We start from the raw sequence: 42,655 nt of genomic DNA on the forward strand, positions 1-42,655 counted from the left end.
TCCGCCGCGGCGACCGTCGCCGCGCTCGCCGCCGCGGGCACGAGCAGGCGGCGCCGCCTGCGCCTCACCCGGGCGCGTTCCCGCACCCGGGTCCACGCGTCCGGTGCCGCCGGGAACGCCTCCGCCCGGGCGCGCAGCACGTCCCGCAGGACGTCCTCGATCTCCGTCATTCCGATGCACCTCCCAGGGCGCGCTGCAGCGCGGCGAGGCCGCGCCGGATGTGGGTCTTGGCCGAGCCGGGCGAGACGCCCATGGCGTCGGCCACCTCGTGGTCGGCCAGGTCGAGCCAGTACCGCAGGACGAGCGCCTCGCGCTGGCGGCGCGACAGCCGGTCCAGCGCGCCCGCCAGCTCGCGGTGCTCCTCCCGGTCGAGCACGACGAGCTCGGCGGCGGCGACCGGCTCGGGCGGCGGCGGCTGGCGGAGCCGGGCCAGGCGCAGGTGCCTGCGCCGGTTGCGGGCGAGATTGCAGACGGTGGCGCGCAGGTAGGCCGGTGCGGTCTCCGGGCGGCGCAGCGCCCGTGCGCGGCCGTGCAGCCGCGCGAACGCCTCCTGCGCCACGTCCTCCGGGTCGTCCGCGCCCAGCAGCCCGGCCAGCCCCACGAGCCACGGGTAGTGCGCGGCGAACAGCTCCTCCAGCATCTGCGGAGAGAGCGGCCCCGGCTCGTGGGCGGCCACATTTTCGACGAGGATCACGCCGTTAAGACACCCGAGCGGCGAAGCCGATGACACCGGACGGCCTCCGTTCCGTTTCGCCGCCGGACGTTCACCCGCTCTTCACCACACGCCGTCGGCCGGACGGGGCCGTCGTGTGTCTCTGAGACGTGCTCATACGATCTCGGGGAAGACTCCATGGCGCGGGGAGCGCCGCCCTGCTGCTGTCGCTGCTCGCCGGCTGCGGGCCCTCCTCCGCCCCTGCGACGCCCGCGCCCGGGCCGACGCGGAACGCGCCGTACAAGGGGACCTGCGTCGGCTTCAACGGCCTGGATGCGCTCAACCCGGCGGCGGAGGTCCGCGCGGGACGCTTCCGGGTCCCCGGCGCCGCCCCGGTCCGCGTCGCCGCCGGCACCGACGTCGACTGGGGCCTCGACCCCTACGACAACCGGACCTGGCAGCTCTGGTTCCACTCCCTCGAATGGCTCGGCGGCCTCATCGGTACGTACGCGCGGACGGGCGACCGCGCTGCCCTGGACACCGCCACGGGCATCGCGCGCGACTGGCTCGCCGGCAACGACCATCCCGGGCGGTTCGGCGAGGACCGCCGCAAGGCGATCGCCGAGGGCACCAAGTTCCGCCTCGCCACCCTCGTCTGCCTGCGCAAGTACGCGACCGGCCGGTGGCTCGACGACGCGATCGCCGAGCACGCGAAGTGGCTCGCGCGCCCCGAGCACTACTCCGGCCCCTGGAACCACGGCACCGACGAGTCGATGATCCTCATGGCGGCCGGCTGCGCCATCGGCCGCGAGGACCTCGCCGGCCTCGGCCGGAACCGGCTCCTCGGCGCGATGTTCGAGCCGCCCGGCGGTGCTCTCCCGGCCGTCGACGCCGAGGGCGCCGGCAACGAGCAGTCGGCGCACTACGCCGTCTACAACCGGGGCCGGTGGCGGCTCGCGCTCCGGGTGATGCGCGGATGCGGCCGGCCCGCGCCCGCCGCGATCGCCCGGCGGCTCGCGCTGATGGACGAGTTCATCGCCTTCCAGACCACCCCCGGCGGCGACCTGCTGCAGATCGGCGAGTCCTACGCGGGCAAGGCGTCCGGCATCTCCTCCCCGGGCGACGGCCCGCTCGAATACATCGCGACGCAAGGCAGGAAGGGCACCCGCCCGGCCGACCGGGCCCGCGTCTACAAGGCCGGATACGTGATGGGCCGCTCGGGGTGGGGCGACGGGGCGCGCGCCTACACCGACGAGATGTCCTACACGGCCCGGTTCGGCCCCGGCCGGTACGCGCACGGGCAGAACGACCACATGGAGCTGACCTTCCATGCGCTCGGCCGGGACATCCTCGTCCCGAGCGGCCACATCGGCTACAGCGACAAGGCCTGGCGCGCGTGGCTGGCCTCCCCCGCGGCGCACAGCACGCTCGTGGTGCGGGGCGTGCCGTTCCGCGAGGACACCACGACGGCGCTGACCGAGCACCACTTCCGGCGCGGCGCCGACACGTTCCGGTTATCCGACACCGCCTTCACCGGGGCGTCCCGGTCCCGCTCGGTCCTCGCCGCGTCCGATCCCGACGCCCTGGCGGTGCTGGACTCCGTCGACTCCGCCGCGCCGGACCCGGCCGCGAGCCGTCCCGTCGAGCAGCTCTGGCACCTGCCCGCCGCGTTCACCGCCGTCCCCGACGGGACGGGCGCCGTCGCCACCGCGGGACGGCTCCGCGTCCACTTCCTGCGGATCCCGCTGCCGGTCACGGCGGCATCGCAGCCCGCGCAGGTCGTCCGGGGCTCGCTGAGCCCGCCGCAGGGCTGGATCGCCCCGTCCGAGCGCACGACCGTCCCCGCGCCGGTCGTCTCCTTCCCCGCGCAGGGCCCGCACGTGCGGATGCTGACGCTCATCGCCCCCGTCCGCGGCGCGGAACGTCCGAGCGTCCGCACCCGGGCCCTGCCGGACGGCGGCGTCCGCGTCGAGGCGGCGTTCTCCCGCCGCACCCTCATCTTCGAGGCGACCCCGGACGGCACGCTCCGCCGCCTGCGCTGACCCCGGCCGGCTAGGGCGCCAGCATGTCCGCCGTGAGGTTGGCCTCGGTACCGGGGACGCCCTGGTCGCCGGCGCGCTTGTCGGCCATGGCGAGCAGACGCCTTATACGGCCGGCGATGGCGTCCTTGGTGAGGGGCGGGTCGGCGAGCTGGCCGAGCTCCTCCAGCGAGGCCTGCTTGTGCTCCAGGCGGAGCCGGCCGGCGTTGACGAGGTGGTCGGGGGCGTCGTCGCCGAGGATCTCCAGGGCGCGGGCGACCCGGGCGCCGGCGGCGACCGCGGCGCGGGCGGAGCGGCGCAGGTTCGCGTCGTCGAAGTTGGCGAGGCGGTTCGCGGTGGCGCGGACCTCGCGGCGCATCCGGCGCTCCTCCCAGGCGAGGACGGCGCCGTGCGCGCCGAGCCGGGTGAGCAGGGCGCTGATGGCGTCGCCGTCGCGGACGACGACGCGGTCGACGCCGCGGACCTCGCGGGCCTTGGCGTGGATCTTCAGGCGGCGGGCGGCGCCGACGAGCGCGAGCGCGGCCTCGGGGCCGGGGCAGGTCACCTCCAGCGACATCGACCGGCCGGGCTCGGTGAGCGAGCCGTGCGCGAGGAACGCGCCGCGCCAGGCGGACTCGGCGTCGCAGGCGGCGCCGGCGACGACGTGCCGGGGCAGGCCGCGGACGGGGCGCCCGTTGTTGTCGATGAGGCCGGTCTGGCGGGCGAGGGACTCGCCGTCCCGGAACACGCGGACGACGTAGCGGTTGCCCTTGCGCAGGCCGCTCGGCGCGAGCACGACGACCTCGGAGGTGTGCCCGAACACCTCCGAGATGTCCTTGATGAGGCGCCGCGCCGCCACGTTGGTGTCGATCTCCGCCTCGATCACGATGCGCCCGCCGACCAGGTGCAGACCCCCCGCGAAGCGCAGCAGCGTCGAGACCTCCGCCTTTCGGCAGCACGGCTTCATGACCGTGAGCCTGCTCAGCTCGTCCTTGACCAGACCGGTCATCGCCATAGATGAACCCTCCCCCTATCGGACTTCCAGCAGTCTGGCCGATCGCGGCCCGCCGGGTCGTCAGTCACTGAATATCTGTACGAAGGCTTGGGCCAGGCGGGCGGGTTCATGACGCGGCGAGCCGTCGTCGGCGGCGACCTGGGCGAGGACGAGGCGGCCGCCGAGCCGCTGGACGGCCTTGTCGAGCGCGTCCGGGTCGTCGACCACGCCCGCGTCGGCGAGGACGACGTCGACCCGCAGGTCGGGGGCGTGCGCCTGGAGGACCTCCAGGTGGGTCTGCGGGGAGAAGTCGTCGGTCTCGCCGGGCTGCGGCGCGAGGTTCAGCGCGACGGCGCGGCGGGCGCGGGTCGAGGTGAGCGCGCGGGCGAGCGCGGGGACCTTCAGGTGCGGCAGGACGCTGGTGAACCAGGACCCGGGGCCGAACACGACCCAGTCGGCGTCCTCGACGGCGGCGAGCGCCTCCGGGCAGGCCGGCGGGTCGGCCGGGACGAGCGAGACGCCGAGCACGGACCCGGGCGTGCTGGCGCACGCGACCTGCCCCTTGACGTGCGTGATCTCGCCGGGGCGGGCCGGGTCGGCGCCGCGCACCTCGGCGACGATGTCCATCGGGACGGCGGCCATCGGCAGCACGCGGCCGTGCGCGCCGAGCAGCCGGCCGACCCAGTCGAGGCCCGCGACGGTCGAGCCGGGGCCGCCCGGGCCGGTGTTGTCGCCGTCGCCGTCGCCGCCGAGCAGCTCCCAGAGCGCGACGATCAGTAGGTTGCCGACCGCGTGCCCCTGCAGGTCGCCCTCGCTGCGGAACCGGTGCTGGACGACGTCCCGCCAGGTCTGGCCCCACTCGTCGTCGCCGCACAGCGCGGCGAGCGCCATCCGCAGGTCGCCGGGCGGCAGCACGCCGAGCTCGCGGCGGAGCCGGCCGCTGGAGCCGCCGTCGTCGGCGACGGTGACGACGGCGGTGAGCCGGTCGGTGACGCGCCGCAGCGCCGACAGCGAGGCGTACAGACCGTGGCCGCCGCCGAGCGCGACGACCTTCGGGCCGGGAGGCTTCACCGGGTTCGTTTCTCTCTCCGTCCGGGACCCGGCGGTGCGGCGGGTCTCACTCGCGGCCGAGGTCACGATGGGCGACCTGCACCTCGATGCCCTCGTCCCGCAGCCGGGCGGCGATCTGTTCCGCCATGGCCACACTACGGTGTTTGCCGCCGGTACATCCCACGGCGAGCGTGACGTAGTGCTTGCCCTCGCGCTCGTACCCGTCGGCGAGCAGCCGCAGCACCTCGGCGTAGGCGTCGAGGAACTCCTTGGCGCCGTGCTGGCCGAGCACGTAGTCGCGGACGGCGGCGTCGCGACCGGTCTTGGGCCGCAGTTCCGGCACCCAGTGCGGGTTCGGCAGGAACCGGCAGTCGACGACGAGGTCGGCGTCGACGGGCAGCCCGTACTTGTAGCCGAACGACACGACGGTGGCGCGCAGGCTGGACTCGCCGGTGTCGTTGCCGAAGAAGCCGATGATCTTGTTGCGCAGCTCGTGCACGTTGAGCCCGCTGGTGTCGATCACCAGGTCGGCCTCGGCGCGGACCTCCCGGACCAGCTCGCGCTCGCGGGCGATGCCGTCCACGACCCGGCCGTCGCCCTGCAGCGGGTGCGGGCGGCGGACGCTCTCGAAGCGGCGCACCAGGTCGGCGTCGCTGGCCTCCAGGAACACCACGCGGGGGTGGACGCCGCGCGCCTCCAGCTCGGCGATCGAGGAGTGCAGGTCGTCGGTGAACGCGCGGCTGCGCACGTCGACCACGACGGCGATGCGCGGCACCGCGTCCTTCACCCGGCCGCCGAGGTCGGCCATGGTGGCCAGCAGCCCGGGCGGGAGGTTGTCGACCACGTACCAGTCGAGGTCCTCCAGGGACTTGGCCGCGGTGCTGCGGCCCGCCCCCGACATCCCGGTGACGATCACGATGTCCGGAATCTTCGACTCGCTGGTCATGTCTTCTTCCCCCTGTGTTCCCCGTCGGCCTCGTGTTCCCCGCCGGCCCTGTGCTCCCCGCCGGCCCCGTTCCCCTGGGCCGCGCCTTCCCCGCGGGCCCCGCGCTCCCCGCCGTCGGCGCCGCCCGTGCCGCGTGCCGGCACGAACGCGCCGTGCAGCGCCGCGACGATGCCCTCCGCGCTGCGCGGCCCGATGCCGGGGACCTCCGCGACCTGCTCGGGCGTCGCCTCCTTCAGCCGCTTCACCGAGCCGAAGTGCTTCAGCAGCGCCGCGCGCCGCGACGGGCCCAGACCCGGCACACTATCGAGTTCGCTCACCGTCATGGCCTTGGAACGCCGCTGCCGGTGGAAGGTGATGGCGAAGCGGTGCGCCTCGTCGCGGACCCGCTGGACCAGGAACATGCCCTCGCTGTTGCGCGGCAGGATCACCGGGTCGTCCTCGCCCGGCAGCCACAGCTCCTCCAGCCGCTTGGCGATCCCGCAGACGGCGATGTCGTCGACGCCCAGCTCGTCCAGCGCCCGCTGCGCCGCCGCGACCTGCGGCGGGCCGCCGTCGACGATCACCAGCTGCGGCGGGTAGGCGAACTTGCGCGGCCGGCCCGTCTCGGGGTCGATCGGCTGGTGCGCGCCCTCCTCAGTGCCGTCCTCCGGATCGCCGAGCGTGTCCAGCTCGCCCATCTTCTCGCTCTCGGCGAGGTAGCGCTTGAACCGGCGGTTGATCACCTCGTGGATGGAGCGGACGTCGTCCTGCCCCTCGACCGCCTTGATCGTGAACCGGCGGTACTCGCTCTTGCGGACCAGCCCGTCCTCGAAGACGACCATGGACGCCACCACGTTGGTGGCCTGCAGGTTCGACACGTCGTAGCACTCGATCCGCAGCGGCGCCTCGTCCAGCTCCAGGGCCTCCTGGATCTCCTGCAGCGCGCGGCTGCGGGTGGTGAGGTCGGACGCGCGGCGCGTCTTGTGCTGCTTGAGCGCCTCGTGGGCGTTGCGCGCGACCGTCTCCAGCAGCGTCTTCTTGTCGCCGCGCTGCGGGACGCGCAGGTGGACGGGCCCGCCGCGCTGCTCGGCGAGCAGCTCGGTCATCGCCTCGGCGTCCGGCGGCAGCGCCGGGACGAGCACCTCGCGGGGCACCGACTCGCTCTCGCCGTAGATCTGGATCAGGAAGTTCTCGACCAGGTCGGCCGTGGTGACCTCCTCGACCTTGTCGACCACCCAGCCGCGCTGGCCGCGGATCCGGCCGCCGCGCACGTAGAAGACCTGGACGGCGGCCTCCAGCTCGTCCTCGGCGAAGGCGATCACGTCGCAGTCGATGGAGTCGGCGAAGACGACCGCCTGCTTCTCCAGGGCCCGCTCCAGCGCGCGGATGTCGTCGCGGAGCCGGGCGGCGCGCTCGTACTCCTGGGACGCGGCGGCCTCGCGCATGTCGCGTTCGAGGCGCTTGGTGAACCGGGAGGTGTTGCCCGCCATGAAGTCGCAGAAGTCCTCGGCGAGCAGGCGGTGCTCGTCCGGCGAGACGCGCGAGACGCACGGCGCCGAGCACTTGCCGATGTAGCCGAGCAGGCAGGGCCGGTCGAGCTGGCGCTGGCGCTTGAACACCCCGGCGCTGCAGGTGCGGACGGGGAACACGCGCAGCAGCTGGTCGACCGTCTCCCGGATCGCCCATGCGTGGGAGTACGGCCCGAAGTAGCGCACGCCCTTGCGTTTCGCGCCCCGCATCACCATCACCCTCGGGAACTCCTCGTTGAGGGTGACCGCCAGATACGGATAGGACTTGTCGTCGCGGTAGCGGACGTTGAACCGGGGGTCGAACTCCTTGATCCAGGAGTACTCCAGCTGGAGGGCCTCGACCTCGGTGCCGACGACGGTCCAGTCGACGCGGGCCGCGGTCTGCACCATCGTCTGCGTGCGCGGGTGCAGCGCGGAGAAGTCGGCGAAGTAGGAGTTCAGCCGGGAACGCAGGCTCTTCGCCTTGCCCACGTAGATGACCCGGCCGTGCTCGTCGCGGAATCGATACACCCCGGGGGATTCCGGAATGGAGCCCGGTGCGGGTCGGTAGGTCGCCGGATCTGCCACGTCCTGAAGCCTAGTGGGCGCCACCGACACGCGGCGCTGCCGTGGCCGCTGGCCTGGGGTGATGGAGATCTCCCTGACATGTGTGGATTTTCGTAATGGGAGTGGAAAGGGAGGTTCGGTCGGATTTTTCGCACACTCGGAGGGGGTCGTACCGCAGGTGTCCGCGCTGTGGGCCTGGATCACGCTCGCCGTCGTCATCGGCGTTTCCGTCGTCATCGTGGAAGGAGGCCGGCGGCTGCTGGCCGGCCGGCTGGCGCGGCACTGGCCCAGCGTCGGACGGGTCGCCCGGCGCTGCGCCGCCCCGGCGTTCGCGTTCGCCGCGGTCGTCAGCGCGAGCACCGCCATGCCGTACGGGCACATGAGCGAGCACGCCGGCGGGCTCGTCGGGCACCTGCTGCACATCGCGGTGATCGGCGTCACCACGTGGCTGGTGCTGCGCATCACCTACGCGCTCACCGACCCGCCGCTCGCCCGGCTGATGCGGATCGAGGGCGAGCGCAACCGGCGGGCCAGGCGCGCCCGCACCCAGATGATGCTGCTGCGCCGCATCGCCGCCATGGTGATCGTCATACTCGCGGTCGGCGCCGCGCTGTTCACGTTCCCGGCCGTGCGGGCGGTCGGCGCGGGCGTGCTGGCCTCGGCCGGGGTCGCCGGGCTGGTCGTCGGCATCGCGGCCCGCCCCACGCTGGGCAACCTGCTGGCCGGCCTGCAGATCGCGTTCAGCGACGCGCTGCGGCTGGACGACGTGGTGGTCGTCCAGAGCCAGTGGGGGCGCGTCGAGGAGCTGACCCTGTCCTACGTCGTGGTCCGGCTCTGGGACGACCGGCGGCTCATCCTGCCCGTCTCCTACTTCACCGAGCAGCCGTTCGAGAACTGGACCCGGCACAGCAGCCGGGTGGTCGGCTCGGTGGAGCTGCACGTCGACTGGACCGTCCCGATCGAGGAGCTGCGCACCGAGCTGTACGCGATGCTGCAGGAGAACCCGCTGTGGGACCGGCGCGAGTGGGTGCTGCAGGCCGTGGACGTCCGGCCGAACGGCCTGGTCACGATGCGCGCGCTGATGAGCGCCGCCGACTCGGCGAGCGCCTGGGACCTGCGCTGCGACGTGCGCGAGCACCTCATCGCCTACATCCGCGAGCACCACCCGGAGGCGCTCCCCCGGTTCCGCACCGACGCCGGCGGGCTGGAGGACGACGGGACCGGCACCCGCTCCGGCCCGGACGACGGGGACGCCGGCGTCACCGCGGCCGACCCCGTCGCGCGGCGGCGCGAGATGCGGGGCGGCGAGGTCGACGACCACGTCCGGGCCCCCGCCGAGAACGGCGGCGGCCCGGAGCGGGCCGGGTCCGGCGCCGGGTCGTTCAGACGAGGCTGATCTTCCCGCCCTGCACGCTGATCTTCTTCTCCGCCAACGGCTTGTCGGCCGGCGGGTGCGCCACCGACCCGTCCGAGATCTTGAACTTGCTGCCGTGGCAGGGGCAGTTGATCGTCCCGCCCGACACCGACCCGACGGTGCAGCCGCGATGGGTGCAGGTCGCCGAGAAGGCCTTGAACTCGCCCTGGGCCGGCTGGGTCACCACGACCTTCTCCGACTCGAAGACCTTGCCGCCGCCCACCGGGATGTCGCCGGCGGAGGCGAGCACCGCGCCGGCGCCGCCCCCGCCGCCACCGCCGCCGTCGCCACCGCCGCCGTCGCCGCTGCCGCCGTCGTCGGACGATCCGCCGCACGCAGCCGCCAGCCCGGCGACGCCCGCGAGCCCGGCCCCGATGAGCAGGCCGCGGCGGGTCCCGTCCGTCCCGCCCCGGGGCGCCGCGTCGCCCCCGGGCGCGGCCGGCGGGGGGCGCGCCGGCCGGGGACTCCCCGGCCGGGTGCTCGGTCGCGTCCGCCCGCGTCTCGGACTCCTGTGGCATCGTCTCCGCCCTTCGCTGAACTCGGTTCCTGAACTCCCTTGCGTCACCGGGGAGTACGGAGCGGAGGCGGCATCGGTTCAAATCCGAACCAAAAAGGCCGATCTTCGCGATCAGTTGATCACGATCCCGCCGTTCTTCACCTGCGCGGGGTACTCCTTGAGCGGCTTGGACGCCGGGCCCTTCGCCACGGAGCCATCGGCGATCTTGAACTCGCTGCCGTGGCACGGGCACTTGATCACCCCGTTGGAGACCCGGTCGACCACGCAGCCCTGGTGCGTGCAGATCGCGGTGAACACCTTGAACGCGCCCTGCTGCGGCTGGGTCACGACGACCTTGCTGTCGGCGAAGGTCTTGCCGCCGCCCACCGGGATGTCGGAGGTCTTCGCCACCTGCTTGCCGCTGAGGTCCTTCGGCTCCTTGTTCTGGTTCGTCGCGCACCCCGCCGCGAGCAGCGCCGCGCCCGCGGCGCCTGCGCCGCACAGCACCGTCCGGCGGGCGAGCCCACCCGTCCCGGCGGACCCCGCGTCGTCGCGCGGGGCTCCGGGCGTCACTTCGTTGGTCATGCCCCCATGATCCTGGACGGCCCGCCGCACCCCGCACCGACCCACCGGGCGGCGGTCGTCCCGGCCGCGGATCCCCGCCGGCCGCGGCCGGAACGCCCTGCCTCCGGGACGGCCCCGGACACCCCGCCCGCCGGGACGGCCCCGGATGCCCCGCCCCCTTGACCGGACGGGGCATCGGGGTGTGGGCCCCACCCTTGGCACGCGCGCGCCCCGCCCCATGGTTCAAAGGGGGCGGGGCGGCGGTTCGGTGCGGGGCGGTTCGGCGGGCGCCGGGCCCGGCGCCGCGCGTCAGCCGACGATCTTGGCGAGGAACTGGCCGGTGTGGCTGCCCTCCACCTTCGCCACGTCCTCCGGGGTGCCGGTGGCGACGACGGTGCCGCCGCGCGAGCCGCCCTCGGGGCCCATGTCGATGATCCAGTCCGCGGTCTTGATCACATCGAGGTTGTGCTCGATCACGATCACCGTGTTGCCCTTGTCGACCAGGCCGTTCAGCACGCCGAGGAGCTTGCGGATGTCCTCGAAGTGCAGGCCGGTGGTCGGCTCGTCCAGCACGTAGATCGTCCGGCCGGTGGAGCGCTTCTGCAGCTCGGAGGCCAGCTTGACGCGCTGCGCCTCGCCGCCCGACAGCGTCGGCGCGGGCTGGCCGAGCCGGACGTAGCCGAGGCCCACCTCGTTGAGGGTGTTCAGGTGCCGGTGGATCGCCTTGATCGGCTCGAAGAAGGCGGTGGCCTCCTCGATCGGCATGTCGAGCACCTCGGAGATCGTCTTGCCCTTGTAGTGGACCTCGAGGGTCTCCCGGTTGTACCGGGCGCCGTGGCACACCTCGCACGGGACGTAGACGTCCGGCAGGAAGTTCATCTCGATCTTGATGGTGCCGTCGCCGGAGCAGTTCTCGCAGCGACCGCCCTTGACGTTGAAGGAGAACCGGCCCGGCTGGTAACCGCGCACCTTCGCCTCGGTGGTCTGCGCGAACAGCTTGCGGATGTGGTCGAACACGCCGGTGTAGGTCGCCGGGTTGGAGCGCGGCGTGCGCCCGATCGGCGACTGGTCGACGTGCACGACCTTGTCGAGCTGGTCGACGCCGTTGACCCGCTTATGCTTGCCGGGGACGGTCTTCGCCCCGTTCAGCTGCTTGGCCAGCGAGTTGTACAGGATGTCGTTGACCAGCGTCGACTTGCCGGAGCCGGACACGCCCGTCACCGCGGTGAGCACACCGAGTGGGAACGCCACGTCGACGCCCCGCAGGTTGTTCTGCTGGGCGCCCTTCACCGTGACCTCGCGGCCCCTGGCGCGCGGGCGGCGGATCTCCGGGACGGCGATCTCCCGGCGCCCCGACAGGTACGCGCCGGTCAGCGAGCGCTCCGACCTGAGCAGCTCGTCGACCGTGCCGGACACCACGATCTCGCCGCCGTGCTCGCCGGCGCGCGGGCCGATGTCGACCACCCAGTCGGCGGCGGCGATGGTGTCCTCGTCGTGCTCCACGACGATCAGCGTGTTGCCCATGTCGCGCAGCCGGACGAGCGTCTCCAGCAGCCGGTGGTTGTCGCGCTGGTGCAGGCCGATCGACGGCTCGTCCAGCACGTACAGCACGCCGACCAGGCCGGACCCGATCTGCGTGGCCAGCCGGATGCGCTGCGCCTCGCCGCCCGCCAGCGTCGCGGACGCGCGGTCGAGCGTGAGGTAGTCGAGCCCGACGTCGAGCAGGAACCCGAGCCGGGCGTTGATCTCCTTCAGCACCCGCTCGGCGATGTGCTTCTCGCGCTCGTTCAGCTCCATCGCCAGCAGGAACTTCGCGGCCTCGCCGATCGGCATCGAGGCGACCTCGGCGATCGACATCCCGCCCATGGTGACCGCCAGCACGACCGGCTTGAGCCGGGCGCCCTCGCAGGTCGGGCACGGGATCTCCCGCATGTAGCCCTCGAACCGCTCCCGGCTGGAGTCGCTCTCGGACTCGGCATGCCGCCGCTGGATGTAGGGGATCACGCCCTCGTAGGCGGTGTAGTACGACCTCGTCCGGCCGTACCGGTTCTTGTAGCGGACGTGGACCTGCGTCTCGTGCCCGTTGAGGATCGCCTTGCGCGCCTTGGCGGGCAGCTTCTCCCACGGGGTGTTCAGGTCGAAGCCCATGGCGTCGCCCAGCGCGGACAGCAGGCGCAGGAAGTAGTCGCTCACGTGCCCGCCCGACCACGGCTGGATGGCGCCCTCGCCGAGGGTCGGCTCACCGTCCGGGACGACCAGCTCCGGGTCGACCTCCATGCGGGTGCCGAGACCGGTGCAGTCGGGGCAGGCGCCGTAGGGCGAGTTGAACGAGAACGACCGCGGCTCCAGCTCCTCGAACGACAGGTCGTCGTACGGGCAGTACAGGTGCTCGGAGTACATCCGGGTGCGGTTCTCGTCGTCCTCGGGCAGGTCGACGAAGTCGAGGACGATCGTCCCGCCCGCGAGGCCGAGCGCGGTCTCCACCGAGTCGGCGAGCCGCTGCCGCGCGGTGTCCTTCACCGAGAGCCGGTCGACCACGACGGAGATGTCGTGCTTCTCCTGCTTCTTCAGCTTCGGCGGCTCGTCCAGGCGGACCATCGCGCCGTCGACCAGGGCCCGCGAGTAGCCCTTGGACTGCAGCTCGCGGAACAGCTCCAGGTACTCGCCCTTGCGGCCGCGGATCACCGGCGCCAGCACCTGGAACCGGGTGCCGGCCTCCAGCTCCAGCACCCGGTCGACGATCTGCTGCGGCGCCTGCCGGCTGATCGGCCGCCCGCACTCGGGACAGTGCGGGTGCCCGATCCGGGCGTACAGCAGCCGCAGGTAGTCGTAGACCTCGGTGATCGTCCCGACCGTCGACCGGGGGTTCTTGCTGGTCGACTTCTGGTCGATCGACACCGCCGGGGACAGCCCCTCGATGAAGTCGACGTCGGGCTTGTCCATCTGCCCGAGGAACTGGCGGGCGTACGCCGACAGCGACTCCACGTACCGGCGCTGCCCCTCGGCGAAGATCGTGTCGAACGCCAGGCTCGACTTCCCGGACCCCGACAGACCGGTGAACACGATCATGGCGTCCCGCGGCAGGTCGAGCGAGACGTCCTTCAGGTTGTGCTCGCGTGCTCCACGCACGATGAGTCGGTCATGCACGGCGTACTTCCGGTTCCTCTTCTGGGCGCGGTGATGGGGAGAGACAGAACGCTCTCCAGGCTAACCAGGGGGTCCGACAGAATCCCCCGAGTCCATAACAGCGGCCGTCGCCGCCGCATTTCATGCCGCGCCCCGCCCGTCCCCGGACGGCCCCGACGGCACCCTCGCACCGTACACGTGTTCGAACACCGCCCGCCACCACAACCCGCTCACCGGGGGCGGAGGGCGTCCGTGACCAGGGCGACCGTACGACGGCGCAGGTCATCGGACCAGGCGCCGGCGACGGCGCCGTGGCCGGTGGCGGCGACGAGCGCCATGACCTCGTCCAGGCGCGCGTCGGGCCGGACGGTCCCGGCCCGCTGCGCGGCCTCCAGCAGGGCGCCGAAGGCGTTGGCGAGGGCCATGATCTGGTCGCCGGGCTCGATCTCGGTGCCCTCCTCGGCGAGCAGCCCGATGACCGGGCCGATGTTCGCCGAGCTCTCGACCAGGAACCCGAAGTAGTCGTAGAAGGCGGTGGCGGGGTCGCCGTCCGCGACCAGCGCGCCGGCGCGCTCGATCAGCCGCCGCCGCAGCTCCTTCATGATCGCCGCGAGCAGGTCGCGCTTGGTCGGGAAGTGCCGGAAGACGGTGCCGATCGCCACACCTGCGCGGGCGGCGACCTCCTCGGTGGAGGCGGCGGCGCCATGCTCGGTGAACACCTCCTCGGCGGCGGCCAGGATGCGGGCGCGGTTGCGCCGGGCATCGGCGCGCAGGGGCTTGTCCGGGGTCATCCGTCCGTCCGTTGACAAGATGAGTCGCGACTCATATTTTTAACGTGAGTTCAGACTCATGTTAGTCCGTTCCGAAGGAGATGACGCATGTCCGAGCAGACGCCGCGGGAGCTGTTCGCCCGCTTCCAGCGCAACGCCTTGGCGGGCGAGCCCGGCCTGGACGAGGAGATGCTGGCCGAGGACGTGGTGATCGAGATGCCGTTCGCGCCCGACGGGCACGCGCGGCGGATGGAAGGGCGCGCGGCGATCGCGGCCCGGCTCCGGGAGGGGCGCGAGGCCCTGCCGGTCGTCTTCGAGGAGTTCCGGGACGTGGTGATCCACGAGACCGCCGACCCCGAGGTGATCGTCGCGGAGTACGTGATGGTGGCGTCGATGCCCGCCGGCGGGAGGCGGGCGTCGGCGAACTTCGCGGTGGTGCTGCGGGCCCGGGACGGGCGCGTCGTGCACTGGCGCGAGTACCAGGACCGCGCGGCCATCAGCGAGTCGCTCGCGGGGTGAGCTACTCGTCGTCCAGCGCGCGGGCCAGGTAGCGGTCGGCGGAGCGGCGCACGGCGTCCTTGCCGTCGGTGTAGACGATCTTCTGCCACCAGGCGCCGTACACGCGGTCGAACTCGTAGGGCTCCAGCAGCCGCAGCGCGCGCCGGATGGTGCGCGGGCGCTCCGGGATGAAGTTCGGGTAGCTGTACATGAAGCTGACCCAGTCCCGGTCGTTGGCGACCTGGACGATGTCGCCGGAGAACAGCGCGCGGGCGTCCCGCCAGTGCAGGACCTGGCCGCCGTCGAAGTGCACGCCCGCGTTGATCAGCGTGAGGCCGTCGGCGATCTCGCGGGTGTCGCCCTCCCAGAAGACGACCGCGTCGTCGGGGCGGGCGACCCAGCGGCGGTCGGCCTCGTGGATGTAGACGGGCGCGTCGAACGCGTGCGCCCACTCGATCATCGAGCCGTAGTAGTGCGGGTGGCTGATCGCGATCGCGGTGATGCCGCCCAGGTCGTCGACCTGGCGGATCAGCTCGTCGTCGATGTGGGTGACCATGTCCCACAGGACGTTGCCCGACGGGGCGCGCAGCAGCAGGGCGCGCTGGCCGATGGCGATGGACGGCTCGGTGCCGATGCCGACGACGTCCAGGCCCTCCTCCTCGACATGGCCGCGGTGCCCGGCGGCGCGCAGTTCCTCCAGGGTCGTCCAGCGCTGGCCGGCCCAGCCGACGTACTGGCGCTCGTCCTCGCAGATCGGGCAGTCGGGACGGGGCTCGCCGTACTGGACGCCGCAGGTGACGCAGATCGGATGTTCCATGATCCACATTGTGGAGCGGAACGGGACCGGAGGTAAGGGGAAACGCGCGGCGCGGTGGCCGCGGGCCGTCTGGCGCGGGCGGGGCGGCTGCGTCAGGATGGAGCCTCCGACGAGTGATCTGGGGGGCTCCGGTGGAGACCTGGCGGCTGGCGATCGACGAGGTGGACGCGGGCGCGGAGCGGGTGGCGGTGGCCGTCGCCAAGCTGACCGGGCCGGAACTGCGGGCGCCGTCGGCGCTGCCCGGCTGGTCCCGCGGGCACGTCGCGACGCATGTCGCCCGCAACGCCGACTCGCTGTGGAACCTGCTGGAGTCCGCGCGGACGGGCGTGCCCATCCCGCAGTACCCGAGCCTGGAGCGGCGCAACGCCGACATCGAGGCGGGCGCGGGACGCGGGGCCGCCGAGCTGGCCGCGGACGTGCGCGCCACGGCGGCTCGGTTCGCCGAGCAGGTCCGGGCGATGCCGGACGACGCCTGGAACGCTCCGGTCACGGCGATGACCGGGTGGCCGCACCCGGCCTGGTACACGGTGCTGCGCCGCTGGCACGAGGTGGAGGCGCACCATGTCGACCTCGCCGCCGGGTACGGGCCGGCCGACTGGCCCGAGCCGTACGTGCGGTGGGCGCTGACCAGCACGCTCACCGACCTGGCGGCCCTGCCCGGTGACCTGCGCGGCGAGCCGGCCGGGTACCGGATCACCGCGACCGACTCCGGGGAGTCCGCCGACCTCGGGTGGACGGCGGGCGGGCCGGAGGCGTCCGGATCCGGGCGGGCGCTGCTCGGATGGCTGAGCGGCCGCACGGACGGCGCGGGCGTGACGGCGCGCCCCGACGGCCCGGTGCCGGTCCCGCCGCCGTGGCCGCACAATCCGTCCGGCTTCTAGCTCCGGGCTAGCCGGGGTCGTCGCCGTCCGCGAGGCGGCGCAGCGCGGCCATCGAGCGGACGACGATCGTGCCGCGGGCGACGGCGAGGGCGCCGCCCAGCGGGTCGGCGGCGAGGAGTTGCGCGACCTTGCGCCGCCCCATCCCGGCCCACCGGCCGAGGTCCTGCTGGGTGACGGGCACCTCGACCTGGACGGCGTCGTCGCCGGCGCCCTCCGCCTTCAGCGGCGTCCCGAACCGGGCCGCCAGCCGCAGCAGCCGGCTCGCCAGCCGGCGTCCGGCGTCGTCGGGGAAGTGCGCGATGCGCAGTTCGTTGGCGTCGCGGAGCCGTCCGGCCAGGACGGCGGCGACCGCCCACGCCGATCCCGGATGGGCGTCCAGCACGCCCCGGAACCGGTCGGCGGGCAGCACGAGCGCCTCGACCCGGGTGAGCGCCTCGACGTTGGCGTGCCGGACGCCGCCGTCGGCCGCCTCCAGTTCCCCGACGAGGTCGCCGGGCCCGAGGACGTCGAGGATCGCGATCTCGCCGTCCCGGTTCACCCACACCTTGACCGCTCCGGCGCGCAGCACGAACACCTGCGACGCCCGGGTGTGCTCGCGGGTCAGGAACGCCCCGGGGCGGATCACGGCGGGCGCGCCCGCCCGCCGCAGCGCGTCCCGCGCCGCCTGCGGCAGCTCGTCCCAGAACGGGGTGGGTCCCATCACGCCTCCTCGCGGACCGGGCGGGGCCCCTGAAGGCGCGTGGCCGCGCCGCACGGGGCGCCCCGTCTCCAGTGAACGCGGCGGTACGTCGATGGACCGCGTAGTTCGTCACATGTCGAGCGACCTGTCCGAGGCGAGCCACTTGTCCAGCGCCCGGACGCGCCGGGCGCAGTCGGCCGCGCCGGCCCGGTCGCCGAGCGCCGCCCGGGACCGCCCGAGCAGTTCCAGCGCGGCCCGCCGCCCACCATGATCGTCCATGTCGCGGCGGATCGCGATCTCGGCCTCGAAATGCTCGCAGGCACGCGCGTGCTCGCCGAGCAGCAGGCACGCGCGGGCCATGGTGTGCAGGGCGTACGCCTGCTCGCGGGCGTCGCCGACCTCGGTCGCCGCGCGCAGGGGGCGCGCGCCCGCCGCGCCGGCCTCGGCGGCGGCGCCGAGGTCCAGGTGGACGGAGGCGAGGTGCACCAGCGCGGTGGCCTCGCTGTGCCGGTCGCCGACCTCGCCGAGGACGCGGAGCGCCTCCAGCTCCATCTCCAGCGCCTCGTGCGGGCGGCCGCTGCGGCGCAGGACGGCGGCGAAGGTGTCCATGCCGACGCCCATCCCGTACCAGTCGCCGACGGCCCGCCGGATCCGCAGCGCCTGCGCGGCGGCGCGCTCGGCGTCCTCGGGCAGGCCGAGGCGCAGGTAGGTGCGGGCGAGGCTGCCGAGGGTGCCGGCCAGGCCGCTCTGCGCGCCGAGCCCGTGCCACAGGTCGAGGGCCTCCAGGCCGAGCACGAACGCCTCCTGCGGACGGCCGAGCCGGCGCATGACCACCGACAGGTGCTCCAGGTCGTGGGCCTCGCCGTGCTGGTCGCCGATCTCGCGGCGGATCTCCAGTGCGCGCAGCAGGTGCTCGCGCGCCTCCCGGTAGCGACCCAGGCGCCAGTGGACGATGCCGATCTGCGCGATCGCCTCGGCCTCGCCGTGCCGGTCGCCGGTGTCGCGGTGCAGGCGGAGGGCCTGCCCGCAGTGGGTGAACGCCTCCGGGTAGCGGGCGGCGTCGCACATCAGCATGCCGAGGGTGGTCAGCGCGCGGGCCTCCCCGTGGCGGGCGCCGAGCGCCTGGTAGGTCCGCAGTGCCTGCTCGGCGTCCCGCAGCGCCATCTCGCGCAGCCCGAGCGAGGCGTTCATCCGGGCCAGTTCGGTCAGCGCCTGCGCCGCGCCGTGCCCGTCGGCCATCTCCTGGCGGATGTAGAGGGCCTCCAACGCGTGCGACACCGCCTCATGGACGTTGCCGAGGCGGCGGTGCACCTGCGCGAGAGTGAGCAGCGTCTCCGCGACGCCGGGCTGGTCGCCGATCCGACGTCGCACCTTCAGCGCCTCTCCGGCGTGGTTCAGCGCCGTCTCGTAGTCGCCGATCCCCAAGCGCGCGCGGGCGAGGGTGTCGTGGTCCTTCGCCAGGCCGCCGAGGTCGTCCAGCTCCAGGTGGACGTCCAGGGAGCGCCGCGCGTGCTCGATGGCGGTGAGGTACCGGCCGAGCGCCACGTGCAGGTCGGCGAGGGTGGCGAGCGTGGCGGCCTCGCCGTAGCGGTCGGGCGGTTCGACGGTCCGGAAGGCGCGCCGGGCGTCCTCCCCGTACCCGATGGCCTGGACGGAGCCGCCCGCCTCGAAGTGCGCCACCGCCAGGTTGTGCAGCATGACGGCGGCGGCCGCCCAGTCCTCCTCGGTGCGGGCGGCGTGCAGGCCCGCCTGGTGGACGGCGATGTTGTCCTCGCTGTAGCGGCGGAACTCCTGGAAGTCGAACAGCGCGTCCGCCAGCTCCCAGCAGGTGCGGTGCAGGCCGAGGCGGGCGGCCTGGTGGACGGCGGCGACCAGGTCGCGCCGCTCGGCCTCGAACCACGCCAGCGCCACCGCCCGCTCGGCGCCCGCATCCTCGCCGGCGGACGGGCGCCCCCGCGCCCCGTCCGCCTGGCGGCCCTGGTGGACGACGGGACGGCGCCGCCCCGCCAGGGCGTCCCCCGCCGCGCGCGCGTCGGCGAGGTACCCGGCGAGCAGCCGGCGCTGCGCCGCGAGGCGGTCGCTGTCGGCGTCCTCCGCCAGGCCCCGGTCCCGGGCGAAGTCGCGCAGCAGGTCGTGCATCCGGTACCGGCCGGGCGCCACGTCGTGCACGAGGTACGCCTGCCGCAGCCCCTCCAGGCATTCGCGCGCCTCGTCGACCGTCCGGTCCTGCAGCGCGGCGAGCGCGGTGGGGGTGAAGTCGGGGCCCGCGACGAGCCCCAGCACCCGGAACGCCTCCCGGTGGTCGCGGCGCAGGCTGCGGTAGGCGACGTCGAACGTGGGGCTGAGCACTCCGCGCAGTCCCGGCGCGGACGCGCCGTGCCCGGCGCCGTCGTGCAGCTCGATGCCCGTCAGTTCGATACCGCCGAGCCCCGCGCCGACCGGGGTCCCCGTCGCGCGCCGCTCGGCCCCCTCCAGCGGCGGCTCGCGCAGGACGCCGGGCACGGCCGTCTCGTAGGACGGCGCGGCATGCGCGTCGCTGGCGGCCAGTTCCCGGACGGTCCCGGCGATGGACTCGCCAGGATTCTCCACCAGCCGGCCCGCCATCACCGCGAGCGCGAGCGGGAGGTGACCGCACTCGCGGGCGAGTCGCACGACCGCCCTGCGCTCCTCGCGGACGCGGGCGTCCGCCGGTCCGAGCACGTTGGCGATGAGGTCGACGGCCTCCTGCGTGACCATCTCGCGCAGTTCGAGCGTGCGGACGTCGGCGCCTTCGAGCAGCGACGGCAGCCGGCGCCGGCTCGTCACCACGGCCAGCCCGGACGCCATCGCGCCCACCAGCGGCCTGATCTGCTCCGGCCGCGCGGCGTTGTCGAGGATCAGCAGCATCCGCCGGTCGGCCAGCAGCGAGCGGCACTGCGCGGCCAGCTCCGCCTCGGTGCTGCGCAGCTGGTCGCCGGGGACGCCGGCGGCGCGCAGCACCTGACCCATCGCCTCCGCCGGCGTGACCGGGCTGCGGGTCGTCCCGCGCAGGTCGGCGAACACCACCCCGTCGGGGAACCGGTCGACGACCCGGTGCGCCCAGTGCAGCGCGAGCGTCGTCTTGCCCACGCCCGCCATCCCCTGGACGATCACGGCGCGCGGCCACTCGGCCTGGGCGACGAGCATGTCGAGCTTGCCGAGACTGATCGTCCGCCCGGCGAAGAACGGGTTGTCGGCGGGGAGCCGCACCGGCGGCTCGCCGCCGCCCGCGTCCAGGCGCACCGGGGCGCGGGCGGCCAGGCCACCGGGCGCGTCCGGTTCCGGACGGGCCGCAGGGATCCCGGCGGGGACGTCCGGCTCCGCCTCGATCGCCGGCCACTCGTCCCCCCACGGGCTGGCGGCGCGGCGCAGCTTCTCCGCGTCGAGGATGGTCAGCGGCCTCGGCCTGCGGTCGAGGATGCCCTTCTGCCGCCACAGCCGGAACCAGCGCACCAGCGTCTCGCGGGAGATCCCGGACCAGTTCGCCAGCTCGGCCTGGCTGAGCCGCAGCGGGATCTCCGTACCGCGAGCGGACCGCACGCCGAACCGGTGCGCCAGCTCCAGCAGGTGGTAGGCGAGGCGCTGCGGATGCTCGGCGGCGCGCACCGCGTGGCGGCGGCCGCCGTAGCCGACGCTCTCCGAGACGGCGTGCATCATCGCCTCGGCGACGCGCGGGTTCGCGGCGAGCAGGCCGCGGAAGTTGCGGCGGTCCACCCGCAGCGCCTCGACGTGGTCGAGGGCCGCGATGGTGCCGCGCTGCGGATGCCCCCACGCCCCGAGCATGCCCACCAGGTCGCCGGACCCGAACAGGTCGATGATCGACTCGTCGCCCTCGCTGGAGTCGACGAACTCCTTGGCCACGGCGTTGCTCGCCGCGCGCGGCGCCGCCTTGAACACCACGTACACGGCCGGGGCGGTCACCCCCTGGTGGCACAGCGTCCCGCCCGGCGGGATGTGGGCGCGCCGGCCCATCGCCCGCAGCGCCTGCCGGTCGTCCGGGCCGAGCCGCTCCCAGAAGCTGCCGGGCCGGACGTCGTGGTCGATCATCCGCTCACCCGCCCGTCACCGCCGTCGCCAGCCACCAGAACAGGAACAGCACGCCGGTCGCCGCCGACCAGGCGACCGCGAGCCAGGACAGCTCGCCGCCGCGGTGCGCCGCCGCCAGCAGCCGCCGCAGCTCGGTGTCGCGGACCCGCGCGTCGAGGGCGGCGGCCGCGCCGAACGGCGTCCACGGCACGCCCGGGTCGACCGGCGCGCCGGTGCGGCCGCGCACCTCGCCGAGCACCGACAGCAGCGTCCGCCGGGACCGCACCGCGTACCCGGCCGAGACCGCGAACGAGCCGGCCAGCACCGGCAGCAGCGCCAGCGCGACGACGCCGGGGAGCCCGGACGCCAGCCGGCTCACGGTCCCGACCAGCACCAGCGCGAGGAACACGGCGGCGATCGCGGAGTCGCGGCCGCAGAGCCGGACCAGCGCGCAGGCGTGGCCGAGCAGCTCCTCCGGCCGTTCCCGGTCCGGTCCGGGACGGAATGCGGTGATCAACGCGGCACCGTCCTCACGGGTCGTTACCGATCTTCCAATGACCATGGTGGGACGGCAAGGCGGAAACGTCCGCCGCCGGGTGCACGGTACGGCTGAGTCCCGTGACTCATTCGGCCCGGTCGCCCGCGGCGGCGGGCGATGGTGGAGGATGGTCCCCACGCACCACCACGGGGCGCACCACTGACGGGGGCGCACCACCGACGGCGCGTACTGCCGATGGGAGGACTCGCCCATGACCTACACGGGGAACGTCGAGGCCGGCGGCCGGCCCGACGTCCGGGAGCTACCGGGCCTGACGGTCACCAAGGTGGCGGTCGGGCCGTACGACAACAACGCCTACATCCTGCGCTGCACCGCGACCGGCGAGCAGCTGCTCGTCGACGCGGCCAACGAGGGGCCGCGGCTGCTGGAGCTGATCGGCGACGGGCCGCTCGCGCGGATCGTCACCACGCACCGCCACCAGGACCACTGGATGGCGCTGACCGAGGTCGCCCGGGCCACCGGCGCGCCGGTCGTCGCGCACCCGCACGACGCCGAGCCGCTGCCCGAGCCGGTCGCCGAGCCCGTCGAGCACGGCGCCACCGTCCGCGTCGGACGCGCGACGCTCGAGGTCATCCACCTGCGCGGCCACACGCCCGGCTCGATCGCGCTGCTGTACGACGCCGGCGGCGAGCTGGCCGACCGCCCGCACCTGTTCACCGGCGACAGCCTGTTCCCGGGCGGCGTCGGCAACACCTGGGGCGACCCGACGCTGTTCAAGCAGCTGTTCGCGGACGTGGAGGAGCGGGTCTTCGGCCGGCTCCCGGACGCCACCTGGTTCTACCCGGGCCACGGCAAGGACACCACGCTCGGCCGGGAGCGCCCGTCGCTGCCGGAATGGCGCTCGCGGGGCTGGTGACCGGGCCCGCCTGACGGCCCGCCCGCCCGTACGCCCGATCGTCCGCCCGATCGTCCGCCGCGCCGCCCGGTGCTCCGGCCCGCCGGAACCAGTGGTGCGGAGTGTTCGTTTTGACGACCACATCCGCACCGACTCGGGGCCGAGACCAGGAGCGCATCATCGACGACACCGAACCGGGACCCGCCCTGCGCTACCCGCCGGGGTCGCTGGTCCTGCTCGCCGGACTCCCGGGGGCGGGCAAGAGCACGCTGCTGAACCGGCTGTACGGGCTGAGCGGCGAGGAGACCGCGCCGGTGCCCGTCGGCGACGTCCGGATCATCGACTCGCGGCAGTCGCGCAACTGGTGGGCGCGCTTCCTGCGCCCGCTGCCGGTGCGGCTGCGCACCCCGCTCGTCCACGTCACCCACGTGTGGCGGATCGGACGCGCGATCCTGGCGGGCCACGGGGTCGTGGCCCACACGCGCGGGACGTGGCCGCACATCCTGCACTGCTTCGCCTGGCTGGCGCGCCGCCGGGGCGGGCGGCTGCACCTGATCCTCATCGACGTGGACCCGGCCACCGCCCGCGCCGGGCAGTTCGCGCGCGGCCGGGCCGTCACCGGCGTCACGTTCGCCCGGCACTGCCGCCGCTGGGTGCCGCTCATCGAACGCGCCCGCGGCGGCGCCCTCCCGCCGGCCGACGGGGTCACGGTGCTGGACCGGGAGGCCGCCGACAAGCTCGCCACGATCCGGTTCGGTTAGCGCGCCCGGCCGGCGCCGATCAGCTCAGGCCCGCGAACCATCGGGCGACCAGAGCCGTGCCCGCCACGTTGGACCCGAGGTGCCGGGAACCGCCGTAGACCCGGTCGCCGACGTCGATGACCGGGGCATCGACGCCGCGCGTACGGAACGCGGCGGCGCAGTGGTCGGTGTTCGCGGTCACCGCCTGGTCATCGTTGGTGATCTTGTAGAGCCGGAGCGGGACGCGCGGCGTCCAGGCCGTGCAGACCTCCCCGTCCACGCGCAGGGCCTCGGCGAACGTGCCGGACGGGTGGCGCAGCACCGCGAACCCGCGCGGTGTGAGCAGTTCCTTCAGGGTGTCGGGCAGGCCCTTCAGCATGACCTCGCCGGGTGTGGTGCCGTCGAAGTACTTCTCGACATGGCTCGCGTACGGTTCCCGGAACAGCTCGGACGGCTTGTCGTAGATGCCGCCGTGGATGCGGTTCCACGAGGTGAGCAGGTACGAGACGTAGGCGACGGACATCTTCGGGTCGACTCCACCTTTCAGCAGGGCGGGCAGTTCCGCGCCGCGGAAGTCGTACCCGCCGCTGATCGGGGCGACCGCGCGAAGGCGGAAATGCGGGTCGGCGCCCTCCTGCAGGGCTCGGGCGAGCCCGAGCGCGGACGAGGCCCCCTGAGAGAACCCGGTGACGAGCACCTGACCGTCCAACGCCCGGTGCTCGCGCAGGGCGAACTGCCGGGCGGCGCGGAGCATGTCCAGCGACGCGGACGTCTCGGTCGGAACGTCCTTCCACGGGTGCACGCCCGGCCCCTCGCCGAGGCCGAGGTAGTCGGGCGCCGCGGCGGCGAATCCGGCGGAACCGTAGGTGACGGCCGGGCCGGGGCCCCACACGTCCTGCGCCGTCGAGGGTGCGTCGGCCTTGTAGCTGGTGGTGCCGTGCGTGTAGGAGACCGTGCGGAGCTGACGGGCGCCGTTGCGCGGCAGCACGAACAGGCCGCTGGCGACCGTCGCCCGGCCGCGCGCGTCGACCGTCCGGTAGACGAGCCGGTACGAGTCGACGCCGTAGCGGACGGAGGAGGCGTCGAAGCCCTCGGTCGCCAGCCAGGCGCGCACCTCGGCGGCGGACTTGGCGCCCAGGTGGCGCACCGAGACCAGCTGCCCGCGGGCGGCGTGCTCGTGCGCCGCCGCCGGGCGGTCCTTCGTCCCCCCGCCGGCCAGGGCGGGGGCGGCGCCGGCGGCGATGATCGCGGCACCGGCGGCTCCGGCCGCGGCGATCTTCAGACGGCGTGTCATGGCGGTCCTCTTTCGGGTCGGTGGCGAACGTCCCCCAGCCTCCGGCGGGCGCACCCGGGCGGGCATCGCGCCGGATGGTGATCTTGAATCCGGTACCTCAGGGGGCGGCGGCCTCCCCCGCGAGGGGGCGCCCCGGATCTTCCGGACGGCAGAAGCCATGGGAGGAGGCCGTGGCCGCGGTCTATAGGGTCGGATCAAGGACGGAACACGACGAGAGGCGGCAGCATGGCGCAGCAGGTACGCGGGGTCGTCGCACCCGGGCGGGGCGAGCCGGTGCGGATCGAGACGATCATCGTTCCCGATCCGGGTCCGGGTGAGGCGGTCGTGCAGGTGCAGGCGTGCGGGGTGTGCCACACCGACCTGCACTACCGCGAGGGCGGGATCAACGACGAGTTCCCGTTCCTGCTCGGTCACGAGGCCGCGGGCGTGGTGGAGTCGGTCGGCGAGGGCGTCACCGAGGTGGAGCCGGGCGACTTCGTGGTGCTGAACTGGCGCGCGGTGTGCGGGCAGTGCCGGGCGTGCCTGCGCGGCCGTCCCTGGTACTGCTTCAACACCCACAACGCCGCCCAGAAGATGACCCTCGAAGACGGCACGGAGCTGTCGCCGGCGCTGGGCATCGGCGCGTTCGCCGACAAGACCCTGGTCGCCGCCGGCCAGTGCACCAAGGTCGACTCCGCCGCCAAGCCGGAAGTCGCCGGTCTGCTGGGCTGCGGCGTGATGGCCGGCCTGGGCGCGGCGATCAACACCGGGAATGTCGGACGCGGCGACTCGGTCGCGGTCATCGGCTGCGGCGGCGTGGGCGCCGCGGCGGTGCTGGGCGCCCGGCTGGCCGGCGCCGCGAAGATCATCGCGATCGACCTGGACGAGCGCAAGCTCGCCACCGCTTCCTCGCTCGGCGCGACCCACACCGTCCACGCCAAGGGCACCGACGTGGTCGAGGCCGTGCAGGAGCTGACCGGCGGGTTCGGCGCCGACGTGGTGATCGACGCGGTCGGCCGCCCGGAGACCTACAAGCAGGCCTTCTACGCCCGCGACTTGGCCGGCACAGTTGTCCTTGTCGGCGTCCCGACGCCGGAGATGACCCTGGAGCTTCCGCTGCTGGACGTCTTCGGACGCGGCGGGTCGCTCAAGTCGTCCTGGTACGGCGACTGCCTGCCCTCCCGCGACTTCCCCATGCTCATCGACCTGTACCTGCAAGGCCGCCTCGACCTGGACACCTTCGTATCCGAGACCATCGAACTGGACGGCGTCGAAGCCGCGTTCGACAAGATGCACCACGGCGACGTGCTGCGCTCGGTGGTGGTCCTCTGATGTCGGCCCGGATCGACCACATCGTCACCTCCGGGACGTTCTCCCTGGACGGCGGGACGTGGGAGGTCGACAACAACGTCTGGATCGTCGGCGACGACGCCGAGGCGATCGTCATCGACGCCGCGCACGACGCCGACGCGATCGCGGCGGCCGTCGGCGACCGGCGGCTGGTGGCGATCGTGTCCACGCACGGCCACGACGACCACATCGACGCCGCCCCCGCCCTCTCCGCCCGCACCGGCGCGCCCGTCCTGCTGCACCCGGACGACCTGATGCTGTGGAAGCAGAGGCACCCGGACAAGGGCCCGGACGGCGAGCTGTCGGACGGCCAGGTCATCACGGTCGCGGGCACCCGCCTGACCGTCCTGCACACGCCGGGCCACAGCCCCGGCGCCGTCTGCCTGCACGCGCCGGACCTCGGCACCGTCTTCTCCGGCGACACGCTGTTCAACGGCGGCCCGGGCGCGACCGGCCGGTCGTTCTCCGACTTCCCGACGATCATCGCCTCGATCCGCGAGCGGCTGCTGACGCTCCCGCCGGACACGGTCGTCCGCACCGGCCACGGCGACTCCACCTCCATCGGGGCCGAGGCCCCGCACCTCGACGAATGGATCGCCCGAGGCCACTGACCCGGCCCACGACCAAGGCGGCGCCCCGCACGACGGGGACGCCGCCTTGTTCTTTTCCGCCCCGCATGCGTCAGCCCGATCGCCGGACGGCTCAGCAACAGGGTGGTGGCCGCGGCGGGCGTCCTGCTCCTGGCCGGATTCTTGCTGCCGGACCGCCTGGCGGCCGGCTCCGAGGTAGGGTCCCCCGTGGCGGACGAACCGGAGCGCACCGGCGCGGACCGGACCTGAGGAGGGCGCCGATGCGGCCGAGGGCATCGCTCGCCGCCGCACTGGCGCTGTGCGGTGCCGTGGCCGGCTGCGGCCGGGCCGCCGGAAGCTCGGCGGGCGCGCTGGACGTCCCGCCGCCGACGGCGACCGCCGTGTCCGCTCCGGCCGCCTCCCCGGAGGCCGGCAAGGTTCGGCCGCTCGGCAGACCCGGTGCTTGGCGGATCACCACGTACTACACGGCGGTCGAGAGCCTGCACGGCGGCAAGCGGAAGGCGGTCGAGGGCTGCCCGCAGCTGCACTGCTCGCATGGAAAGACCCCGCTCGGCTCCTATCCGGAGGAATTCCTCGCGATCATTCAGGAAGAGGGCAGCGGGCGCATCACCTCCGGACCGCAGCGCGGCCGGTACCTGAACTGGTCGCACAGCGTCGGGTACTGGCTGGACGGCACGACCCGCGATTCGGCGGGCCACCCGCTGCGGCCCTGGACGTCCGCCGCGGCCGACCGGTCGGTGCTGGCGCGCGGGCAACGGTTCGCGATCGTCGACTGCGGCAGGGACGGCAACGGCCACCGCATCGAGGTGAAGGTGTGCGCGGCGTTCCGGAAGGCGCGCTGGACCGTCACCGACCTGTTCCGTCCCGGCTTCGGCGGCCAGAACCACGCCGACGTCTACATCGGCGAGGAGACCGGGACGGGGTTCGCCGGTTCGCCGTTCTACACGACGTTGAGCGGCGCCACGCTAGGGCCGTCCTAGCCGGGCTCGCCGTCGAGGTGGCGCGGCGCGGCGAGCCGGGTCGTCCGGGTGCGGCCCCGCAGGGTGATCTCCTCGCCGAGCTCCCACTGCGCCGCCTCCTCGGGGTCCGCCATGGCGACCAGGGAGCCGGACGCGAGGACGCGCTCCTCGGTGCTCTTGGCGAGGTCGGTCAGCCGGGCCGCCTCGTTCACCGGGTCGCCGATCACGGTGTACTCGAACCGCTCCTCGGCGCCGATGTGCCCGGCGACGGCCTCGCCCGCGGACACCCCGACGCCCGCGCTCAGCTCCGGCACCTCGTCGCGCAGCCGCCGCGCCAGCGCGTACGCGGCGGCCCGGGCGCGGCCGGGCGCGCCGTCCAGCGCGAGCGGGGCGCCGAAGACGGCGAGCGCGGCGTCCCCCTCGAACTTGTTGATCCAGCCGCCGTGCGCGCCGACCACCTTCACCACCACGGCGAAGAACTCGTTCAGCAGCCGGACGACCTCGGCGGGCGGCCGGTCGGCGGCCAGCCGGGTGGAGCCGACGATGTCCACGAAGATCACCGCGACCTCGCGGGTCTCGCCGCCGAGGTCGATGCCGCGCTCCAGCGCGACGCGCGCGACGTCCTCGCCGACCTGCCGGCCGAACAGGTCCTGCAGCCGGGCGTGCTCGCGCAGCCCGGCCGCCATGTGGTTGAAGCCGGCCTGCAGCAGCCCGACCTCGCTGGCGTCGTAGACGGGGACCTCGACGTCCAGGTCGCCGCGCTCGACCCGGGCCAGCCCGAGCCGCACCGACTCGACCGGGTCGGCGATCGCGCGGGCCGCGCCGTAGGTGACGGCGAGGCCGATGACCAGCGCGGTGCCGCCGAGCGCGAGGACCGCCAGCGCGAAGTCCCGCACGGTGATCTTCGCGATCACGAACGAGCCGACCGCCAGCGTGATCAGGCCGAGGATCGGCACCGCCGTGCCGAACCCCCAGGCCAGCACCGAGCGGGCCACCACGCCGGGCAGGCCGGTGCGGCGCGGCACCTGGCTGCGCAGCGCGGTCGTCACCGCCCGCCGCAGCAGCCGCTCGGTCAGCAGGTAGACGATGGTGCAGGTGGTCAGGCCGCCGAGCAGGCTGGTGAGGCCGAGCTTGACGGCCAGCAGCACGGAGAACGGGGCGTTGATCACCACCCAGCCGACGGTGCCGATCCCCCACAGCGTCAGGTGCAGCGCCATCAGCCGCAGCGGCCCGTACAGCAGCAGCGACCGCTCGTGCCGGTCCGGCTCGTCGTGCCGCTCGACCAGCCGCCGGACGCGCCGGAAGAACCGCTCGCCGAGGACGAGCCCGGCGGGCACCGCCGCGACGACGTAGGCGGTGAACACCGCGACGTTGATGACCCGCAGCCGGTCGGAGACGTCCCCGACCGGGTCGGGCACCACGACCGCGAACGCCAGCACGACCAGCGCGCCGCCGAGGTTGGCGAGGCCGGTGGCGATCGTGACGAGGATCCTGGCGCGGCGTGCGATGACGGCGCGCGAGTCCTCCGGCCGGCCGTCGATCAGCCGCCACAGGGGGCCGAGCAGGGCACGCCTGGCCCGCGGTGCCGGGCCCGCCACATCGGTCTCCATGAGCGTGCAGGGTATCCGCTGCGGATGACCTCACTCTCCGTCCCGTCCGCGTTACCTCGCGGAGGCCCTGCTCACTCCGGTACGGAAGATTGACCGGCCGGTCAATCAGGGAATCAACGAAACGGACGAAGAGGTCCAAAGGTGATCGGCGGAGGTGCGACGGATGGACAGGTTCGCATGGCAGGACGGGGTGGCCTTCGTGGCCGGCCTCGTCGTCCTGGTGGCCCCCGAACTGTGGGGCGACAACGCGGGCGAGCAGCCGCTCATGGTGCTCGGCGCGCTGCTGATGACGGCCGGGCTGTGGGCGCTGCTCGGCGGCCCCGGCACGCCGTCGTGGGCGGCGACCGCGTTCGCTCTGCTGATCTTCGTGGCGCCGTGGGCGTTCGGCTTCACCGGCGCGCACGCCTCCGCGTGGACGGCATGGATCGCCGGCGGTGTCGCGGCTATCGTCGGCCTGTGGGGAGCCACGCAGGCGCACGGCGGCAGGCCCGCCGCGGCCTGATCGAAGATCCCGCGACGGCCTCGGGCGCACCGGCGCCCCGGGGCCGCACGGGCCTGCGGGGGGCGGTGCCGATGGGCGGGCGGCGGACCGGCGCGGCGGCGGACTCGCGCACGCGCATCCTGGACGCGGCGGAGGCGCTGTTCGCCGACCGCGGCTACGAGGCCAGTTCCACGGCGCGCATCGCGGGCCGGGCCCAGGTGCCCAAGGGGCTGGTCTTCCACTACTTCCCGCAGAAGATCGACGTGCTGGTCGCGCTGGTCGACGAGCGCACCTTCGTGGAGGACCCGCCGGACGAGCCCCTGGAGGCCGTCCCCGGCGACCCGGCCGGCACCCTGTCGCGGCTGGCCCGGCGGCTGCCGCTGCACGCCTCCCCCGCGATGCGCCGCATCCTGTTCCGCGAGGCCGACACGCACCGCTCCGTCCGCGACCGGCTCGGCCACCTCAACCGCGTGGTGTTCCTGCATGCCCGCCGCGCCCTGGAGGTCGCGCTGCCCGGCGCCCGCGGCGACCAGGCCCGCCTGGAGGCCGCCGCCGCCACCTTCGCCGCCGTGCTGATCTACCAGGAGAACCTCGCCGGCCTCACCGGCCAGCACCTCGACCCGGACGCGGTCGCCGACCTCATCGCCCGCGCCCTGGGCGGGTAGTCACGGCCTGATCGGCTCCAGGAGCCGGTGGGGGGTGCGGAGCAGGCGGCTGACGGGGTCGTCGCGGTGGCGGGCGCCGGGGCCGGCGTGGATCTCCACGTCCTCCAGCGGGATCCGGCGGTCGCAGGCGGCGCAGGCGCCGTCGGTGCCGACGCGGCCGCCGCAGCCCGCGTGCACGAACAGCCGGCACGGCTCGGCCGACAGGTGCTCCTCGCCCCAGCGGGCCAGCGTGTGCACGACGGGCCACAGTTCCTTGCCCATGTCCGTCAGCACGTAGTCGTGGCCGTCCTTGGCGAGGACGCCGGACTCGACGAGCGACTGGAGGCGCGCGGACAGCACCGCGCGCGGGACGTCCAGGTGGGCGAGGAAGTCGCTGAACCGGCGGACGCCGTAGAAGGCGTCCCGGACGATCAGCAGCGTCCACCGCTCGCCGACGACCTCGAGCGCGCGGGCCAGCGAGCAGTCCTGGGCCGCGTAGTCCTTGCCGAGTGCCATGGCCCCACAGTACCGCCCCGCCGGTTCATTGAACGAACCTCACGTGCTATCGTCTCCCCATTCGAGTTCATTGACTGAACTTCAGGGGGAAGGCCGCATGACGACTCTGGCGACACCGCGCACGGGGCGGCTCCCGGCGGGCTCCGCCGCCGCGCTGGCGCTGCCGGCCGCCGCGACGCTGCTGGCACTGATGAACTACACCGCGCCGATGGCGACGCTCACCGAGACGGCGCGCGGCCTGGAGGCGGGCGCGACGGCGCGGATCTGGCTGATGTCGTCGATCAGCCTGGGGCTGGCGGCGGCGCTGCTGGTGACCGGAAGCCTGGCCGACGACCACGGCCGCCGGAGGGTGTTCGCCGCCGGCGCGGCCGTCCTCACCGCGTCCAGCACCGCCTGCGCCGTCGCGCCGACGACCGGGGTCTTCGTCGCGGGCCGGATCGTGCAGGGCGCGGCGAGCGCCGCGCTGCTGGCCACGGGGCTCGGCATCATCGCGGCGGCGTTCCCGCCGGGTCCGCGCCGCGCCCACGCCACCGGCGTGTGGGGCGCGATGCTCGGCCTCGGCATCGCCCTCGGGCCGATCGCGTCGGCCGAGCTGACCTCGGTGGCCGGCTGGCGGGCGTGGTACTGGGTCGCGGCCGTCGCGTCGGCCGTGCTCGGTGCGGTCGCCGTGCGGGCGCTCGGCGAGTCCCGGGCGGACCGTCCGCGCGGCCTGGACGTGCCCGGGCTGGTCACCATGAGCCTGGGCGTGGCGGCGCTGGTCGCTGCGATCACATGGGGGCGCGCCGGCTGGACGCGTCCGGGCGTGCTGATGCTGTTCGGTGCGGCGGCCGTGCTGCTGGCCGCGTTCACCGCGGTCGAGGCGCGGCGCCGCGAGCCGATGCTCGACCTCGCGCTGTTCCGGCGCCCCGCGTTCCTGCTGTCGATCTCCGGGGCGCTGGTCACCGGCCTCGCCGTGATCGGCGTCATGAGCTACCTGGCGACGGTGATGACGCTGGTGCTCGGGCTGTCGCCGGTGGCGTCGGCGCTGGTGCTCGCGATCTGGTCGGGGCTGTCGTTCGCGGCGGCGCTGCAGGCGCGGCGGCTCCCGGCCCGCCTTCCGGCCGGTCGGCTGCTCGGCGCCGGGCTCGCGCTCAGCGCCGTCGGCGAGTTCGCGATGCTCGGGCTCGCGCCGGACGCACACTGGTGGCGGCTCGTCCCCGGCCTCGCCGTCTCGGGGATCGGCAGCGGGCTGGCGAACGCGATGCTCGCGCGGCTGGCCGTGGAGAGCGTGCCCGCCGACCGGGCGAGCATGGGCTCGGGCGCCAACAACACCGCCCGCTACATCGGCGCGTCCATCGGGGTGGCGGTCGTCGGCGCGATCGCCACGGGCTCCGGCCAGGGCCCGTCCGCCCTCGCCCACGGCACCGACATCGCGATGCTCGCCTCCGCCGTCGTCGCCCTCGCCGGCGCCGCCCTGGCCCTCGCCATCCGCGAGCGTTAGGCGAGTTCCTCGATGAAGGCGGCGAGCTGGGTCAGGTTGCGGCACTCGAACATCGGGACGAGGTCGCCGTAGCGGGACGCGGCGGAGTCGCCGGTGTCCCACAGGCGGCGCGGCTCGGGGTTCAGCCAGTAGGCGTGCCGCGTCCGGTCGACCATGGACCGCAGGATCGGCAGCGACAGCTCGCCGTAGTTGGAGCGGGCGTCGCCGAGGACCAGCAAGGACGTCTTGGGCGTGATGGCGTCGCTGTACCTGTCGTCGAAGACCTTGATCGCGTGGCCGTAGTTGGAGCGGCCGGTGATCCAGACGAGGTCCGCCTCGGCGGCCATGCGCGTCATCGCGTCGGTGACGTCCGCGCCGGGCGCGAAGTACTTGGTGATCTCGTCGGTGGCGTCGATGAACGCGAACGCGCGGACCTTGCTGAACTGCTCGCGCAGCGCGAACGTCAGCAGCAGCGTGAAGTGCGCGAACGCCGACACCGAGTCGCTGGCGTCGCACAGCACGACCAGCTCCGGCTTGTGCGGGCGGCGCGGCCGGTAGTGGGTCGTCAGCGGCACTCCCCCGCTGGCCAGCGACGCCCGGACCGTCCGGCGGAAGTCGAGCCGGCCGCGCTTGCCGTGCCGCTGCTTCTGGACGAGCTTGGACGCGAGCTTGCGCGCCAGCGGGTACACCTCGCGGCGCAGCGCGGCGAGGTCGGCGCGGTTCGCGCTGGAGAAGTCGAGGCGCTCCAGCGGCGGCCGGACGGCGAGGCGCGCGGTCCGCTGGACGCCGGTGTCCTCGGCGATGCGGCGGCGCACCTCGCTCGCGACGAGGTCCTCGAACCGGGCGATCCGGTCGCGGAACGTGCGGCGGGCGACGCGCTCGGCCATCCCGCCGCGCTCCTGCCCGGTGAGCACGGCGTTGAGCAGCCCGGCCATCAGCGTCTCGGGCGACAGCGCGCGCAGGACGCCGGAGGAGAACCACGACTCCTGGCCCGGAGTGCGGCCGTACTCGGCGACGGCGTTGCGGGCGAACTGCCGCAGCGCCGCGTCGTCGCCGGACAGGAACAGCTCCATCAGCTCCTCGCGCCGCCGCTGCACCTCGGGGTCGAGGGCGGGCGGGACGGGGTTGCCGTCGGCGCCGAGCGTCCGCGCGGGACGGTCCCGCTCGGCCGGGGCCCCGGCGCCGTCCCCGATCGCGGCGGGGAACCACAGGTCGAAGAGCGTGTCGAAGGTCGGGCGGTGCTGCGGCCGCTTCACTACCGTGGCCGCGTACGCGGCGCGCAGCGAGTCGCGGTCCAGCAGGTCGACGACCTGCATCGCGCGGACCGCGTCCAGGCCCTCGGCGACCGACACCGGCAGCCCGGCCTCCCGCAGCGCGGCGACGAACCCGGTGTGCCGGTCGACGAGCGAGGCCATCCGATCAGCCCCTCAGGCCCAGTTCCTTGACGGCGCGCTCCTGGTCGGAGGCGTGCTTGAGGACGACGCCGAGCGTGCGCGCGACGGCCGCCTCGTCCAGCTCGTCGAGGCCGAGCGCGAGCAGGGTGCGGGCCCAGTCGACGGTCTCGGCGATCGACGGCGCCTTCTTGATCTCCAGCGCGCGCAGCGTCCCGACCGTCCGGACGAGCTGCTCGGCCAGCTCCGCCTCGACGCCCGGCACCTGGGCGAGGACGATGTCACGTTCCCGTTCCGGCGCCGGGTAGTCCAGGTGCAGGTAGAGGCAGCGGCGCTTGAGCGCCTCCGACAGCTCCCGCGCCGCGTTCGAGGTGATCAGCACGAAGGGGCGGCGGACGGCGCTGACGGTGCCGAGCTCGGGGATCGTGACCTGGAAGTCCGAGAGGATCTCCAGCAGCATGCCCTCGACCTCGACGTCGGCCTTGTCCGCCTCGTCGATCAGCAGGACGGTCGGGGTGCTCCGCCGGATCGCCGCCAGCAGCGGCCGCTCCAGCAGGAACTCCTCGGAGAAGATGTCGTCGTGGGTCTCCTGCCAGGCCCGGTCCGCCGGGGCGGCCTGGATGGCGAGGAGCTGCTTCTTGTAGTTGAACTCGTAGAGCGCGCGGGCCTCGTCCAGGCCCTCGTAGCACTGCAGCCGGATCAGTTCGGCGCCGGTGGCGGCGGCGACGGCCTTGGCCAGCTCCGTCTTGCCGACCCCGGCCGGTCCCTCGACGAGCAGCGGCTTGCCGAGCGCCTGGGCGAGGAACACCGTCGTGGCGATCGCCTCGTCGGCGAGGTAGCGGGCCTCGCCCAGCCTGCGCTCGACGTCGGCGGGCGAGGCGAACGCGCCGTCCCCCGCGCTCTCCGGGTTCCCGGCGTTCTCGATGGTCTCGGTCATCCCTTGCCCTTGTGTCCGGCGGTCTTGCCCTTCTGCGCGGCCGCCTTGGCGTACTTCTGGCTCGTCCCGGCGAAGACGATCTTGGTGTTCTTCTCGGTCAGGGACACGCCCCAGTAGGAGGCGGTCTTCGGGTCGCCGCCCTGCCAGGAGAACCGGTACGTCCCGCCGCCCTCGGGGATCGCCGTCCCGCTCCACAGCTTCTGCCCGTTCTTCACCCACACACCGGTGCCGTCCGCCTTGAACTGGAAGTAGTCCTCGGCCGGGCCGACCCAGCGGCCGACGAGCGGCTTCACGTCCGCGGTCTTGATCGCGGGGATCGGCTCCAGCGGCGCGGACGCGCTCGGGGCGGCGCTCGCCCCCGCGTCGTCCGCCTTCGTCCCGGCCCCGCACCCGGCGAGGACGAGCGCGGCGGCGCCGACGACGGCCGCCAGGACGGTCGAGCGGGCCCGCACGGTCACAGGAACCTCCGACGATTCTCGGACGAAACCGGCAGTTTACCGGCGCACGCGGCTCCGCCCCCGCTCATCCCTGCGGGGTACGCACCGGTTGGCACCGAAGGGTGAGGCGGCACGCGCCCCGGCACGCCTATAACCGAGACATGACGACCCGACGACTGCCTCGCGAGGACCTGACCGCGGCCCTGGCGGCCCGCCGCGAGCTGGGCCCCGACTACGACGCGGCCTTCATCGAGACGGTCGTGGACCGCATCGAGGAGGTCCTCGACACGAGCGCCGCCGCGTCCCCGGCCCCGCGGCGCCGCCCCAGAGCGCCCCGCGCGAGCGGGGCCGGCGACTACAGCCTGCTGCTGGCGGTGCTGTCGCTGCTGGCCGCCATCCCGCTCAGCGCGATCGCGGTCGTGAACGCCGGCGGCCTCGGGCTGTCGCTCGCGTGGGCGGGGATCGTCATGATCAACGTCGCCTACGGCCTGCGCTCGCGCCGGCCGTGACCGTCCCGCCGGGTGCGGGCGGACGGCCGGATGGCCGCCCGCCCTCCTCAGCACGTCCTCACTTGCCGGGCTCGGGGTCGCGGGGCAGGCCGAGCAGCCGCTCGCCGATGATGTTCAGCTGCACCTCGGTGGTGCCGCCGTAGATCGTCATCGCGCGGCTGAACAGCATGGCCCGGGCGATGATCCCGCTCTCGGCCATCGGCGTCTCGGTCGCGGCCGCCTCGCCCTGCGCCGCCCAGCAGTAGTCGGCGACGTCCTGGTTGAACTGCACGCCGAGCAGCTTGCGGACGCTGGCCTCGGCGCCCGGCTCCACGCCGTTCAGCTGCTTGAGCGTGGTGCGCAGCCCCAGCAGGTCGATCGACTGGCCCTGCGCGACGAGCTTGCCGACCTCGGCGGCGGTGACCGCGTCCAGTGTCCGGCTCTTGAAGAAGTTCAGCAGCTCGGGCACGCCCATGCCGAGGCCGCCGCCGGTCGACAGCGACACCCGCTCGTTGGAGAGGGTGTTGCGGGCCACCTGCCAGCCCTTGTCGACCTCGCCGACCACGCAGTCGTCCGGGACGAACACCCCGTCGAGGAACACCTCGTTGAACAGCGCGTCACCGGTCAGCTCCCGCAGCGGCCGCACGTCCACGCCCGGCGCCTTCATGTCGACCAGGAAGTAGGTGATGCCGTCGTGCTTGGGGGCGTCCGGGTCGGTGCGGGCGATGCAGAAGCCCCACTGCGCGTGCTGGGCGACCGACGTCCAGATCTTCTGCCCGGTCAGCTTCCAGCCGCCCTCGACGCGCTCGGCCTTCATCGACAGCGACGCCAGGTCCGAACCGGCGCCCGGCTCGGAGAACAGCTGGCACCACACCATCTGCCCGCGCAGCGTCGGCCGCAGGAACCGCTCCTTCTGCTCCTCGGACCCGTAGCGGACCAGGGACGGAACCAGCCAGGCGCCGATCACCAGGTTCGGCGCCTTCACCTTGGCGGCGCGCAGCTCCTGCTGGATGATGATCTGCTCGACCGGACCGGCGCCGCGTCCCCAGGGCTTGGGGAAGTGCGGCACGGTCCAGCCCTCGTCGCCCATCTTCGCCTTGAGGGCGTCCTTGTCCTCCACGGCGGCCAGCTCGGCGACCTCCGCGCGGATCCGCTCGCGCAGCGGCTGGGCGCTCTCGTCCAGCTCCAGCTCCACCTCGCGGCGGCCGCCGTCCAGCGCGAGCGCCGCGACCTTGGCGGCCCAGTCCTTGGCGGGGCCGAGCAGCGCCCGCAGGGTCAGCGCGCGGCGCAGGTAGATGTGCGCGTCGTGCTCCCAGGTGAACCCGATGCCGCCGAGCATCTGGATCGCGTCGCGGGCGGTCTGCACGCCCGCGTCCCCCGCGATCACCGCGGCGACGGCGGCGGCGAACCCGGCCTCTTCGGTGCCCTCGTCCAGCGCCCGCGCGGCGTCCCACGCGGCGGCGCGGGCCTGCTCCAGCGCGATCAGCGCCCGGGCGGCCTTGTGCTTGACGCCCTGGAACTGCCCGATCGGACGGCCGAACTGCTCGCGCACCTTCGCGTATTCGGCGGCCGTGTCGACCAGCCAGCCCGCCAGCCCGGCCGCCTCGGCGCCGAACAGCGTCGCCGCCAGATCGCGGACACGGCCGGTGGTGAGGCCGTCCAGCACCCGGTCGGCCGCCACGGTCACGCCGTCGGCCTCGACCGCGGCGACCCGGCGGACCCGGTCCAGGCTCGCCACCGCGGTGACCTTCAGGTCGGCGGCGTCGACCGCGACCCACTGCTCCTCGTCCCCGGCCGTGACCGGCAGGACGACCACGTCGGCGAGCAGCGCGCCCAGCACCGTCGCCGCCGAGCCGGAAACCGTGAGCGCGTCGCCGTCGCGGGTGCCGGTCAGGCCCCCGGACAGGGCGACCGCGCCGGTCTTCGACCCGTCGGCCAGGCCCGGCAGCAGCTCGGCGCGCAGCTTGGCGTTGCTGGACGCGTCGATCACCGCGCTCGCCAGCACCGTCGGCAGGAACGGGCCGGGCGCCGCGGCCCGGCCCAGTTCCTCCAGCACCACCGACAGCTCCAGCAGGCCGTAGCCCTGCCCGCCGTGCTCCTCGTCCAGATGCAGGCCCAGCAGCCCCTGCTCGGCCAGGGCCGGCCAGAACCCGGGCCTGCTCTCCTCGTCCGCGTCCAGCGCGGCGCGGACGGCCGTCGCCGGGATGTTGCGCTCGGCGAAGCCGCGCACCGAATCGGCGAGCGCCTCGTGCTCCTCGGTCAGCCCGATGGCCATGTGTCGAACCCTCTCTCACACCGCTTGTCGACAGTGATTCTAGAACAGGATTCGGGTCATGTGGGGCAGTGATTCCGCTCTCACCGTCCGGAGGACTCCCGGGCCTGCGGATCCTCGCCCGCGACCGCCCCCGCCGGCTCGTCCCGGGCGGCGTCGTCCTTGGGGCGCGCTCCGACCGTGAGGCTGGCGACGGTGGTGGCCGCCAGCGTGCCGGCGATCACGGCCAGCGACAGCCAGATCGGCACGTCCGGCGCCCAGGCGACACCGTACTCGTGCATCGCGTGCAGGATCAGCTTGACCCCGATGAAGCCGAGGATGAACGCCAGCCCGTGCCCGAGGTACACCAGCCGGTCGGTCAGCCCGCCCAGCAGGAAGTACAGCTGGACGAGGCCCATCAGCGCGAACGCGTTGGCGGTGAACACCAGGTACGGCTCGGTGGTCAGGCCGAAGATCGCCGGGATGGAGTCCAGCGCGAACAGCACGTCGGTGGAGCCGATCGCGATCATCACGATCATCAGCGGGGTGACCATGCGGCGGCCGCCGCGCCGGGTGAGGAACCGGTTGCCGTCGTACTCGTCGGACGTCGGGATGACGCGCTTGGCCCAGCGCAGGACCGCGTTCTCCTTGAACTCGTCCTCGTCGCCGCCGCGCACCAGCCCGTAGGCCGTCCACAGCAGGAACGCGCCGAAGATGAAGAAGACCCAGGTGAAGGTGGAGATGGCGGCGGCGCCGACCGCGATGAACGCGCCGCGCAGCACCAGCGCGATGACGATGCCCGCCATCAGCACGGTGTGCTGGGCGTGCCGGGGGACGGCGAACCGCGTCAGGATCACCATGAACACGAAGAGGTTGTCGACGCTGAGGCTCTTCTCGGTGACGAACCCGCCGAAGTACTGCGCGGCGTGCTGCCCGCCGGAGAAGACCCAGACGCCGAGCCCGAACAGGACGGCGAGGCCGATGTAGACGGCCGACCAGAAGGCGGCCCTGCGGGTGGTGAACTCCCGCGTGTCGTTGCGGTGGATGACGAGCAGGTCGGCTGCGATGACGGCGAGAATCCCGGCGAGCGTCAGGATCCATACCCAGGGTGCGACGGACAACGTGAAACCTCCGGCGGACAGAGTCGAGCGCCGGAGGTCTCTCCCGCCCTCCGATGCGAGGGCCACGGGCACCGGGCCGGTGCGGACCGGCCGTGCTGACGACACCCGTGCGCGGGGATACTCCCCTCCACTTGTCCTGTTGAACGCGGGGGCATGGCCCCTGGTTCCCGGTTCCGGGAGATTCCTCGATCTTCCCGCGAACCGGACCGCCGGACCCGGCATCTAAGGCGCCGCGGTCAGCTCCCGGTCGCGGTCAGCTCCCGGTAGAGGGCCGCGAGCTGGTCGACGGCGTCGTCCTCGCGGGGCAGCCGCGCGGCGCGCTGCGCGGCCGCCGCGCCGAGCCGCACCGCGAGCGCCGGGTCGTCCAGGATCCGGCCGACGGCGCGGGAGAGCGCGTCGGCGTCGCCGGACGGGACCAGCAGCGCCGCCTCGCTCTCCGGCCCCTGCAGCAGCGCCCCGCCCCCCGCCGGGCGGCCCCCGGCGCCGACCATGCCGGGGATCCCGCCGACGCGGGCGGCGACCAGCGGGCGCCCGGCCCGCAGGATCTCCTGCACGATCAGCGGCTGCCCCTCCCACACGCTCGGCACCACCGCGACGTCGGCGGCGGCCAGCAGCGCGGGCACGTCGGAGCGCCGGCCCAGCAGCCGGACGGGCAGGTCCTCGGCCTCGATCCGGGCGCGCAGCTCCTCCTCCAGCGGGCCGTCCCCGGCGATCGCGACCAGCGGCGGCGGGGTCCGGCCGGTCCAGCCGCGCGCCGCGTCCAGCAGCGTCGGCAGGCCCTTCTGCTCGGCGAGCCGGGCGACGGTGAGGATCATCGGCCGCTCCCCCACGCCCAGCTCCGCCCGCAGGTCGGCGAGGACGGCCGGGCCCGGCTGCACGCGCGGCGCGGGCGCCGGGACGAGCGCGTGCCCCACCGACCGGGCGCCGAGCGACCGCATCCGCTCCTCCAGGTCCGGCGAGACGCCCAGGACCTGCGCCGCGCCGCGCGCGACCACCCGTTCCAGCGCCCCGTAGATCGCGGCGGTCCGGCCGCCGGCGATCACCGCGTTGTGCAGGGTGACGACCAGCGGCGGCCCGCCGCGGGAGAACCGCAGCGGGCCGGGCGCGACCCGCGCGCAGGCGGCGACGGCGAGGGCGCCCGCGCGCAACCCGTGCGCGTGCACGACGTCGGCGCCGCGCAGCAGCTTCCGCAGCCGGGCGACGGCCCGCGCGTCGCTCACCGGGCGAGGCCGGTCGGCCAGGTCCACTTCCTCGAAGCGGACGCCGGCCGCGCCGAACCCGAACAGCTCCTCGGTGGCGGCGGGCCCGCAGACCAGCACCCGGGCGCCCCGTCCCGCCAGGCCCGCGGCGAGGGACCGGACGTGCCGTCCGACGCCGCCCGCGCTGGTGCCGAGGACGAGCGCGACGCGCACCCCGTCCAGGCGGGGGCCGGCGGACGCCGGCGGCCCGCCGGTGGCGGCGGGCTTCTCGGATCTGCTCGTCTCTTCAGGCACGGCGGGCGACCTTCCGGGTGAGGACGGCCCGCAGGTCCCGGCCGTCGACGACGAACGCGATGATCAGGAACACGGCGGCGGCGACCAGCGCGGCGAGCGCCCCCGTGCCGATGTTGCGGAGCTGCCCGGACAGGCCGGGGACGCCGACGCCGAGGACCGCGGCCGTCCCGTAGCCGGCGCCTGCGCGGCCAGCACGCGCCCGAGCCCGCGCACCGCGCCGTCGCCCCGGGCGCGCAGCAGCGTGCCGACCAGCAGCGCCCCCGCCACGGTCATGCCGGCGGCGTTGCCCGCGCCGAGGCCCGCCACCACCCACTTCGGATCGAGGACCCACAGAACGAGCACGACGTCGGCCACCGCCACCACGACCCAGCCCGCGACGACCGCGATCGCGCCCATCCGGCCGCGGTGGCAGGCGTACAGGACGCGGCCGAGGTGCGCGACCAGCCCGTACCCGAGCAGGCCGGGCGCGAAGGCGAGCACCGCGCGCGCCAGCACGTCCTGCTGGTCGGGATGGCCGGGGTTGAACACCACCGACACCGGCACCGCGACCGCCGCCAGCACGGCGGCCCCGGCGCACGACACCAGGATCACCGCGCGGGTGGTGGCGGCGGTCACCTGGTCGAACCGGGCGTGCTCCCCGGCGCTCATCCGCGCCGACAGCGTCGGGAACGCGCTGGTGGCGATCGGCACCGCCAGGATCGCCCAGGGCAGCAGGTAGATCGCCCAGGCGTACTGGTAGTTGGCGAGCGCGCCGCGGGTGCCGCGCGAGCTGAGCCGGACGATCAGCAGCGTCGACAGCTGCTGCGCCGCGACGGTCGCGATCCCGGCCAGCGCCAGCCGCCGCACGCGCCGCGCCACCCCGTCCGGGAACCGCAATGTGGGACGCAATCGCAGGCGCAGCCGCCACGCGGCGACCCCGGCGGTCGCGGCCATCGCGACGCCGCCGAGCGCCGTACCGACCGACAGCGTCAGCTCGGCGGTCTGCGGCAGCCCGGTCAGGTCGTTCTCGAACCCCTTGCCGAGCGGCGCGTAGGCGACGTACGCGCCGATCACCACCAGGCTGGACACCAGCGGCGCCAGCGCGGGCGCCACGAACCGGCGGTGCGACTGCAGCAGCCCGTACAGCACGACGGCCGCCCCGTACATCACCATCTGCACCGACTGGATCGCCAGCATGTCCCCGCCGACGCGGACGACGTCGTCGCGCGAGCACCCCTGCAGGTGATCGGACACCGCCAGGTCCATGAGCGGATGGGACAGCCCCGCCATCAACGCCGCGAGCGGCAGCATCAGCAGCACGACCCAGGTCAGCAGCGCCGACCCGATCCGGCGGACCTCCGCGCGGTCGCCACGCTCGGCGGGCCCGGCCAGCACCGGGACGACCATGCTGGCGAGCGCGCCGCCCGCCACGATCTCGTAGATGCTGCTCGGCAGCTGCGTCGCGCTGAAGTACGCCTGGCTCAGGCAGGACGTGGTGACCGTCTGGGAGAAGGAGTACGTCCGGCCGAAGCCGGCGAGCCGCGCCAGCACCGTGATGACCCCGATGACGACGGCCGCGCCGGCGAGCCCGCCGGTCAGCCGGCGCAGCGCCGACGCGCGGGACGGCGGCGTCACGGCGCCGCCCTCGCGGTCGTCGCGGCGGCCGCCGCCGGCCGGCGGGCCGCTCGGCGGGGTGCGGGGCGGGGTGTTGGCGGGCATCGGCGAGGGGCACGTGTCCAGAGGCTGCCGGGTCGGCCGGGGGGCCGGCGCGATCCTAGGCGGGGTCCGCCGGGACGCCGTCGCCGGCCGGGCCGGATTGCGAGGGGACCTGCGGCCGGAACGCGTCCTCCATGTCCGGCTTGCCGGCGGTGGCGGGCGCCGGGACGGCGACGGGGCGGCGGCCCAGCATGTCGATCCGGTTCAGCACCGGGTTGCCGGCGATGACCTTGGTGAAGCTGACGAACTCGCTGGCCGCGTTCAGCGCGACGAGCCCGGACAGCACGGCCAGCCGGGAGCGCCGGCCGAGCCGCGTCGCGGCCAGGCCGAGCAGCGCGCCGAGCGCGTTGGAGCCGGTGTCGCCGAGCATCGCCCGCTCGGCGAGGTCCTCGGGCAGCAATGCGACGGCGGCGCCGAACGGCGCGGCCACCACGGCGGACGAGGGACGGGCCAGCGCCAGCGGCGTCCCGGTGATGACGCCGACCTTGATGGCCCGCCCGGGCCGCAGGTCGAACAGGTTCATCAGGTTGGCGCTCCCCGCCACGATCGCGCCGTTCACGACGGTGTCGAACGCGCGGCCGCGCCGCGTCGGGGCGGGCGAGCCGGCGGGCGCGGCGGCGGCCAGGCCGGTCGCGCCGATGCCGAGGATCTTCACCGCGCCGCTGGTGACCTCGCCGCGGGCGAGCGCCCCGAGATGCCCCTTGAAGCCGCGGGAGGACGCCGAGCCCGCCAGGTCGTCGTAGCCGCCGAGGATCCCGAACGCGGCGCCGGCCAGCAGCGCGACGGCACGGGTTCGGCCGGCGGCGCCGGGGGCCAGCAGCCC

At 74.2% G+C, this 42,655-nt stretch carries 37 protein-coding genes; 13 read left to right on the forward strand and 24 right to left on the reverse strand.

The features are described from left to right. Positions 1-166 precede the first annotated feature (166 nt). Complete coding sequence (locus ABD296_RS35320) at positions 167-694, reverse strand: sigma-70 family RNA polymerase sigma factor (protein WP_344277578.1); 528 nt, start codon at positions 692-694, stop codon at positions 167-169. 128 nt (positions 695-822) lie between these two features. Here ABD296_RS35320 and ABD296_RS35325 point away from each other — a divergent pair, with 128 nt between their 5' ends. Next, positions 823-2,694 (forward strand): heparinase II/III domain-containing protein, encoded by a 1,872-nt coding sequence (locus ABD296_RS35325; RefSeq protein ID WP_344277581.1) that lies wholly within the window; start codon positions 823-825, stop codon positions 2,692-2,694. A 10-nt stretch (positions 2,695-2,704) separates the two neighbouring features. Here the strand turns inward: ABD296_RS35325 and whiA are convergent, their stop codons facing one another. Genes whiA through uvrC form a run of 4 tightly spaced genes read right to left on the reverse strand, consistent with a single transcriptional unit; the run spans position 2,705 to position 7,735 of the window. Next, a complete protein-coding gene (gene whiA, locus ABD296_RS35330; RefSeq protein ID WP_344277584.1) occupies positions 2,705-3,685 on the reverse strand; it encodes a DNA-binding protein WhiA in 981 nt (326 codons plus the stop codon). A gap of 60 nt (positions 3,686-3,745) precedes the next feature. Further along, complete coding sequence (locus ABD296_RS35335) at positions 3,746-4,735, reverse strand: gluconeogenesis factor YvcK family protein (RefSeq protein WP_344277585.1); 990 nt, start codon at positions 4,733-4,735, stop codon at positions 3,746-3,748. Between the two features lie 46 nt (positions 4,736-4,781). Further along, complete coding sequence (gene rapZ / locus ABD296_RS35340) at positions 4,782-5,660, reverse strand: RNase adapter RapZ (RefSeq protein WP_344277587.1); 879 nt, start codon at positions 5,658-5,660, stop codon at positions 4,782-4,784. Further along, the gene (gene uvrC / locus ABD296_RS35345) at positions 5,657-7,735 is read right to left on the reverse strand and encodes an excinuclease ABC subunit UvrC (protein ID WP_344277589.1); all 2,079 of its coding nucleotides are present in this window, start codon (positions 7,733-7,735) and stop codon (positions 5,657-5,659) included. The genes rapZ and uvrC overlap by 4 nt, the downstream gene beginning before the upstream one ends. A gap of 157 nt (positions 7,736-7,892) precedes the next feature. On the opposite strand from uvrC, the gene ABD296_RS35350 reads away from it, so the two are divergent. After that, positions 7,893-9,110, forward strand: coding sequence for a mechanosensitive ion channel family protein (locus ABD296_RS35350; RefSeq protein WP_344277592.1), 1,218 nt, complete (start codon positions 7,893-7,895; stop codon positions 9,108-9,110). Here the strand turns inward: ABD296_RS35350 and ABD296_RS35355 are convergent. The 4 genes from ABD296_RS35355 to ABD296_RS35370 all read right to left on the reverse strand — a co-directional run bounded on the left by ABD296_RS35355 (position 9,097) and on the right by ABD296_RS35370 (position 14,105). Then, on the reverse strand, positions 9,097-9,378 hold the full coding sequence (locus ABD296_RS35355; RefSeq protein ID WP_344277595.1) for a Rieske (2Fe-2S) protein: 282 nt from the start codon (positions 9,376-9,378) through the stop codon (positions 9,097-9,099). The two genes, ABD296_RS35350 and ABD296_RS35355, sit on opposite strands and share 14 nt — an antisense overlap. Before the next feature lie 378 nt (positions 9,379-9,756). Further along, on the reverse strand, positions 9,757-10,209 hold the full coding sequence (locus tag ABD296_RS35360; protein WP_344277598.1) for a Rieske (2Fe-2S) protein: 453 nt from the start codon (positions 10,207-10,209) through the stop codon (positions 9,757-9,759). A gap of 288 nt (positions 10,210-10,497) precedes the next feature. Continuing rightward, the gene (gene uvrA / locus ABD296_RS35365) at positions 10,498-13,335 is read right to left on the reverse strand and encodes an excinuclease ABC subunit UvrA (RefSeq protein ID WP_344277601.1); all 2,838 of its coding nucleotides are present in this window, start codon (positions 13,333-13,335) and stop codon (positions 10,498-10,500) included. A 209-nt stretch (positions 13,336-13,544) separates the two neighbouring features. Next, entirely contained in the window at positions 13,545-14,105 is a 561-nt protein-coding gene (locus ABD296_RS35370) for a TetR/AcrR family transcriptional regulator (protein WP_344277604.1), read from the reverse strand. 87 nt (positions 14,106-14,192) lie between these two features. Between ABD296_RS35370 and ABD296_RS35375 the strand changes: the two genes are divergently transcribed. Next, positions 14,193-14,603 (forward strand): nuclear transport factor 2 family protein, encoded by a 411-nt coding sequence (locus ABD296_RS35375; RefSeq protein ID WP_344277606.1) that lies wholly within the window; start codon positions 14,193-14,195, stop codon positions 14,601-14,603. 1 nt (position 14,604) lies between these two features. On the opposite strand, the gene ABD296_RS35380 is transcribed toward ABD296_RS35375, so the two are convergent. Further along, positions 14,605-15,399, reverse strand: a complete 795-nt coding sequence (locus tag ABD296_RS35380) for an MBL fold metallo-hydrolase (protein ID WP_344277609.1) — start codon at positions 15,397-15,399, stop codon at positions 14,605-14,607. A 113-nt stretch (positions 15,400-15,512) separates the two neighbouring features. Here ABD296_RS35380 and ABD296_RS35385 point away from each other — a divergent pair, with 113 nt between their 5' ends. Further along, entirely contained in the window at positions 15,513-16,280 is a 768-nt protein-coding gene (locus ABD296_RS35385) for a maleylpyruvate isomerase family mycothiol-dependent enzyme (protein WP_344277611.1), read from the forward strand. 7 nt (positions 16,281-16,287) lie between these two features. Here the strand turns inward: ABD296_RS35385 and ABD296_RS35390 are convergent, their stop codons facing one another. The 3 genes from ABD296_RS35390 to ABD296_RS35400 all read right to left on the reverse strand — a co-directional run bounded on the left by ABD296_RS35390 (position 16,288) and on the right by ABD296_RS35400 (position 21,520). Then, positions 16,288-16,980, reverse strand: coding sequence for a Crp/Fnr family transcriptional regulator (locus ABD296_RS35390; RefSeq protein WP_344277614.1), 693 nt, complete (start codon positions 16,978-16,980; stop codon positions 16,288-16,290). Positions 16,981-17,088: 108 nt separating this feature from the next. Next, on the reverse strand, positions 17,089-21,024 hold the full coding sequence (locus tag ABD296_RS35395) for a tetratricopeptide repeat protein (RefSeq protein WP_344277617.1): 3,936 nt from the start codon (positions 21,022-21,024) through the stop codon (positions 17,089-17,091). 4 nt (positions 21,025-21,028) lie between these two features. Next, positions 21,029-21,520, reverse strand: coding sequence for a hypothetical protein (locus tag ABD296_RS35400; protein ID WP_344277620.1), 492 nt, complete (start codon positions 21,518-21,520; stop codon positions 21,029-21,031). 232 nt (positions 21,521-21,752) lie between these two features. On the opposite strand from ABD296_RS35400, the gene ABD296_RS35405 reads away from it, so the two are divergent. Both ABD296_RS35405 and ABD296_RS35410 read left to right on the forward strand, forming a co-directional pair. Continuing rightward, positions 21,753-22,418: an MBL fold metallo-hydrolase gene (locus tag ABD296_RS35405; RefSeq protein WP_344277622.1), complete on the forward strand. Its 666-nt coding sequence runs from the start codon at positions 21,753-21,755 to the stop codon at positions 22,416-22,418. Between the two features lie 101 nt (positions 22,419-22,519). Beyond that, on the forward strand, positions 22,520-23,158 hold the full coding sequence (locus tag ABD296_RS35410; RefSeq protein WP_407061550.1) for an ATP-binding protein: 639 nt from the start codon (positions 22,520-22,522) through the stop codon (positions 23,156-23,158). A gap of 19 nt (positions 23,159-23,177) precedes the next feature. On the opposite strand, the gene ABD296_RS35415 is transcribed toward ABD296_RS35410, so the two are convergent. After that, entirely contained in the window at positions 23,178-24,431 is a 1,254-nt protein-coding gene (locus ABD296_RS35415) for an alpha/beta hydrolase family protein (RefSeq protein ID WP_344277628.1), read from the reverse strand. A gap of 225 nt (positions 24,432-24,656) precedes the next feature. Between ABD296_RS35415 and ABD296_RS35420 the strand changes: the two genes are divergently transcribed. The 3 genes from ABD296_RS35420 (at position 24,657) to ABD296_RS35430 (ending at position 27,330) form a co-directional block, all read left to right on the forward strand. After that, positions 24,657-25,742: an S-(hydroxymethyl)mycothiol dehydrogenase gene (locus tag ABD296_RS35420; RefSeq protein ID WP_344277631.1), complete on the forward strand. Its 1,086-nt coding sequence runs from the start codon at positions 24,657-24,659 to the stop codon at positions 25,740-25,742. Then, positions 25,742-26,371: an MBL fold metallo-hydrolase gene (locus ABD296_RS35425; protein ID WP_407061551.1), complete on the forward strand. Its 630-nt coding sequence runs from the start codon at positions 25,742-25,744 to the stop codon at positions 26,369-26,371. The genes ABD296_RS35420 and ABD296_RS35425 overlap by 1 nt, the downstream gene beginning before the upstream one ends. Before the next feature lie 239 nt (positions 26,372-26,610). Continuing rightward, a complete protein-coding gene (locus ABD296_RS35430; RefSeq protein WP_344277634.1) occupies positions 26,611-27,330 on the forward strand; it encodes an RlpA-like double-psi beta-barrel domain-containing protein in 720 nt (239 codons plus the stop codon). On the opposite strand, the gene ABD296_RS35435 is transcribed toward ABD296_RS35430, so the two are convergent. Continuing rightward, positions 27,327-28,919, reverse strand: a complete 1,593-nt coding sequence (locus ABD296_RS35435) for an adenylate/guanylate cyclase domain-containing protein (RefSeq protein WP_344277637.1) — start codon at positions 28,917-28,919, stop codon at positions 27,327-27,329. The genes ABD296_RS35430 and ABD296_RS35435 overlap by 4 nt on opposite strands. Before the next feature lie 163 nt (positions 28,920-29,082). Between ABD296_RS35435 and ABD296_RS35440 the strand changes: the two genes are divergently transcribed. Continuing rightward, a complete protein-coding gene (locus ABD296_RS35440; RefSeq protein ID WP_344277640.1) occupies positions 29,083-29,421 on the forward strand; it encodes an SPW repeat protein in 339 nt (112 codons plus the stop codon). Further along, entirely contained in the window at positions 29,376-30,065 is a 690-nt protein-coding gene (locus ABD296_RS35445; RefSeq protein ID WP_344277643.1) for a TetR/AcrR family transcriptional regulator, read from the forward strand. The genes ABD296_RS35440 and ABD296_RS35445 overlap by 46 nt, the downstream gene beginning before the upstream one ends. Here ABD296_RS35445 and ABD296_RS35450 read toward each other — a convergent pair whose 3' ends face one another. After that, positions 30,066-30,560, reverse strand: a complete 495-nt coding sequence (locus ABD296_RS35450; RefSeq protein ID WP_344277646.1) for a winged helix-turn-helix transcriptional regulator — start codon at positions 30,558-30,560, stop codon at positions 30,066-30,068. It abuts the gene before it with no gap. A 97-nt stretch (positions 30,561-30,657) separates the two neighbouring features. On the opposite strand from ABD296_RS35450, the gene ABD296_RS35455 reads away from it, so the two are divergent. Continuing rightward, positions 30,658-32,040 carry an MFS transporter gene (locus ABD296_RS35455; RefSeq protein WP_344277649.1) on the forward strand — a complete coding sequence of 461 codons (1,383 nt, stop codon included), beginning with the start codon at positions 30,658-30,660 and terminating at the stop codon, positions 32,038-32,040. Here ABD296_RS35455 and ABD296_RS35460 read toward each other — a convergent pair. Genes ABD296_RS35460 through ABD296_RS35470 form a run of 3 tightly spaced genes read right to left on the reverse strand, consistent with a single transcriptional unit; the run spans position 32,037 to position 34,805 of the window. Continuing rightward, complete coding sequence (locus ABD296_RS35460) at positions 32,037-33,434, reverse strand: vWA domain-containing protein (protein ID WP_344277651.1); 1,398 nt, start codon at positions 33,432-33,434, stop codon at positions 32,037-32,039. The two genes, ABD296_RS35455 and ABD296_RS35460, sit on opposite strands and share 4 nt — an antisense overlap. A 4-nt stretch (positions 33,435-33,438) precedes the next feature. Further along, positions 33,439-34,347, reverse strand: a complete 909-nt coding sequence (locus ABD296_RS35465) for an AAA family ATPase (RefSeq protein ID WP_344277653.1) — start codon at positions 34,345-34,347, stop codon at positions 33,439-33,441. Beyond that, complete coding sequence (locus ABD296_RS35470; RefSeq protein WP_344277655.1) at positions 34,344-34,805, reverse strand: hypothetical protein; 462 nt, start codon at positions 34,803-34,805, stop codon at positions 34,344-34,346. Before ABD296_RS35470 ends, ABD296_RS35465 begins: the two co-directional genes overlap by 4 nt. Before the next feature lie 140 nt (positions 34,806-34,945). Here ABD296_RS35470 and ABD296_RS35475 point away from each other — a divergent pair, with 140 nt between their 5' ends. After that, positions 34,946-35,293, forward strand: coding sequence for a hypothetical protein (locus ABD296_RS35475; RefSeq protein ID WP_344277657.1), 348 nt, complete (start codon positions 34,946-34,948; stop codon positions 35,291-35,293). A gap of 58 nt (positions 35,294-35,351) precedes the next feature. On the opposite strand, the gene ABD296_RS35480 is transcribed toward ABD296_RS35475, so the two are convergent. The 5 genes from ABD296_RS35480 to ABD296_RS35500 all read right to left on the reverse strand — a co-directional run. Beyond that, the gene (locus ABD296_RS35480) at positions 35,352-37,547 is read right to left on the reverse strand and encodes an acyl-CoA dehydrogenase (protein WP_344277659.1); all 2,196 of its coding nucleotides are present in this window, start codon (positions 37,545-37,547) and stop codon (positions 35,352-35,354) included. Positions 37,548-37,627: 80 nt separating this feature from the next. Beyond that, entirely contained in the window at positions 37,628-38,644 is a 1,017-nt protein-coding gene (locus ABD296_RS35485; protein ID WP_344277661.1) for a TerC family protein, read from the reverse strand. Between the two features lie 236 nt (positions 38,645-38,880). Continuing rightward, positions 38,881-40,056, reverse strand: coding sequence for a glycosyltransferase family 4 protein (locus ABD296_RS35490; protein WP_344277668.1), 1,176 nt, complete (start codon positions 40,054-40,056; stop codon positions 38,881-38,883). Between the two features lie 144 nt (positions 40,057-40,200). Beyond that, entirely contained in the window at positions 40,201-41,835 is a 1,635-nt protein-coding gene (gene murJ / locus ABD296_RS35495; protein WP_344277663.1) for a murein biosynthesis integral membrane protein MurJ, read from the reverse strand. A 55-nt stretch (positions 41,836-41,890) separates the two neighbouring features. Continuing rightward, positions 41,891-42,655 (reverse strand): hypothetical protein (locus ABD296_RS35500; protein ID WP_344277664.1); only part of this gene is annotated, 765 nt, incomplete at its 5' end.

It is taken from the genome of Actinomadura napierensis, assembly GCF_039529375.1.
In the GTDB taxonomy this organism is placed as follows: Bacteria; Actinomycetota; Actinomycetes; order Streptosporangiales; family Streptosporangiaceae; genus Spirillospora; species Spirillospora napierensis.

Coding starts and splice junctions, on each gene's coding strand:
- whiA (WP_344277584.1), bottom strand. CDS start 3,685: ATGGCGATGACCGGTCTGGTCAAGGACGAGCTGAGCAGGCTCACGGTC.
- ABD296_RS35370 (WP_344277604.1), bottom strand. CDS start 14,105: ATGACCCCGGACAAGCCCCTGCGCGCCGATGCCCGGCGCAACCGCGCC.
- ABD296_RS35465 (WP_344277653.1), bottom strand. CDS start 34,347: ATGACCGAGACCATCGAGAACGCCGGGAACCCGGAGAGCGCGGGGGAC.
- ABD296_RS35450 (WP_344277646.1), bottom strand. CDS start 30,560: ATGGCACTCGGCAAGGACTACGCGGCCCAGGACTGCTCGCTGGCCCGC.
- rapZ (WP_344277587.1), bottom strand. CDS start 5,660: ATGACCAGCGAGTCGAAGATTCCGGACATCGTGATCGTCACCGGGATG.
- ABD296_RS35430 (WP_344277634.1), top strand. CDS start 26,611: ATGCGGCCGAGGGCATCGCTCGCCGCCGCACTGGCGCTGTGCGGTGCC.
- ABD296_RS35440 (WP_344277640.1), top strand. CDS start 29,083: ATGGACAGGTTCGCATGGCAGGACGGGGTGGCCTTCGTGGCCGGCCTC.
- ABD296_RS35420 (WP_344277631.1), top strand. CDS start 24,657: ATGGCGCAGCAGGTACGCGGGGTCGTCGCACCCGGGCGGGGCGAGCCG.
- ABD296_RS35395 (WP_344277617.1), bottom strand. CDS start 21,024: ATGATCGACCACGACGTCCGGCCCGGCAGCTTCTGGGAGCGGCTCGGC.
- ABD296_RS35425 (WP_407061551.1), top strand. CDS start 25,742: ATGTCGGCCCGGATCGACCACATCGTCACCTCCGGGACGTTCTCCCTG.
- ABD296_RS35405 (WP_344277622.1), top strand. CDS start 21,753: ATGACCTACACGGGGAACGTCGAGGCCGGCGGCCGGCCCGACGTCCGG.
- ABD296_RS35390 (WP_344277614.1), bottom strand. CDS start 16,980: ATGGGACCCACCCCGTTCTGGGACGAGCTGCCGCAGGCGGCGCGGGAC.
- ABD296_RS35375 (WP_344277606.1), top strand. CDS start 14,193: ATGTCCGAGCAGACGCCGCGGGAGCTGTTCGCCCGCTTCCAGCGCAAC.
- ABD296_RS35380 (WP_344277609.1), bottom strand. CDS start 15,399: ATGGAACATCCGATCTGCGTCACCTGCGGCGTCCAGTACGGCGAGCCC.
- ABD296_RS35415 (WP_344277628.1), bottom strand. CDS start 24,431: ATGACACGCCGTCTGAAGATCGCCGCGGCCGGAGCCGCCGGTGCCGCG.
- ABD296_RS35460 (WP_344277651.1), bottom strand. CDS start 33,434: ATGGCCTCGCTCGTCGACCGGCACACCGGGTTCGTCGCCGCGCTGCGG.
- ABD296_RS35360 (WP_344277598.1), bottom strand. CDS start 10,209: ATGACCAACGAAGTGACGCCCGGAGCCCCGCGCGACGACGCGGGGTCC.
- ABD296_RS35480 (WP_344277659.1), bottom strand. CDS start 37,547: ATGGCCATCGGGCTGACCGAGGAGCACGAGGCGCTCGCCGATTCGGTG.
- ABD296_RS35435 (WP_344277637.1), bottom strand. CDS start 28,919: ATGGAGACCGATGTGGCGGGCCCGGCACCGCGGGCCAGGCGTGCCCTG.
- murJ (WP_344277663.1), bottom strand. CDS start 41,835: ATGCCCGCCAACACCCCGCCCCGCACCCCGCCGAGCGGCCCGCCGGCC.
- ABD296_RS35455 (WP_344277649.1), top strand. CDS start 30,658: ATGACGACTCTGGCGACACCGCGCACGGGGCGGCTCCCGGCGGGCTCC.
- ABD296_RS35475 (WP_344277657.1), top strand. CDS start 34,946: ATGACGACCCGACGACTGCCTCGCGAGGACCTGACCGCGGCCCTGGCG.